The sequence below is a fragment of the bacterium genome (assembly GCA_013360215.1).
Taxonomy (GTDB): domain Bacteria; phylum CLD3; class CLD3; order SB21; family SB21; genus JABWCP01.
This window is the reverse complement of sequence record JABWCP010000027.1, coordinates 1-43,137: the sequence shown is the minus strand read 5'-3', so window position 1 is coordinate 43,137 and position 43,137 is coordinate 1. Positions and strand designations below refer to the sequence as shown.

General features: G+C 47.6%; 21 protein-coding genes. 20 read left to right on the top strand and 1 reads right to left on the bottom strand.

All coding sequences use genetic code 11. From position 1 onward, the window contains the following. Positions 1-302: 302 nt before the first annotated feature. From HUU58_13500 to aspS, 12 genes are all read left to right on the top strand, one after another. Complete coding sequence (locus HUU58_13500; GenBank protein ID NUN46686.1) at positions 303-977, top strand: tetratricopeptide repeat protein; 675 nt, start codon at positions 303-305, stop codon at positions 975-977. A gap of 37 nt (positions 978-1,014) precedes the next feature. Then, the gene (locus HUU58_13495) at positions 1,015-3,192 is read left to right on the top strand and encodes a glycoside hydrolase (protein NUN46685.1); all 2,178 of its coding nucleotides are present in this window, start codon (positions 1,015-1,017) and stop codon (positions 3,190-3,192) included. A 68-nt stretch (positions 3,193-3,260) separates the two neighbouring features. Then, a complete protein-coding gene (gene speB, locus HUU58_13490; protein NUN46684.1) occupies positions 3,261-4,142 on the top strand; it encodes an agmatinase in 882 nt (293 codons plus the stop codon). A 9-nt stretch (positions 4,143-4,151) separates the two neighbouring features. Next, positions 4,152-4,736: a TIGR00730 family Rossman fold protein gene (locus tag HUU58_13485; GenBank protein NUN46683.1), complete on the top strand. Its 585-nt coding sequence runs from the start codon at positions 4,152-4,154 to the stop codon at positions 4,734-4,736. Between the two features lie 154 nt (positions 4,737-4,890). After that, the gene (locus HUU58_13480) at positions 4,891-7,767 is read left to right on the top strand and encodes a tetratricopeptide repeat protein (protein ID NUN46682.1); all 2,877 of its coding nucleotides are present in this window, start codon (positions 4,891-4,893) and stop codon (positions 7,765-7,767) included. Between the two features lie 11 nt (positions 7,768-7,778). Further along, a complete protein-coding gene (locus HUU58_13475) occupies positions 7,779-13,025 on the top strand; it encodes a tetratricopeptide repeat protein (protein NUN46681.1) in 5,247 nt (1,748 codons plus the stop codon). Positions 13,026-13,034: 9 nt separating this feature from the next. Then, entirely contained in the window at positions 13,035-13,517 is a 483-nt protein-coding gene (locus HUU58_13470; protein NUN46680.1) for a hypothetical protein, read from the top strand. Positions 13,518-13,646: 129 nt separating this feature from the next. After that, positions 13,647-14,432, top strand: coding sequence for a MotA/TolQ/ExbB proton channel family protein (locus HUU58_13465; protein ID NUN46679.1), 786 nt, complete (start codon positions 13,647-13,649; stop codon positions 14,430-14,432). A gap of 84 nt (positions 14,433-14,516) precedes the next feature. Next, positions 14,517-15,092 (top strand): biopolymer transporter ExbD, encoded by a 576-nt coding sequence (locus HUU58_13460; protein ID NUN46678.1) that lies wholly within the window; start codon positions 14,517-14,519, stop codon positions 15,090-15,092. Between the two features lie 41 nt (positions 15,093-15,133). Continuing rightward, a complete protein-coding gene (locus HUU58_13455; GenBank protein ID NUN46677.1) occupies positions 15,134-15,640 on the top strand; it encodes a biopolymer transporter ExbD in 507 nt (168 codons plus the stop codon). Between the two features lie 43 nt (positions 15,641-15,683). Next, a complete protein-coding gene (locus HUU58_13450) occupies positions 15,684-16,751 on the top strand; it encodes an AgmX/PglI C-terminal domain-containing protein (GenBank protein NUN46676.1) in 1,068 nt (355 codons plus the stop codon). Positions 16,752-16,845: 94 nt separating this feature from the next. Next, on the top strand, positions 16,846-18,627 hold the full coding sequence (gene aspS, locus HUU58_13445) for an aspartate--tRNA ligase (GenBank protein NUN46675.1): 1,782 nt from the start codon (positions 16,846-16,848) through the stop codon (positions 18,625-18,627). 50 nt (positions 18,628-18,677) lie between these two features. Here aspS and HUU58_13440 read toward each other — a convergent pair whose 3' ends face one another. Beyond that, positions 18,678-19,163, bottom strand: coding sequence for a hypothetical protein (locus HUU58_13440; GenBank protein NUN46674.1), 486 nt, complete (start codon positions 19,161-19,163; stop codon positions 18,678-18,680). An 85-nt stretch (positions 19,164-19,248) separates the two neighbouring features. Between HUU58_13440 and HUU58_13435 the strand changes: the two genes are divergently transcribed. From HUU58_13435 to HUU58_13400, 8 genes are all read left to right on the top strand, one after another. Further along, a complete protein-coding gene (locus tag HUU58_13435; protein NUN46673.1) occupies positions 19,249-19,527 on the top strand; it encodes a SemiSWEET transporter in 279 nt (92 codons plus the stop codon). 10 nt (positions 19,528-19,537) lie between these two features. Then, positions 19,538-25,177, top strand: a complete 5,640-nt coding sequence (locus tag HUU58_13430) for a hypothetical protein (GenBank protein NUN46672.1) — start codon at positions 19,538-19,540, stop codon at positions 25,175-25,177. Between the two features lie 5 nt (positions 25,178-25,182). Continuing rightward, on the top strand, positions 25,183-25,431 hold the full coding sequence (moaD, locus tag HUU58_13425; protein ID NUN46671.1) for a molybdopterin converting factor subunit 1: 249 nt from the start codon (positions 25,183-25,185) through the stop codon (positions 25,429-25,431). Positions 25,432-25,435: 4 nt separating this feature from the next. Next, entirely contained in the window at positions 25,436-25,891 is a 456-nt protein-coding gene (locus HUU58_13420) for a molybdenum cofactor biosynthesis protein MoaE (protein NUN46670.1), read from the top strand. A 109-nt stretch (positions 25,892-26,000) separates the two neighbouring features. Continuing rightward, a complete protein-coding gene (locus HUU58_13415) occupies positions 26,001-29,036 on the top strand; it encodes a T9SS type A sorting domain-containing protein (protein ID NUN46669.1) in 3,036 nt (1,011 codons plus the stop codon). A 15-nt stretch (positions 29,037-29,051) separates the two neighbouring features. Continuing rightward, positions 29,052-30,287 carry a tetratricopeptide repeat protein gene (locus tag HUU58_13410; protein ID NUN46668.1) on the top strand — a complete coding sequence of 412 codons (1,236 nt, stop codon included), beginning with the start codon at positions 29,052-29,054 and terminating at the stop codon, positions 30,285-30,287. Between the two features lie 323 nt (positions 30,288-30,610). Beyond that, the gene (locus HUU58_13405) at positions 30,611-31,363 is read left to right on the top strand and encodes a hypothetical protein (GenBank protein ID NUN46667.1); all 753 of its coding nucleotides are present in this window, start codon (positions 30,611-30,613) and stop codon (positions 31,361-31,363) included. A 176-nt stretch (positions 31,364-31,539) separates the two neighbouring features. Then, positions 31,540-43,137 (top strand): VCBS repeat-containing protein (locus HUU58_13400; protein NUN46666.1); only part of this gene is annotated, 11,598 nt, incomplete at its 3' end.

The window sequence follows — 43,137 nt, the reverse complement described above, 5'->3', positions numbered from 1 at the left end:
CAATGGTCGTCACGCCAACGGCGTGATCGAGGGTACAATCAGCAGAAGGCCAATGGTCGTCACGCCAACGGCGTGATCGAGGGTACAATCAGCAGAAGACCAATGGTCGTCGTTTCCGCAGGCTTGATGTTATAATTGTAACAATATAATATTGAATCGAGGACTTATTGAGCCGTAGAATCATTTTTAACCGACTAGAATAAAAATTAGTTTCTGTTAATTTTACTTGCGTGCAAGAAGCCCGTTTTGTATTATGGGGCGCTTTAAAAATCAATTAGACCACAGAATGAAGTGAATTACGCATGTTAACGCCAAGAAAACATCTTACTAAAAAAGAACTGCATAAAGATCCGGTGATGAATAAAATTTCACAGTTCACCGATTACGTGCAGACCAATCAACAGGTTATCCTGTACGGTATTGTCGGTTTACTGGTCATCATAGCCACGTCTTGGGGCTATATGAATTACAGTAAAGAACGTGATGCAGAGTCCGTCAATAAATTAGCCGCACCGGAGCGTGTTTATTTCAGCGGTGATTACCGTGAAGCGATTCGTCGTCTCGAAAAGTATTGTGCTGAATACGAAGGTACCGTCGGCGGAGGCATGGGAACTTTTTATATGGCCAATGCTTATTTTAATACCGATCAATACGATTTTGCGTTGCAGTATTTCAACCAGTATCTCGACGATTATGCGGATAATGAACTTTTTGTGATGTCGTCGCTTATGGGTATTGCGGCTTGTTATGAAGGGCAGAATAAGTACGAAGAAGCGGCCAAACAATACGAAAAAGCAGCAGGTAAATTTCCCAGTTCTCATTTGGCACCCGAAAGCATGATCGGAGCAGCGCGTTGCTACCGCATGGTCAATCAAGCGTCAAATGCTAAAGCGTTGTATGAAAAAGTAACGAAAGAGTATCCTGAAACCAGCGCGGCGCGTGATGCTAAGAATGCATTGGATGAAATCGGGGCCTAAGCGTAAATTTTAAAAGTTATATTAATGGGTTGCTTTTGTGGCAACCCATTTTTTTTATTCGTATATTGTTTTACGGTTTTTCATTATTTATAAAACTTCACAAGCGATGGCATCGGAACAAACTCTTAACGTCGCTTTCTTGTGGCACCAGCACCAGCCGTATTACAAAGTGGCCGCGCCGGATGGCAAACCATTTTTTGCAATGCCTTGGGTGCGCCTGCATGGTGTAAAAGATTATTTCGATATTCCTAATTATCTCACCGACTTCCCTACGCTCAAACAAAACTTTAATTTGGTGCCTTCACTGCTGATGCAGATCGAAGATTATACCGAACACGGTGTGGAAGATCATATTATGCGATTGACGCGGTTGCCGGCCGGTCAATTAAACGAACATGATCGCGAGCAAATCATAGACGACTTTTTTCTGGCCCACGAAGAGCGAATGATCGCACCCAATCCGCGGTATAAAGAATTATTAGACCGCCGCTCCGAGTGGCGACAGTTTTCCGTCGAAGACTGGTGCGATCTTCAGATGTGGTACAATCTGTGCTGGATCGGCGAATCGTGGAAAACGAAAGAACCGTTTCGTTCGTGGATCCAAAAGGGTCGTGGTTTTAGCGAATCCGACAAAGCCGGCGTTTTAGCGGCGCATTTGGATATTTTAAGAAAAATCATTCCTCTCTACCGGCGGTTGGCGCGCGAACAACAAATCGAAATTTCCGTCACACCGCTGTACCATCCGATTTTACCGTTATTGAATGATACGGCCATCGCGCAAAAATCCAACCCGCATACGACGCTTTCGGAAAAAGCATTTGTTTATCCGGATGACGCGCATTGGCATATCCGTGCCGCACGCGAATTTTTCCAGTCGCGTATGGGCTTTGCACCGCGCGGGATGTGGCCGTCCGAAGGCAGCGTCAGCCAAGCCGTGATCGGACAAATCGCCGAAGAAGGGTTCCGATGGGTTGCGACGGATGAAGAGATATTGATGCGCTCCGAGTCGCGAACTCCGGGCGATCCGTATCAACCGTATCGCATCCGTACTTCCAAGTCCGAAGTGGTCGTGTTATTCCGCGATCACGGTCTCTCCGATGCGATCGGATTTCGTTATGCCGCCATGCCGCCGGAAAAAGCCGCCGCCGAGTTTGTGTCGCATTTGGAAGCCATTCGTGAAGATCTGATACGTCGCGGGCTGGATCCGTCGCAAAGATTGGTGAGCATTATTCTGGACGGCGAAAATTGCTGGGAATATTATCCCAACAACGGTCGCGAATTCCTACGTGCTTTGTATCTTCGCCTATCCACGTCGCAAACCATAGAGACCGTTCGCATCAATGATTATTTGATGAAAATACAAACGCCGCAATTGCCGGAAATACATCACATTCATCCGGGTTCATGGATTGCTCATAATTTCGACGTCTGGATCGGTTCGCATCCGGAAAAAAATACGGCGTGGGAATATCTCACGGAAACGCGTTTATTCCTCGAAACGGCGCGCAAGAGCGGAAAATATACGTTTGAAAAATTGGATCATGCATGGGAAATGATGGCTATCGCGGAGGGCAGCGATTGGTTTTGGTGGATGGGCGACGATCATCAGGCGCGCCACAAAACGCGATTTGATGTGCTGTTTCGTTATTTTTTACGTCGCGTATACGACGCATTGGGCGAACCCGCGCATGAAAAATTATTTGTTCCGATCATGGCCGACCGTAAAAAAGAGCCTGTGCTGCATCGCCCCAAAGCACTCCTCCGACCGCGTATTGACGGCAAAGAATCTTCGTTTTACGAATGGCGCGATGCCGGTTTTTATGCCGCATCAAAAGATGCCGATACCATGAGCGGCGGCCAAGTTTGGTTCGATAGCATTCAATTCGGATTTGATGAACATTATCTCTACATCCGGTTGAATTTTTCACCCGATCAAATTACTTTGTTGCGCGAAAAAAAATTTACTGTACAGGCTTTTTTTGATTATGAAGGCCAGCGCGTAGTGCATGCACAGGAGTTGAATGTACATACTCAGGATTGGGTCTTCGGTGAAATTGCAGAGTGGCGCATAATACGTTCGCGCATTCCTTTACCGTGTCGTTTTTCCGTGGGTCTGTTTGATGGGCGTAATAATCTGGAAACCAAGCCCTTGCGCGGCGGTATTCCACTCGATCCGGATCATGACGCGATGGATCGTGACGTATGGTCTGCATGATATATTTTGATGTATGGTAACCGGCATAGATTTATAAAAATCACCTAGTTTAATTTCGGAGAAATATCATGAGTAAAACACCCGATAACTTTTTGGGCATAGAAAAAAAATTATCGGATTACAAAACGGCCAAATTTGCCGTTTTGCCGATTCCTTACGAAGCAACAACCAGTTATGGTCAGGGAACGCGTAAGGGCCCCAAAGCGATCATTAAAGCTTCGCAGATGGTTGAGTTTTATGATGAAGAGCTGGATCGCGATAGCGTATATGACTTTGGCATTGCCACGCTTAAACCGGTAACCTTTGGAAAGAACAAAGGTGAAAAAGCGATGAAACAAATCCAGCAGGCCGTTGGAAAAATTTTAGATGACCAAAAAATGCCCGTATGCCTCGGGGGCGAACATACGGTAACCTCGCCGATCGTACGCGCATTCCACGATCGCTTAGGCGATGATTTCTCCGTACTACAGATTGACGCGCATTCGGATTTGCGCGAAACGTACCATGATACGCCGTGGAGTCACGCATGTGTTATGAAGCGTATTTGGGATTTTAATAAAAACATTGTTCAAATCGGTATTCGCGCGCAATGTATCGAGGAACGGAAACTGATTCAGCAGAACAACATTCAAACCTTTTACGCGAAGGATATTGTCGGCAGCGGGGACGAATGGATGCTCGAGGCGATTCACGCATTGAAAGAAAAAGTGTATATCACCATAGATTGCGATGGACTGGATCCCAGTATTATACCGGCGACCGGGACGCCCGAGCCGGGTGGTTTGGAATGGTATCCCACCATGGCGTTTCTTCGCAAAGTATGCGAACGCCGCACGGTGATCGGTTTTGATATCGTGGAACTGGCGCCCCACAAACAGTTCCCGTTTTCCGATTATGCACTAGCTAAAATGGCTTATAAATTAATGGGCTATGTGTCTGCTAAAAAATGAGGTTTACGCGTGATGCGTTCATTATGTGTGTTTTGTTCGTCCAGTGATGCCGTTAGCGATGTACATAAACGATCCGCGGAAGAATTAGGAGCGGCGATCGTCCATAACGGATGGTCACTGATCTATGGCGGAACGACCGTCGGCTTAATGGGCCTTGTAGCGACCAGTGTCAAAAGCCATGGAGGACATGTAGTCGGTGTTATTCCCGAAGTGATAGCCAAGCATGGTATCAGTAATGCACAAGCGGATGAGATGATCGTGACGCGCGATTTGCGTGAACGTAAAGCCGTGATGGAATCGCGTGCCGATGCGTTTGTGGCTTTGCCCGGCGGGTACGGTACGTTGGAGGAGATATTCGAAATTGTTACATTACGCCAACTCAATGCCATACAAAAGCCTGCGGCGCTGCTCAATATCAATGGGTTCTATGACGCGATCGGTGAATTTATTCGTTCGGCCAGTGCCGGTCAGTTTATCAAGCCCGAAGCGGTAGGTTTGTGCCCATTAATCCCGGATGTGCCTTCACTTTTTGATTATCTGCAACATTACAAACCGATCATTATTTCACACAAATGGTTCCGCGACGTGAACTGAAATACGGCAGCCGTCCGTTTAACGTAACTTAATAAAATAACTTGACTTCACTTTTTAAAACGCCTAAATTCGCTGAAATTAGATAAAACAAATCCTTAGGTTAAATTCCAAAGGCCGACGACGGTCTTTTGCTAATCTTCACAGGAAGGTCGGAATGAATTTGAGTATTCGCACCCGCGTATCGTGTGGCCGTTTATTGAAGACCGCGCTCTGCGGACTGAGTTTGACAGTGGTGACCGGTACTGGCACGGCGCAAGAAAAAGAAGCCCGCGCTGAATACCGTGCGAGCGTTAAAAGCTACATAAACAGCCTCGACGAAAGTTTTGCGTATCGTTACCTTGATAACGAGGTGATGATTCTTGACCTGATGTCTACGACGCGTGAAGAGTTTTGGTACCGTCGTGATAAAAAAATTGCAATTCCGCCCGGTACGGAAGGGTTGCCTTTTGCGCGCAAAGAAATGCGTGACTCGATTCGTTTGCGCATGAATACCATCAAAGAGAATCTTGAGGGTATGAAAAAGAGTAATCGCGTTCTTCCCGGATATACCGATCAGAAAGCATTGAATGAGCTCCACATGGAGTATCAGCGTTTGTATGCGATGGATCTTGGTATGACCAAAATAGATGCGATGGCTATTCGCTCCCGATTGGTCAAGAGCGGAACACCCGATGATATACGTCGCATGGTCCAACACCACCTCAAAATTGCACTGCGTCGTTACAAGGAAGAAAGTTACTCGGCCGCAGCTGCGGAGTTGCAGGATATTTATGAGACGTACAATACTGTTCTCAACGAATGGGATGATGTACTTTATTATATCGGTGACAGTTATTACCGGATGAAAGATTTTGATAACGCGAAAACCTGGTTCGATAAATTGGTTTCCGAGATGACCACCTCGCCATACGTAGAACGGGCATTGTACACACAGATTACGATGGCGTACATCAAAGAAGATCGTTCCGCGATGCAAAAGTACTACGGCGAATACCTCGCTAAAGCTCCGGAACGTCCTAAAGATGATAACCGTTACAACCGAGCTTTTTATTTGGCCGGTTTGACATTTTTTTCCACTTCAGATTATACAACCGGGATAGCCGCACTGCGCAAAGTATCCAAAGAATCGCGTTACTATTGGCCGGCGCGTTATTTGGTAGCGCATTGTTACGTCGGATTGGAACAATACAACGAAGCGCTGGAAGAATTTGTTCATGTTACGAAAATCGAACCGAACAATCCGCGCTTTACCGTAGAAGATCAAAAACGCCTGAAAGATCTCTCGTTGCTCAAAGCATCTTTCATCAAGTTCGAGCAAACGATCAACGGACAAAAATTCAACGCCGTATTTCCATACATGAAAAAAATACAGCGCAGTTCAGAATATCATGATGCCGCGCTGTTGATCGCATCTTGGGCTTCATTCAAAGACAACGATATCGATACGGCGCGCATATTCGCGGATTCGTTGGTTAACTTATATCCTGCCAGCGATTATTTATTTGAAACCAAAACACTGTTGGGCAATATCAAAGTGTTGGATCCAACATTGACGGATCGCGATCGCGAGTTATATGCGGTCGAATCATATAATTTTGTCGCGGAGGCTACGGAAGCCAAATATCTCGCGGATCAATTTATTGCCGAACGCGATTCGACACGCAAAACATTGATGATGCTCGAAGACGCAAAACGTGTCGCACGCATCAAAAACGATAGCGCGAGTTTTATGCGCTATGACGAATTGCACCGCCAACTCAGTGATGCCTTGGAAAACAACGGTTATAACCGTATCCGTGAAGGTAAGTCGGCCGGTTTTTATCAGACCATGTCGGTCATGGCCAGTAAGATCCGCGTAACGGAAGCCAAGTTGCGCGAAGCGCGCGAAAGCGGCAATAAAGAAGACGAAGAAAAATTTGGCAAACAGCTTTCGAATCAGATTTCGGATTTTCAACAAATTGGTGCTGAAAACTATTTAGAGAAAAACCGCATAGATGCTTCGGAAGGCTCGACGGATCAGTTAGCCGCGCTTGAAATTGAAACGTATTTTCAGAAACATAAAATTTCGCGAACGATAAGCGAAATGGAAGCACGTAACCGCCAACAGAGTGTTCTGCGTGAAAAAATCGGTCGTGAAAAACAGTTGGTGCAAAATCAACTTTTCCAGATTGATGATCTGATGAAAACAGCGCGTGAGCGGAATAACCAAAGCGCGATGCTTAAACTGGATTTTGAACGTAATAAACTGGCCGGATTATATTACCGATTAAGTGATTACGAAGTTCTGCTTTTAGCCGATGCACCGGCCGAAAGCTACGTTGACTTGGATACCTGGGGTGATTTTGCAAGCTACGGCCGAAATAATATCAACTTCGTACTCAATTCGACGAAATCGGAACAGATCGGCGATATCGGAAAAGCGGTTGCTCAGATTGATAAAATCTTAGAAACACGAAAAAGAAACTATGAGCTCCGTATTGCTGAGGTGGAGCGCGAGATCGAATTGAAGGAACGCGAAATTCGCGATAAAGAACTTCAAGAGGTGCGCCGCGAACAGCAGACATTTTTTCAAAAAGAATACTTCCTCGATAAGTCCAGTGAAAAACCTGAAAACGATCCGTTTGATTATAATGATGTGGTGCCGGAAGTTATCGTAATTGATACCAAACCGATTGAGGCGCCGCAGGAACAGCAACAGGAAGAAGGAGCGGTCGATGAAGAATTGCCTCCTTCGGAAACGGTACAAGGTGACTCGACGGTGAAGTCGGCCCCGGCCGATTCGGCCTCGAGCACATCGGCGCCGGACACTCAAACCAAAGAAGAAAATGCGACGGCCGATTCGACATCCGGCGGCGGTTCTAATGGTGAGTCTGCGCTGTTGATGGATGGCGAAACTACGCAGAGCTTACGGTATATGATCATATCCCGCACCCAAGCTGTGAATGATGTTGCGGAAAAGTCGCACCGCGTGTCGGTTTTTATCCGACGCGATGAGGAATCAACCCATACGAAAAAAATATTTAAATCATAGTGGATACGCGTATGACATTGGTTTTACGATCAGGAAAATGGATTGCACTGGTGCTTTTAGCCGGATTGGTCTCCCAAACGGCGCTTTACGCACAACGCGGCACCGGGAACAAGTCAAACAAAGACACGGTAACCCTCGAAAGCGTTTCCAGTGAAGATCTGTTGAAACTCAAAGAAGAACTTGAGTTACAACGCAATAAGTTGGAAACCGAACGGGTTCAACTGCTCGATAAAGGCATCAAACAGAGCAAAGAGTTTCTTGATAAATCGGGTTCCGGCACGGCCACGACGGCGCTTGTACTTTTGCAGCGCGCGGAGTACCTCTATCAGATTATGAATGATAACTTCTCTGTTGTTTCTGATTCGATAGCGACGGAAAATCAAAAAATTCTCAATGAATACGAACGTCGTAAAGAGGATTTCCGCACCAATCTTGTCGCGCAGAAAAAAACGGATAAAGAAATAGAACAAGAGATGAATCAATATCCGGGGCCGCAACTTTTGCCGGATCCGGAGATGGATTATACGGAAGTCATCAAAACATACCAGCAGTTAATGGATAATTTCCCGGAAAGCCCGTATGTCGTTGATGCGATGTATAATATCGCTTTTTTCCGTGAGGCGGAAGGCCGTCAACTCAAGTCTCGCGGCGATGAACGCTTTATCAATGATGGCGACCGTAGACAACGCGAAGCATTGAAAATTTATCAGGATTTGGCTGTTCGTTTTCCCGACAGTAAATACGCGGGTGAATGCTATAACCGCATCGGTGAATATTATTTTCAACGCGGCGGCGATGCCGATTTGCAGAAGGCTATCAAAAATTATAGCAAAGTTTTAGATTACCCCCAAGCCGAACGCTTTCAGGAGGCTGTTTATAAGTTAGCTTGGACGCATTATCGTCTCGGTGATTATCCTAAAGCGATAAGTTATTTCACATACCTCGTAGATGATGTGGATTCGGCGCGTTATTACAATAATTTCAGCCAAGAACTTGATGTCGAGGCGCTCGTTTATATCGGTATCAGTTTTAACCGCTGGGGTGAACAAATAGATCTCGCGCAAGGTACGGCGGATGGCGGATACAAATTGATTAAGTCGTACATCGATGAAGCTAAACTCAGTGAAAAACGCTACGCTCCGGAAATTATTTGGCAATTGGGCGAATCTTATAATCTTGAGCAAAAAGATACCTTAGCGTTGTATGCGTATAACACGTTGATTAATACCTATCCTCTATTTTGGCGTACAGCGGACGCGCAGTTCAAAGTGATCAATACCTTCGAACGTATGCAGCGCGGTACACAAAATAAAGCGGTTGCCAAGTCGCTTTTGGACAGCGTGATTTTCCATCGTTATAAGCTGTATAATTCATACCGCCCCGGCAGCGACTGGTCTGTAGCCATGACGGATAAAGACTTAGTCATTCGGGCCAATCGTATGGCGCGCGACGTGTTAGTAGATAACATTTTGTATTATTACGGCGAAGCCTCGTTGAGTAATGATCTCAAAGACTGGCGTGTAGCGATGGACTTTAGCCGTCAGTTTATCACATTTTTTCCTGTGGATACATTTGCGTATAAATTCCATTACAATATGGCGTTTATCGAATTTGCATTTTTTAAAATGCTGGATACGGCGTATGAAGACTTTATCAAAGTCGCGACATTGTACCCATACGATCAATATCGTTTCAAATCGGCTATGAATGCGTACGTGATTGCCGACTCGTTATATCGTGCTCGTCCTTTCACACGTCCCAAAGACGTGCCGATGGACAGTATATTGCCAATTACACCAAGTGAATCCAAACTGCTTGATGCGATCAACAATTACGCACGCCTTTTCCCGGATACATCCGCATTGTATCCGACCGATTCATTGGAAAATCCGAAACCGGTAATGACGAAACCGGGTTATAAAACACCCGACTTCTTAGCCTACGCCGGCGGCATTTACTTCTCGCATAATGACTTTGCGCGGGCATCGCAGTATTTTAATACGATTGTAACACGGTATCCAAAGAGCGATAAAGCGCGTTTGGCGCAACGTTACCTGATGCAAACCTATCGCGATAAAAAAGATTTCCGCAGTTCGGAAATTGTTGCACGCAAGTTGTTGGAAAATTCTGAAGTAAGCGCTGAGCAAAAGACGGAAGCGGTTCAAGTTATATTTTTCTCCATTTTCAAGCACGCCGAATACTTCCAGGGTAAAAAAGAAAATTATAAAGCAGCACGCGAGTTTCAGCGAGCTTATGAAGAAGGTAAAAAGCTTGGTTACGGTAAGCGTAATGAACTGGCTATAGCGATGTTCAACTCCGGCGTGGAGTACTATAATTCGAAAGAATTAAAACGTTCGATAGCCGTATTTGAAGCCTATGCCGACACGTTTAAAGATACTAAAGAAGCACCGGCGGCTTTATGGAACGTGCAGAACATGTATTCGGATATGAAGGAAATGAAAACGGCGGCACAAGTCGGTGAGCGGCTCGTTGACCGCTATCCTAATTATGCGGATGGCTCACGCTCATCCGAAGTAGCGCTGTATAATTCCGAATATTTCTTCGAGCAATCCTCTAAGCAGGCTGCGGCTAAAGGCGACAGTAACGAAGCTAAAGATCTGAATCGGCAGGCGATCCGAGTGAGTGAAAAATTTGTGAAGCTTTTCCCCAAATCACAATACACGCCGGAACTGGATTTTAATATCGCGAAATTATACTTCGCCATTAATGATGAAGAAAAAGCGTACCAAAAATACACACAGTATGCGCGCGCGTATCCCAACGATAAACGCAATGTGCAGGCGTTGTACGACGTAGGCGTCAACCATCTCAAGAAAAATCGCCGTGCGGATGCGATCGTATCTTTTCAGGAAGCCAAAAAGAAAAGCGATAACTTGAAAGCGCAGCGATTAGATTACAATAAATTCTTCTCGTCCGAATCGGTGTATGAATTGGCTAAACTGCGTTACGAAGATTTCACAAAAGTAACGATCAAAGAACCAAATATCACACTCAAAGAAGATCAGAAACTGGCCATCGTTCAAGATCTTATGACATATTATGACGCGATCACAAGTTATGCGCAGTATCGCACCTACGAGGCGGCATACTATCGCGGTCTTGTACGCGAAGAGTTCGGTGACGCGTTGGCCAATCGTGAGTTTAAAAAAGAAAAAGACATTGCCAAGCTTGTCAAAGCACAGACGGAAAGTTTTTACGGTGCTTCGCTTGTGTACAAAGCCGCTGTGCAAGAGTACATCAACGCCGGTTCGTTCTTAGATAAAGTGTATAAAAAACTGACGGATGATGAAAAAGAACTGACGGATTCGATCACTAAGAAATATGCGTCGAAGCCGGACAGCGCGCAGATTATTATCAAGATTTTGACAGAAGGCAAAACAGCTAAAGATCGTGATTATTCCTTGCTCCGTCAGAAAGAAATGGCGCTGCAATACCGCGACCTCAGCCGTTCTAAAATATCACACATTCTTTATCAGGTAGCCGACGCCAAACGTTTGATTTTTGAAACGATTCAATCGGCGCCGGTACCTCCGGAATTCAAACCCGGATCATTGGAGCTAGCGGCTTTCCAGCAATTGACATTGGATAAAGCGATCACACCGGCTGCCCAGGAAGCGATCAAAGCGTATGAAGAGGCGGTAAAACAGATGGATTCGCTCGGAATCAATGATAAATACATGGCCGAATGCCGCCGAAATATGATTCGCTTCTCTGCGATAGTACCCGGTGAGTACGCTAAACTGTCATTCCAAATGATGGAACAGTATAAAAAGTTTTCCGATCAGTATCGCGAAATTGTAAGCAAAGGCGATACGTATGTGGATAAGAAAACCGGGAAAGACTTCTATACGATTTTCTATGAAATTCCGACGGAAATGCAAACCTATATCACGCAATTTGCCAAACCTTTCGGTGAAAAAGCCGTGAAGGGTTATTCCGCAGCTGTGACCCAAGCCAAAGAAAAAGGTTTGTACGGCGAAGAGGATGCACGCCAAATTCAACGTGAAATGTTTGCGTTTGCATACGATTATGCTAAGCTGAACTATACCGAATCGGATACATCGGATAAATACTACAAGACATACGAAGCGACGTATTTCCAAAACCAAGCTGACGAAACGATGGCTTATTATACCGATGCCAGCCAGACGTACAGCCAGAACTTGACGTTTACGCGTGAAATCGCGAAGTCGGTGCTTGAAGAAGCATTCAGTGCGGCACAAGAATTGGAAATGGCGAAGATTGTTGCCGATCCCAACGGCACCGGCCCGGATGATAAGATCATTCAAACCGATAACGTTGAATTGCGTAAAATTCTCGCCTTGCTTGGTAAATACGATCAGTATTATGCGAAGCTTCTGAAACTAAAGACGTATACCAATTTTTACGCGTCCAATTATGAAACGTGGTTGTCTTCGCCCAAAGCGGATGATTCCTGGCAGACGACAGGATTTAATGACGGCAAATGGTATGCGGCCGCCGCGCCTCCGTCAACAATGAAGCTTGGACACAAAATTTTAGAAGAACATAAAGCGTATCCGATTTGGATTGGATTAGGTCAGCGGTTCTCAGTGCCGGAATTACCTAAAGAGTTAGTTCCTGAAAAAGCACCCGAAGTACCTCCGACGATTGACACTGCTACAGTAAAAACGGGCGGTCAAGATTCATCAGCGACAGAAAATGCTAATGGTGAAGCGGCAGCTCCGTCGGAAGAATCCGAAACGACTGATACTACGACCACCCAATCGTATATAACGCGCCGCTATGTATTGGCTGATTTTACAATGCAGGATACAAATGCAAAGCCGATCTATTCGCAAGACCAGATCAATAAGATCATGGATACGGCTAAAGTGGCATACTTCCGCACGTACTTCAACGTTAAAGGCAGCCCTTTGTCGGGCAAACTCTATGTCGCTGTGGACGGATATTACGAGTTTTATCTGAACGGCGCCTTTGTCGGCACGGCGTTACAAGAATCGGGCGAAGCGGACAGTATCGGTAATGTACTCGAAACAACGGAACTTTTCATCGAAAACTTTGCACAAGGTCGCAACGTATTAGGAATCATGATGCACGATCGCGAATCGCCTAAAGAACATCATGGTATCCGTATCGTTCTCGAAGTAACCGAAATCGAAGATCCGACGGCGGCGATTCGGGATGCCGCGCCTCCGGAAGGACAGGAACTTAAAAACACGCTCTTCCGTCGCGGACGTGTCGCAAAAGGAAAGTAAGGAGCAGGTATGAATAAATTAATGTGTTGGTTGTGCATCCTCGGAGCGATGTTGGTGTTTAGCGCAGCCACATCGCGTATCAATGCACAGGATGTCAAACACCCGGATATGGAAGTAATCGAAAACGATGCCGGTGAACAAATCGTAGTCGTGCTTGGCACGAATAATCCTCCGGATGCCAAACTCTATACGATCAAAGAAGAGGAAGGCGCCAAGGGTCCGATTCTTGTAGTGTATTATAAGCCAACGGGAGACATGGTGCAGTTTTTCAGCAAGACGACCATTCGCGGAAAATCCGAAGGTCCCGGTGTTTCGCTTTTTGCTAATCGTGTTTCACCGCAAATCGAAAAAGTGATCGGACAAAAATCGTACGAACGTGAACTTAAAAAACGATATTTGGATTTGACTGCGATTGATAAAAGTACGATCGTCGGTTCCGAACGTGTCAATCTGGAAGAAATAGATAAAATAATCAAAAAGCGGCGTAATTGATTTTTAATTTTCTTGCATTTCAATCAAAAGCATTTAAATTGTATGCCGTTCGTATCTAAGTCTGAATCACGAAATTTTTTATACATTCCTCATTAAAGTACCCTGAAACATAACCGGAGGTTAGTATTCATGAAAAAGAACATCTTGGCTAAGGCAGCAGGCTTGACAGTGACAGCCCAAATGATGGCTTCTTCGCTTTTCGCCCAAGACGGCGGCGCTGCGGCTCCTCAAGAATCGCAATCACAGGTAGCCATTTTCTTTGATGCATTTTTCCAGTCATTCAAATGGGAAGAAGCAGGTTCTACTTACATGTGGATCATTGCGTTTTGCGGTGTTTTTTCCGTGGCCATCATGGCGGAACGTCTTTATTTTATTTTTGTGCGTTCCAATGTAGATGCCAACAAATTCATGGCTGAAGTTCGTAAGCTGGTTGCCGGTGGAAACCTCAAAAAAGCGATTGCGCTTTGCGAAACAGCAAAAGATAAAGCTCTTCCGTCGGTTGTGCTCGCCGGTCTGAAACGCGCAGCTGAAAAAGAAGGCGGTCCTTTAGATTTTCGTGCCATCCAAAATGCCGTTGACGAAGGAACACTCGAAATTATTCCGAAACTCTCGGAACGCTCCGGTTACCTCGCTATGTTATCCAACGTTTCGACACTTTTCGGTCTGATGGGTACGGTGTACGGTCTGATTCTCGCTTTCGCCGCCGTAGGTAACCCGGCCATGCCTGAAGATCAAAAAGCGTTGTTCCTCGCGAAAGGTATCTCTGCCGCTATGCAAACGACGATCTGGGGTCTTTCTGTTGCTATTCCCTGTATCATCGTTTACACATTGATCAATACCAAAACCGGTAAAATCATTGATGAAATGGATGAACACATGGTCAAACTCATCAATTTGATGACGGGTAACAAATAATTACAGTATCTTAGCGAGTGATTATCGTTTTGATTTCAACACTTAAGATTTATTAGAACTTTTATAATTTAAAAGGGTTTTACAATGGCATTTAAACCCTCTCAAAGACGGAGTGTTAAGGCCGAGAACACAGAGCTTGATCTGCGGCCCATCATGAACATGATGTGTATCTTGATTCCGTTGCTTCTCAAATGTTCCGAATTCGTTAAAATGACTTATTTGGAGCTAAACCTTCCCCCGCTGAGCGGTGGTGGAGGTGGTGGCGGCGCGGATGATAAGCCTGAAAAAGAAAAACCGAAAATCGGGCTTAAGCTAGTTGTTACCGAAAAAGGTATGACGATTGCCGGAAATTCGATCGTTTTGGCTGGTGAAGGCGGTACTACGGGTCCGACGCTTCCTAAGTTGGCGGACGGTAAATACGACTTCAGAGGTCTTGAACAGAAAATGAAGGATATCGTCAAACAAATTAATGGTAAGGGTTTTGAAGATGAGCGAACCATTATCATTACGGCAGAGGATGTAATTCCGTATCAGGCCATCGTCACCGCGATGGATATCATCACCAACTCCGAATTCAAAGAGTTTTCGGATCCGAGCAGTAATCAAAAAGTAAAACAACCGTGGTTTGCCAATATCGGTGTCGGTAAGATAATTATCTAAACCATAGGCGCCGAAATTAGTTTCCTAAAGGAATATTTTACATGGCATTTAAACCATCTGCAGCAAAAAAGAATAAGCGTAGCGAAGAAGGTACGCTGAATATGAACTCCATGATGGACATTCTGACTATCATGTTGCTCTTCCTTCTTATGAACTTTTCCACTTCCGGTGCTTTGGCTACGAAATCGGATGGTATGCAACCACCGAAAATTGTTACCAAAAACAAACCTAAGAAGATGTTGCTCATTAACGTTTCTCAGGCACACATTTATTACAACAAAGATGTGATTGCTGACACGGAAACGGTACTGGCGCAAAAGAATTCATTTCTGATTCCACAGCTTGCTGAAAAGCTTGAAGAAGATGCCAATAAAGCGTTGGATTTGGAAGCGCGATTTGGTATTGAGTTTAAGCGTGAGGTGATTGTGGTTTGCGATGATCGTACACCTTTCAACGTACTTATGAAAGTCGTTGTAACCTGCGGTCGTAACCAATTTTCTAATCTTCGTTTGTTAGGCGCATTAGCCAACAAAAATGATGTGATCTAATAAAAAATTTAATTTTGTGAATTGACTCGAGAAGGAGTCCGGAATGAATTCAGTAAAACGAAATACTAAAGCTGCGGCAGCCCCTCCGGGCGGCGCGCGCGCGGCCGGTGCGGCGCGCGATATTCGTATCGTTGCATTTCCAAAAGAGTTTCAGAAAAGCTATTGGTCTGCGTTTGATAAGCGCATGCTGGGCATTTTCTTTATCTCTTTGGTGGTCGTCTATACGCCGTTGATCTATATGGCGATGCAACCGCCGCGCCCGAAACCGACTGTCCTTGACAACAAGCTTTTGAAAGCAATTGCGAAAATCAACAAAGTGGACGCCGCGCTTCTGGAAGAGTTGGATAAACCCAAAGAAGAAGAAAAAACTGAAGAAACAGCTACTTCCGCGGTTCCCAGTGCGCAAATCAATCGTCAGCAAGCGCCCACGAATGCTCAAGGCCGTGCTACACGCGCAGCCGCAGCCAAAGCTGCAGCGGCAGCCCGTGCCGGTGCGGCGGCCAAAGCGGCTGCAGGTCGTGGTGTTTTGGCGGTAGCCGGTGCTGTAGGCTCCGGCGGGGGCGGTCGTTATGCGGCCGTTGATTTCTCCGGCGGTAGCGGCAATCTTGATGAGGTGTTAGGTCAGGTCGGCGGTATCGGTGAAGCGACCGGTGGCGGCGGTGATCGTACCGTGCTCGGTGCGGGCGGTGTAGCCGGCGGAACCGGAAGCATTTCCGACCTCACGGCTGAGCTTGGCGGTGCCGGTGCATTGTCTGTAGCGGCCGGTAGTGCCGGTAGCGGTCTTATCGGTGTCGGTAAAGCATCGATCTCAGGAACCGGTGGCGGCCAAGGTGCGTCAGCGGCTGAAATCCAAGGTGTCATTGACCAAAACGCAACCTCCGTCAATGCGTGCTATCAGAAAGAACTAAAAAAATCACCGGATCTTAAAGGTAAGTTATCCGTTTCGATCAAGATCAATCAAGCGGGTCGCGTTTCCGGTGTGAGCGTTACGCAAAATACTGTCGGCGATGCCGTCGCTAATTGCGTGACCAATAAAATCCGCGGATGGACTTTCCCGCGCGGTAAAAAAGGCGTCGTAACGGTTAACCAGACGTTCGTCTTCACGAAGTAAGCATTATCGTACATTGTGATAAAACCGTCACGCCCCAAGCGTGGCGGTTTTTTTTATATTTAATTATCAAGATAGATCGGAAATCAAAGAAAGTATGAGCGCTATTATGAATACGGCTCACCGCAGTACGACATGCGGTGAACTGCGTGCCGCAAATGCCGGGCAAAAAGTAACGTTGATCGGATGGATTCACCGCCGTCGCGATTTGGGACAGGTCATTTTTATAGACCTGCGTGATCGTTATGGCTTAACCCAGATCGTTTTTAATCCGGATAAATTTTCCGAAACCCACGAAAAAGCAAAAGAGCTTCGCAGTGAGTTTGTTATCAAAGTTTTGGGTGTCGTCACACCCCGGGAATCGGTGAATAAGAATATTCCTACCGGTGAAATCGAAGTGATCGCGGAATCGCTGACTATCATGAGCCGTGCCAAAACACCGCCGTTTGAAATCAATGATGAAAACCTCAAAGTAGATGAAGATCTGCGATTGGAGTACCGTTACCTTGATTTGCGGCGTTCGTATATGCAGGAAACGCTTGTACTGAGGCATCGTCTCGCGCAAATCGTACGCAATTATTTTACCGAAAATCAATTCGTCGAAGTCGAGACACCCGTACTGATGAAAAGCACACCGGAAGGCGCGCGGGATTATCTGGTGCCCAGCCGCGTCCACGCCGGAAAATTTTATGCCTTACCCCAGTCACCGCAGATTTACAAACAGCTTCTGATGGTGTCGGGTATGGATCGCTATTTTCAAATCGTCAAGTGTTTCCGTGATGAAGACTTACGCGCCGACCGTCAGCCGGAATTTACGCAGGTGGACGTGGAAATGTCGTTCGTCGAACGCGAAGACGTACTGGGCATGATTGAACGCCTGATGTTTAAAATTTTTAAGGAACTCAAAGGCATAGACCTTACGATGCCGCTGCGTCGTATGCCGTATTCTGAAGCGATGCGCGTGTACGGCAGTGATAAGCCGGATCTGCGTTTTGGTATGCCCATCACGTATATCGAAGATTGTGTGCGCGGTTCGGAGTTCAAGGTTTTCAACGATGTACTTGATCAAAAAGACGGCGCGATCGCTCTACTTTGCGTGGAATCGCAAGCGTCCTCTTTTTCGCGCAAAAAAATAGATGAGTTGACTGAATTTGTAAAAAACCACGGCCTGCTAGGTTTAGCGACGGTCAAAGTGGAAGCGACGGGCATAACCTCATCTATCGGTAAATTTTTCACCGAAGATAAGTTGCGCCGTATGGTCGAAGTGGCCGGCGCTAAAGAGGGCGATTTGCTTTTGATCGCTGCAGGCAAAGAAAAAATCGTACAGTCTGCATTAGGTGCACTGCGTTTAAAACTCGCCGAGGATTTGAAGCTCATTCGTGACGATGCGTATGCGATGTTTTGGGTTGTAGATTTTCCGCTTTTCGAGTACGATGAAGAAGAAAAACGCTGGAATGCGATGCACCACCCGTTTACGTCACCGTTTGATGAGGATCTTTCGAAGATGGATTCGGAACCCGGCGCCGTGCGCGCAAAAGCGTATGATCTGGTACTCAACGGTTCGGAAGTCGGCGGCGGGAGTATCCGTATTCACAGCCGCGATGTACAAAATAAAATGTTTGACGCGTTGGGGCTTACACAGGAAGATCGCGATACCAAATTTGGATTTTTACTGCGTGCCTTTGAATATGGTGTGCCCCCGCATGGTGGTATCGCATTGGGATTCGATCGTTTGACGGCGATTCTGGCCGGACGGAAATCCATCCGCGATGTGATCGCATTTCCTAAAACCAATAGCGCCGTTTCACTGATGGATCAATCGCCTTCGCCCGTAGATGCACGACAACTGAAAGAACTGCACATACGAACAACGGAATAATCGGATACGTTAAAGCGCATGGGTATAGAGCCATGCGCTTTAAAAATAAGTTATATTGGTTCAGCGTGTTTTTTTTCGTCGTCGCTGATAATGTGAGAGAATTGATATACTTTAACGCCGGATTGGCTTACATAAAGCTCCGCATGTCCTGATTCCACGCATTGATCGAGACGTACCTCCGCCGTCTGCAGATCCACATTAAAATAAATCGAAACATCGGCCGCGGTCAGACGGCCGCCTTTGGATTGAGCGCACGATAGTATTGCATCCCAACGCGAAATGTCGCGAGTCGTTTCTTGGCTCTCATCGAATTCAGGAGGAAGCTTGACGCCAAATTGAGCATCCATGCTGCGCATCATGGGTTGTACGAAGCTTTTGAATATGTAGAAAAATAATCCGAAGAATAGAGGGAATATCAAAATGAACAGGAATTGGGGGGCCGTAAAAGCGATCGTTATGACTACAACACCGCCAAGCAGTACCCAAATTTTGAATTTGTTCAGCAGGTTATTAATCGCCTCTGAAATGTCTTTCATAAATGATTTATCCTTATTCAGATGAGTTATTGAAATGTAATGTAAATAAAAAAAACTCAACTCAAAACATGATTGAATGGTCTTCATGGATACAATGATCGTAGGTTTGGTTTCTGGAATTCTAACTACGTTTGGTTTTCTACCGCAAGTGATAAAAAGCCTTCGTACCAAAAAAGTTGAGGATGTGGCTATTGCTCAGCCGGTCGTTTTATTGATCGGGATGAGCGGATGGTTGCTCTATGGGGTAATGCGTGATGACTTAGTTATCATTATGGCTAATATCGTTTCCATCGCATTGAATCTTTGGTTGATTGTGCTTAAAATAAAATATCGTTCCAATGTAAAAGCAAATAATGGGAAATAGGGAGATGGTCATGGGATCTAAAGTGAAAAAAATGATACGTCTGTTGTTATCGATATCGGTGGTTTTGTTATCTTCGATGCACCTCAATGGTTGTATTGCACCGGACACTATGCAAGCCACACCTATGCCCGAAACGGTTTTCGGTTCAGGGGACTTTGTATTGTCGGCAACACCGCAAGGAACGGTCGCCGATATTCAGCAGCTTTATGCCGTTGTAGTGATTTTTGCAAAACCGATGGTGGCGTTGAGCGCTTTGCCGGAAGGCGACGGTGACGGGCCGCTGGAAATAAGTCCCTCAGTAAACGGCAAATTCCGCTGGATGGGAACGAATACATTATCTTTTATCCCGTCCGAAAAACTCCCACTGAATACACGATTTACCGTAACCATACCGGCAGGCACGCGTGCTCTCGACGGTAGCGCGATGACTTCGCCGTATGTTTTTTCGTTTGAAACCATGCGACCGAAATTGATCAGTCATAATATTTCGGAGATGAATGGCACTACGCTCAATCCGAAAATCATGCTGACATTTAATCAACCGATAGATATTCATTCCGCCAAGGAAAAGATACGCCTCATTCGTATTCAGGACGGCGCCAATATACCGGTTAGCATCGAACCGGCCGATAGCGCGGACTTACTGACGTATTACAACTATGGTTATGACCAGGTTGCCGGATCACCCGTTGAGCGCATTGTGCGCGTAAAACCGATCACATCTTTGCGCATGCAGACGAGTTATCAATTGCAGATCGCATCCGGCCTCAAAGGACGCGAAGGCGTGCTAGGGTCATCCGAGCGCGTGACGCATGACATTTCGACCTACGGGCCTTTGGAGTTTTTGGAATTGATTCCGCCGGAATATCCCAATAGTCCTTTTCAACTAAAGTTCACCAATCGCATAGATGCCGATGAACTCAAATCGCATCTTACGATCACGCCGCATACCGAGATCAATGAAATATATCCATCGTGGTCGTCGGAGTATCCTGCGAGTATCTATGCGCAACTTCAGCCGCAAACGGATTATACGATTACCATTGATCCCGAGATAAAAGATGCTTTTGATAACGCTTTGGGAGTTACGGTTCGGCAGAATTTCAGAACGGGCGATTACGCGTCGTCGGTTTATTTTGAAACCGGAGAACATGTTTTAGAATCGTATCTGCGCCACGATCTGAATGTGGCGATGATCAATCCCGGCAATATTGATATTCAAATGGCGGTTATCACCCAAGAGGAAGTCATTGGTTTAGCCAAAGAGGGTTTATATCGCGATAATGGTTTTAATCGTTGGGCACATACGATATCTGAACGTCCCGATCTGCCGCGTAATGCGACACAATATTATCCGCTCGCATTGGATCCGGCGTTGGCCTCCCAACCGTCGGGTTTCGTCTTCGTACAGATGAAGCATGATACATGGAATGACTATCAACGCGCACTGATACAAGTCACGGATATCGGCATTACGGCAAAATTTGCCCGCGATAAAAGCGTTATTGCCGTCAGCCAGCTCAAAGACGGCCGTGCTGCACGCGCCTTTGTGCAGATACGCGACGATATGGGTAATCTGTTGTGGAGCGGTTATACCAATTCGGATGGCGTAGCGGAAACACAGGGCTGGAGCGGTTTTGGTCTCCAACCGATAGATACATACAACGAACCGAGGCTGTGGGTATTTGCAACGCGTGGTGATCAAACAGCCTACGCGCGCTCGGATAATAAAATTGATTTATGGCGCTTTAATATTCCATATGCGTGGTATGTTCAGTCGGCCGAAGACGAAATTTCGTCTAAGTTATTTACCAATCAAGGCATCTACAGGCCGGGCGATAAAGTGCAATTTAAAGCAATGCTGCGTCGCTTACAAAAAGGCGCGTGGTCCGTACCGACGGGACTAAATCTGAAAGCTCGTATTTTTAATCCGTCCAACGATGAAGTGTATGCCCAAGACATCGTAGTCAATCCGTTTGGAGGAACGGATTTCGAATTTACCGTTCCTGAAAATGCGCCGCTCGGTTATTATTCTGCGCGTTTGTATACGTCGGATAAAAATAAAGAACTCACCGGTGAATCGTTCCAGGTGCAGGAGTTTCGTCCTGTCGAAAGTGCGGTGACCATCAATTCGGTTAAATCCGAGTACGTATGGAGTGAGACGCTCAAACTTAATTTTGATGCGCACTATCTTTTTGGTGCGCCGATGGCCGATGCATCTATGAACTGGAGTATTACGCGTAATGCCAGCTCATTCCAACCGGAGGGGTATGACGGGTATTTCTTTGGTAAAATGTACGATTACGACGGGTATTACGGGCGTGGTGCGTATCAAACGGTGCTTGCGAGCTCCTCCGGGACATTGGATCAACACGGTCTTATGGATGCCGAAGTCGTGCTCAATGCCGGCGGTGTTTCCGAAACTTCGGAACTGGTCATCGAAGGTACGGTAGAAGATAAAAACAGGCAGTATGTCAGCGGCCGGACAACGGTGCGCGTACATCAAGGCGCATTTTATATAGGCCTCAAACCATCAACGACTTTTATGACATGGGGTGAACCCTTGTCGGTGGATGTCGTAGCCGTAACGTCTGATGGAAAAAAAACGGCCGATAAAAAAATTGAATTGGAATTGATTCGCCGTGAATGGCATTCCGTTCGGGAAAAATCGTATGATGGTTCGTACCGATGGACATCTTCTCAGCGCGATACAACGGAAGGGGTTTTTACGGTACGCTCGCGCGGGGGGGAGATCGTCACGCAAAAATTGAACCCAGCCTCGACGGGTTATTATATTTTGAGAGCGACTTCGAGCGATCCATACGACAATACGATTATTTCAGAATCCTACGTTTATGTGACCGGCGAATCCTATGCTGGATGGAAACTCAATGATGGCGACCGGATTGATTTGGTTGCGAATAAAAGCCAATATAAAGTCGGTGAAAAAGCCAAAATACTCGTCAAGTCGCCTTATGAGCGCGCGCGTGCTCTGGTGAGTGTAGAACGCGAAGGTATTATTCGTCATTTCATGACGGAACTCAAAGGTAATGCCGCTTCGGTCGAAATTCCGATTACGGCCGAGATGGCGCCCAATGCGTTTGTGTCGGTGATGCTTTTACAAGGGCGAACCGCTGAACCTGTGCCCGATCAAAATGAAGACATAGGAAAGCCGTCTTTTAAAATCGGCTATATCAACCTTTCTGTGGATCCGTCGGCTAACAAACTGGCCGTGAAAATTCAAACACCGAAAAATAAATTTCAACCCGGTGAATGGATGGATGTGGACGTCGAAGTGGCGGACAAGTCAGGGTATGGTCAAATTGCGGAAGTGACGCTTTATGTCGAAGATGTCGGCGTACTCAATCTGGTGGGATATCAAACGCCGGATGTGTTTTCACATTTTTACAAACAACGTGAGTTGCAGGTTGCTACGACCGAATCGCGGCGATTTATTTTGGATCAACTGGTAAAGCGCGATCTTAAAGAAAAGGGTGGTGTCGGCGGTGGCGGTGGTGACGAGCGAAGTATGCCGGGCATTGCCATGCGCAAAGATTTCAAATCCTGTGTGTACTGGAATCCTTCCGTGATCACCGATGCGCGCGGTAAGGCGCGTGTCCGTGTACAACTGCCGGACAACCTCACTATGTTTCGCATATTTGCGGTGGCCCATACCCGCGATTCTCGTTTTGGCAGTGACGATCATTCCATTACGGTCAGCAAAGATCTCATGCTTCGGCCTGCACTACCGCGTTTTGCCCGCATAGACGACGCCATGGAAGCCGGCGCAGTGCTACACAATAACACCACGCAAGCGGGGACAGCGACGATACGCGCACAGGTGGAAGGTGTCGAAATTATCGGACCAAACGAAAAATCGGTGGAGTTGCAACCCGGTGCATCCCAAGAAGTGCGTTTTACATATCGTGCGCTTAAGACCGGGCCGGCGAAGTTTAGTTTTACCGCACAGATGCAGTCGTTTAGCGATGGCGTAGAAATAACAATACCGGTGCGTATGCCCGTACCAACGGAAACCGTGGCGCTTGCCGGCAGTACGACGGATAAAACGCAGGAACAAGTGATCATTCCCGGTTCGATTTTTGAAAACACGGGAAGTTTTGAAATCAAAACATCGTCTACGGCATTGGTTGACCTTGACGGTAGTGTAAAATATCTTTTCGAATATCCGTACGGTTGTCTCGAACAGCGCACCTCCCGTGTTTTACCGGTCATTCTTTTTGGTGACGTAGTGACAGCATTTGGTCTCACTCCGTTTGAAGACAAAACAAAATCGGTCGATGCGGCGGTTAAAGAATACCTGAATGAGATTCCCAAATTTCAAAAGTACAGCGGTGGTTTTTCGTATTGGACCGGCGATAATACGGTATCACCCTACGTCAGTGTGTATGCGATGTTTGCTTTGACCAAGGCGAAAGCTATCGGTTATGATGTACCCAAAGAAATCATGGACAACGGCGTAGAATATTTGAAAAAGCTTGTTCGTAATAATCCGGTAGACCGCTATGGTGTTTTTTATTGGCACAATACCAATGCGTTTGCATTGGCTATATTGGCCGATCACGATGTGTATGATGCGGCCAGCGCCGAACTGTTATTCCAGCGCCGTTCCGAATTACCTTTGTTTGCACGCGCAATGCTTTTGCAAGCGATTGTCAAAGGCGGCGGTCATAAAGCCATGACCGAAACATTACGTCGTGATCTGATGAATGCGATTAAAATGAATCCCACGACGGCGCATTTTGAAGAGCCGAATTTGCCCGGTTCGGAATGGTCATTCCATTCGCCGATGCGCACCACCGCGGCGATATTGCAAACGTTTATCGAACTAGACGGCACCAACGTACCTTGGGCTGAAAAAGTAGTGAAATATATGCTTGAAGAACGTAAACAAGGACGCTGGCGTACGACGCAGGAAAACTTGTATGTGTTTTACGCGCTGGGCACGTATTTCAGAAATTTTGAAGACGTGGATCCGGATTTCAAAGCAACGGTGCGTTTGGCAGGGCGTCAATTGCTCTCCCAAATGTATCAGGGCCGGACGACACAGAGTCACACATCCCTTACGGCTTTAGCCGAATTTCCGAGCGGTAAAGCATTGCCGCTTGATATATCCAAAACAGGCGCGGGGCGTTTATATTACAATGCGCGTATGACCTATGCGCCGCGTTCAGGCGGTAATGCTCCGGCACGCGATGAGGGATTGCGGGTGAGCAAAGAGATACAAGACGCTTCGGGTCACGTCGTCACGGACGGACGTTATAAAGCCGGTAAAATTTATAAAATCACATTGACGGTCAGTACGGCGCAAGCACGCCAATATGTGGTGTTGGATGATCCGTTGCCGGCGGGATTTGAAGCGATCAACACGGATTTGGCAACTTCGGCATCTTCGTACGGCGGTGGGACCGAAAATCGTTGGTGGGAGTACGGTGGATTTACACGTTCGGAAATGCGCGATGATCGCGTCGTGGCTTTTGCTGACTATTTTGAAAACGGGACACAGAAGTTTATCTATTACGTGCGTGCGACGACCTACGGTACGTTTGCGCTGCCGGCTACCAAAGCCGAAGCGATGTATCATCCGGAGATTTTCGGAACGACGACGGCAACTCAGATTTCAGTGGAATGATGAACATGATCAATGTACGCGTTAAATTTTTTGCGATGTGCCGTGAAGCGGCCGGATGCGAGGAGGCGGTAATTGTATTGCCGGCTTCAGCGGATGCAGAAACTTTTTGGCAAGTTATCGCCGAAAAATTTCCGCGCTTGAAGGCATATCAAAACCAAAGCCGCCTGGCTGTAAATATGGAATACGTCGCCGGCGCTGTCCAATTTCAAAACGGTGATGAAGTGTGTATTATACCGCCGGTCAGCGGAGGATAAAGTTATGCCTGAAGATAACGAAAAAATTTTTGCCCGGATCACGACATCGCCCCTTTCGGCGGATTCGGCTTATCAATTTTGCCTCAGCCCGGAAAACGGTGCTGTGAATATTTTTATCGGTACGGTGCGCAACGAATTCGGCGGCAGACCGGTAGAGCAAATAGATTATCAGGCCTATCCTGATATGGCGGAAAAAATACTGCGCACGATTCTTCAGTCGGCGTGCGGGCAATGGCCGCTTAATAAGGTTTATGCGGTACACCGGATCGGTTTGCTGAAAGTTACTGAAGCCAGTATTGTGGTCGCCGTCGGTGCGGGGCATCGGGGCGAAGCATTTGAAGCATGCCGCTGGATTATGGAAGCAATAAAACGAGATTTGCCGGTCTGGAAGAAAGAATTTTTTGCCGACGGCAGCGTGGAGTGGCAGCATGCCGGAGCCACCGCGATTTCTAAAAAATAGACTTGCTAGGCTATTGTTTTTTAACTAATTTTTAATGATCTTGCCGTCAATCAAATCTGATAATTTACATCGAATTAATATTTGTTTGCGAACATGCACTGAGGCTTTTATGAAATCATGTTTCGTCGTTGTTTTTACATTTATCTTCGGGTGGGGTTTGCGACCGCTATCGGCGCAGGTGCTCACAGCCGACTCCGTGGCGCTGGTCAATCTCTATGACAGTACCGGCGGCACTAACTGGACGACCAAAACCAATTGGAAAACCGGACCGGTGAGCTCTTGGTTTGGCGTAACCGTCGGTGGCAATCGTGTAACGGCGATTGATCTGAATAACAATAATCTGACCGGACGTATTCCGGTTACACTCGGTACTTTGGGAAGCCTCATTTCACTTCAGTTGTATGGCAATGCCATTACGAATACTATTCCTTCCAGTTTGGGGAATCTGACCAATTTGGCCAATCTTGGTCTTGAGAATAATCAGCTTTCGGGCCAAATCCCGCCTTCACTGGGCAATCTTAACGCCATGACGGATCTGACACTGAATAACAATGCGTTTACGGATTCTATACCCGTAACCTTTAGAAATCTTGCCGCCCTGCAAAATCTGGAAGTACAGAACAATCGTCTGAGCGTATTTCCTGATCTTTCAAATATCGGCACATTGACTTCGCTCAATCTTTCGGGTAATAAATTTACTTTTGAAGACATTCAACCCAATGTCGGTATCGCCACATTTACATACTCCGGCCAGGACAGTTTGGATAGTTATGCATCGGTCAGCTCAGCGGAGGCGTCTTCGCGTATTTTAGTAGTCACTGCAGGTGGCGCCAATAATCAATATTCATGGAAGAAAAACAATGTCGCTATACCTTCAACCAATAATGACACGTTGTACATTGATTCCGTGAAAACCAGTGACGCGGGAAACTATACGTGCGATGTGACCAATACGGTTGCGATAGGGACTACACTGCGCCGAAAAGTAATAACACTAACCGTGACCGGTACTGCGCCATCCACACCGACAGGGGTTACGGCCTCCGGTGTGACGACCAACCGCATTGATGTAGCTTGGAATAAACCTTCGGGTGTCATCACACGTTACCGCGTGTATCGTTCGACGACAGCGGCTTCCGGTTATGTGCAGGTAGATTCCGTTGCGGCGCCCACACTGACTTACAGTAATACCAGTCTTTCGTCCAATACCGTTTATTTTTATAAAATCTCGTCTGTAGGTAATTTTGGTTTTAGCGCGCAATCGTCGACTGCAAGTGATACAACGCATAGCGTAGCGCCGATCGTGGCGAATGCCATTCCCGATACCTCGCTTTTTGAAGGGTTCGGAAAGACGTTTCGCCGGAAATTGACGCATGTTTTTTCCGACGCGGATAATACGACGTTGACGTATTCGGTCTCCACGACGCCTGCGGAGCTTACCGCAACGATTTCTCACGATACACTTTACATTGCCAGTGTGGCCGGGTTCAGCGGTACAGCGGCCGTCGTTGCAAGCGCATTTGACGGGTATTCGACGGTAACGGATACATTCAACGTGACTTATATTTTGGATGTGACCGCACCGACGATTAGCAATGTTACCCTTCCGGCATCCGTTGCATCGGGTGCATCGCTAACGGTGACAGCGACGGTTACGGATAATGGCAGTCTATCGGGGGTAAAACTATTTTTCCAAAAAGGCACATCGGCTTATGATTCACTGACCATGACAGCCGGTACGAATAATACATTTACCGCTACCGTGCATGATTCGAATATCACGACGGAAGGTATTGCTTTGTATATTCGTGCGCGGGATAGCAGAGTTAATACAGCCATCAGTGATACAAGTAGCGTACCGGTAACATTTACGACTGTGGCCTCATCCCTCGCAGGATCTAAATATCCTACGGGCATTCCATCTAATCGTTGGCGTTTGGTGTCTGTACCGGCAGATCTGGATAGCAAAAATTTGAGTTCGATTTTAAGCGGTGTGTATTCGGGTGACTATATCGCGTACAACGCGCAACCTGCAGAAATCACAGCCCTGGCCAATGGTGCAGGGATGTGGTTTTATCACAAGTCGCCGGTAGATATGCCGATTAATACGGCAGCGGGTAAAACCAATCTGACGACGGGATTTGATATGTCACTGGCCCCGGGATGGAATCTGATAGGAAACCCATACCCGTTCACGATTAATTTTGCCGCACTTGAAGATACGGCGTTTTACGGGCCGATCGAATATGGCGTCGGCGCGACCGAAGCATGGAGCACTGAAGTCACCACGCTGCAGCCTTTTGGCGGGTATGCGATTTATGTAAAAGGTAATGCGGCGCGTACGATTCGCGTAACACCGGATAATTTTGTTTGGATGCCTAAATCATCGAACCAATTAGAAGGTGAAAAATTTCGTATCATGCTCAGCGCCGAAGGTTTGAAAAAACAAATTCGCTACGGTGATCTTTATACTACGCTGGCTGTATTAGATCGCGATGATGCGGAAGCGTTTGCACAACCGGAGCCTAAGAACCCAGGGCAAACCATCGGCGTGTATTTCCCGTCGGGCGATCATGGTCTCAATCGCAAAACGATACGTTTTGATAAGCAGGGTATTACCTCGGACTTTGTATTGGAGTCCGGTTTGGAGTCGGGTGAACTAACGATGCAGATTGTCAATAATGAACCGGGTTGGTCCGTGCGTTTATTCAATGTCAGTACGAATTCATTTATTGATCATGAAACGGCAATGTCCTTACCGCCGTCGGGCACAAAATGGCTGATGCGTATTTTGGCGGGAACTCCGGAGTATCTTGCAGGTAAACAAACGGAATTGGAACAACTTCCTAAAGCGTTTGAATTGCAGCAAAACTACCCCAACCCTTTCAATCCGGGGACGACGATACGTTATGCACTGGCTTCGCAGGCCAAAGTAACACTGACGGTTTATAATATGCTTGGGCAAAAAGTGCGGACATTGGTAAACGGTGACCGCCAAGAGACCGGTTTGCGTACGGCGGCATGGGACGGGCGTGACGAACGTGGCGCTTTGGTTTCATCCGGTGTTTATCTTTATCGCGTGGAACTGGAAACAACAACCGGTTTGCGTAAATCATTCACCCGAAAAATGCTTTTGGTTAAATAAGGATATAGCAATCGTATGATGCGTAAAAATTTTTACACGATGTTGATGGCGGCTCTGACGACGATGTCAGGGCTGATTTCCTGCGGTACGACGCGCACTTCCATGCTTCAGGATAATCCGGAACTGATCATTGCGCTCGGAGGATCCAGCTACACGCAGCTTTCCGATGCCGATAAATATGATGCCGCGGAGTACCTGGTGCGCAAAGGGCAATACGAAAACGCACGGGTTATTTTTGAAGATATCATTACGCATAATCCCGGTGTCGTGGCGGTAAAATACAAATTGGCACAGTTGTATCTCAAATTGGACAGCGTGACGTTTGCGGAAAAAACGCCCAAGGGGGATACGTATTATTTTACAAAAAGTGGTCCGGAACTCGGTGAAGCCGTGCTCCGTGAAATCTATGAAAAAGATCCGTGGTTCTTACCGGCGTATTCCGAACTGATGATGCTTGAAGCCAAGCGTCAAAACTACGATGGCGTGAAAGCGATTTATGAAAAAGCCATAACGAAACATAAAGATTTTTCTACGTCCGATTATCGCGTCGGATTTCTGACGATGGGGAATCCGGATTTGGCTGATCGTTTCAGCGAAGGCATGCGTATGATGGAAAAAGGAAAAAAGACGTACACCGATTTGTATGAATCCTACAAAAGCCTTGGGAATATCTTTAATGTGCAGCACAAAGATACCGTAGCTTATAATCAACTGATACGCGCGATCAGCTACCGTACGGAAGCGATAGACATTTTCAGCCCGTATTACCATTTGGCCGATGTGTGCGAAACGCTGTATCAAATAAAAAAAGAAGAGCATTATAAAACGATGGCACTTCAATACGCTTGTGCCAGTCTTCACTATTTCCCCGGATATGAACCGTCGGTCAACGTAATTCGACGCTTGACAGGCGTGGCTAAAGATACTTCCGCCGATTTCAGTAAAACATACCGCGCCGCTGCGGAGGCATTCTGTGCCGGCAGTACATTGCCTGCGGATGACAGTGTGACTATCGCGTCGGGATACACGACGGTGATCCCGCACAGTTATCTGACGGAAGAAATGGAAGCCAAACAAGCTGATATCAAAGCCCGCGAAATCAAGCGTTCCCGTCGTCCGCTATTAATAGCCGGCGGAATCGCAGGCGGTGCATTGGCCGTGTTACTGCTGCTGAGTTTGGTTGGCGGCGGCGGAGGCAGTTCGTCCGGTCCGCTCGGAGGTGGTCCCCCGGACTTCCCAACGCCGCAGTAAAAAAGAAGTTTTGCGATCCCATATTCATGGATCGGCAAAGGGCTTGACACTGCGCGCCCTTTGCGGTAATTTAGTCCTACAGTTTTTTGATGTTGTGATAATGAGTCACAGCATATCAAATAGAGTTTTGTATTCTCACGCGGACGTGTTTTGAGGAAAATACGTCCTTTACAATCCCATGAGCGGGCGCTGTTCTCAGCCTGCAAAAACGAAATTTGACGTTTCTTTCGATATACACGCTTCGTGCGTTTTGTATATTGCGTTTTTATAGTCTGCGCGATTAGAGAAACGGTTATATAATATCCACATCTATGGAGATATCCGTGATCTCGTATTTACGCTCGATCGGTCTTTCCAACCCATCGCAAAACGCATTTCTTTTTGACAACCAATTACCTTATCGGCAATCACCCGCAAAGGTCTTTTGTAAGATAGGCCGTGTTGTAGTTGCGATGCTCATGATCGGAAGCAATACGATTTTTGCACAACTGATAAACATGTCAGGTGTTGTATCAAGTGCGACCGATGACGCGGCTATCTATACGGTATCGAAAGGCCGATTTACCAATAGAATTAGCATCGGCGAAAATTGCAACGCTAATATTGTCTGCAATGACGAGAGATCATTGCCGGAGCACATATGTGCCCGACGGAGTGACGGCTCGGGATCAGTTCTGGTGATGAGCAATCGTGATGCAATCACTTCGGTTGCGGGCCAGCAAACCTTCCCGGCCATGGGCGAGGAAATTTTTGGCGGTGTGATTATCGCATGGACGGATGAATGGCACGATACATTTGATCAGGTTATTTATACGCAGTGTATCGAAGCATCATGTCGTTTTGGCATATCCACGGTTCCAGCTTCGTCCGCTTCATTCGAGGTGATTACGAAAATTCAAGAGCCATTGCACTGGAATGAAGTTTCCATGGCCTGCCAATATCCCGTCCCTGATGATATGTGTTGTTCCCAAGCTTTTACATTTCATTCTTCTCATTTTTTGGAGCCTCTGTTTTACCATGCGACCGGAACTGGGATTGCCGCAGTGCGCCGCATCAAAGGAGTACATATTTTTTAGCGTTTTTTCACGGTAGAAATGTTGACATTGATTTTGACATAATTAAGTATTAGCTCGCATATTCCATTCTTTCATTATATCGGAGTTCATCCATGAACGGATTGCCACGACTTTATGAATTGGTTTTATCAATTCGCCATGATATTCCAAATCTATTCCGTTTCCACGTTTCGAGGATGAAACTTGCACGCGTGTTAGTCAAAATAACCATGGCCGCAGCGGTCATGGGTCTTACCGGCATCGGAAGTGTGTCGGCCCAATGGTCAACGAATCCAACAGTTAGTAATCCCGTATCTACGACATTTGGGGATCAAAGATACCCTCAGGCTATTCCAGACGGCAGCGGCGGGGTTTTCATTGTATGGGAAGATTACCGCGGCGGCGCCAATCCCGATATCTACGCCCAACGATTGAACGCAACCGGCGCGCCTCTCTGGACAGTTGACGGCGTGGTCATCAGTAATGCGACCAGCGGGCAGTCAAGTCCGAAGATCGTAACCGATAACAACGGCGGTGCCATTATAACGTGGACGGATAACCGGAACGGCGGTGCTAATTACGACATATATGCGCAACGGATCGATGCAAGCGGAACTGTACTTTGGACGGCGAACGGAGTGCAGATAACCGGCGCGAGCGGCAATCAAACGGATGCACGAATTGCCGCCGACGGCTCGGGCGGAGCCGTAATTGCATGGAACGACAATAGGGGCGGTGCAACAGATATATATGTACAAAAGGTCAACGCGACTGGGGTTCCTCAATGGACGGTCGATGGCGTTTCCATTTGCGTCGCAACTGACAACCAAACCATTGGCGGGATAACCGACGACGGCTCGGGCGGCGCGATCATCACATGGCATGATTTTCGAAACGGCACGGATAATCGGATCTATGCACAAAGGATCAACAATGTCGGTGTCACGCAATGGACGGTTGACGGTGAAGCTATCAGTACCTTTGCAAGTTATCAAGACTACCCTTCAATTGTCGCCGACGGATCAGGTGGAGCCTTTATCGCATGGCGGGATACGCGTAATGGAGATTTCGATCTCTTTGCCCAGCGTGTAAGCAGCGCAGGCGCTCTGCAGTGGGGCGTAAACGGCGTTGCCGTTGCTGTTGCGGACGGATTTCAACAGATCCCAAGTCTTGTAGCGGACGGATCAGGCGGAGTATTTATAGGATGGTATGACACCCGAAGCGCCGGCGCGGGGATCTATGCGCAAAGACTTAACTCTTCCGGCGTCGCTCTGTGGCCGGCCAATGGTGTGGCCGCCAGCACGAACGGTTCTCCCGATGAAGCCGTTATCACATCCGACGGCGCAGGCGGGATATTTGTTTCATGGTATGCGACCCCCGCCATCGACGCAGACATTTTTGCCCAGCGTATAGACGGATCCGGAAATATTCTTTGGTCGCCAAACGGCAATGTTGTTTGTTCTGCAAACGGTTATCAATTCTGGCATACGATGGTACACGACGGCTCCGGGAATGCGATCGTTATTTGGTCGGATCAGAGGAGCGGAAATTATGACGTTTATGCCCAATTGATGACTTCGCAGGGCGATCTTGGCGTCAACAATCCGTATTTCACGGTGGCCTCCACGGTGCCGGGACAGAACGCACGAAACATCAGTTCAAACAGCGGCATCACAGTGACTTTCTCACAAGTCGTCAATGTTGGTACATTGACAGCTTCGAATATGAAAGTATACGGTTCACAGAGCGGACTTCATTCTGCTTCATACACACCCAGCGGCTTAACGGTGACGATCAATCCGGATGTTGATTTCAAACCCGGTGAAGCCGTTTCGGTTATTCTGACAAGCGGTATCAGGGCCACGGATACGGATACTCTGAAAACGTACGTCACGCAATTCACAGTTGCATCTGATATTGCGCCGGCAACATTCCCGCAGGTAGCTAGCAACTTCGGGGTAGGGACCAATCCACGATCCGTCTATGCGGCGGACTTTGACGGGGATGGGGATATGGATATCGCGACGGCAAACGGGGGTTCAAGTAATGTTTCGATACGCCTGAATGACGGAGCAGGTAATTTTTCGGGAAGCACCGATGTCGCGGTTGCGTCAGGCGCATTTTCAGTGTATGCCGCAGATTTTGACGGCGATGGGGACGTGGACGTCGCGACAGCAAATCCAAGTTCAAATAGTGTTTCGATACGCCTGAATGACGGCGCTGGAAATTTTTCCGGAAGCACGAATGTCGGGGTTGGCACAGGACCACAATCCGTCTATGTGGCGGATTTTGATGGCGACGGCGACATGGACATAGCGGTGGCAAACACAGGTTCGAGTACGGTATCCATTCGAATGAATGATGGTGCGGGTAATTTTTCGGGGACCACTGATGTTCCGTCTGGGTCGGTACCGTATTCAGTTTATGCGGCAGATCTTGACGGCGACGGAGACATAGATATCGCGACGGCTAACTTCAGCTCAAATGATGTTTCGATACGCCTAAATGACGGGTCAGGGAACTTTTCAGGGACGACCGATATCGTGGTGGAAACAAATCCACAATCAGTGTATGCCGCAGATTTTGACGGCGACGGGGACATGGACATCGCTGCGGCCAATAGTGGTTCAAATAGTGTTTCGATACGCCTGAATGACGGCGCCGGTAATTTTTCCGGAAGTACCACTGTATATGTTGGGAGTGGTCCATCTTCAGTCTATGCGGCGGATTTTGACGGGGATGGGGATATGGACATCGCGACGGCAGATTTGAGTGATTATGTTTCGATACGCCTCAATGACGGCGCAGGCAATTTCTCAGGAACTACCGATGTCGCGGTGGGGTGGAGTCCCCTTTCCGTCTATGCGGCGGACTTTGACGGGGATGGGGATATGGATCTTGCAACCGCGAACAGCGTTTCAAATGATGTTTCGATCCTAATAAATGCTCCCGGTTATTTCAATGTTACATCCGTAACTCCGCTGCAAAATCAGGGTAATGTAGGCATTTCATCGAATATCTTCGTCAATTTTCCTCAAGATATCAATGTGGCCACTTTAAATAATGCCACGATCAAGATCCGCGGTTCCCACAGCGGGTTACATACGGCTAATTACTTTTACGAAGCCAGCTTATCCATCGATCCCGATACCGATTTCAAATTTGGTGAAGTAGTAACGGTCACACTCACCGACGGTATCATCGCTACCAACACGGATACGCTCAACCCCTATTCCTGGCAATTTACCGTTGGTGCTTTCCCTGCGACGGGAACTTTCACCACGCTGCCCGGAGCAACGGTCGGCTCCACTCCGTTCGGAGTCAGTCTGGCCGATCTGGACGGGGACGGTGATCTTGATATGGCTGCGGCCAATGATGTCGATGGAACTGTCTCGATTCGGTTCAATGATGGAACAGGCAATTTTTCCGGCAGTACTGATCTTTCATCCGGAACAAATTCAAGAGCCGTGACAGCCGCCGATATTGACAATGACGGTGATTTGGACCTATTAATAGCTTCCTCCGGTTTTGTAGCGTCCTATATCAATAATGGTTTAGGTAGTTTTTCAGGCCCAAATAATTTTGCGATCGGAGGAAACGGCCAATCTGTTTTTGCAGCGGACTTTGACGGCGACGGCGATGTTGATTTTGTCACGGCCAACAGCGGATCGAATAACGTGTCGATCCGTCTCAACGACGGCGCAGGTAATTTTTCCGGAACTACCGATGTGGCGGTGGGAAATCTTGCGGTCGGCGTAACGGGAGGAGATGTTGACAGCGATGGGGACATTGACCTGCTTGCGTCGAATTATAACGACAACACAGTATCCATTTTGCTCAACGACGGCGCGGCGGGTTTTTCTTCCGGAGGGACTTCTTCTGTAAGTTTTGGTCCGGTCATGGTCAGACTGGCTGATCTGGACGCCGATACCGATCTAGATCTGGTCACGGCCAACGAGGGCGGAAGCGATATATCCGTCCGCCTCAACGACGGCACAGGTGTTTTTTCCGGTGGTTCCGACATTAGCGGTCTGGTTTCTCCACGCTCAGTATTTCTCGGTGATCTTGACGGCGACGGCGATGTGGACATCGCGGCCGGAAATACAGGCGGGGCAACTACAGTTTCGATTCGCATTAATGACGGGTCCGCCAACTTTTCGGGTTCTTATAACGCGTTCGTCGGGCCAGGGCCTGCATGGTCAATCGATGGAGGAGACGTAGACAATGACGGCGACATCGATATAATCCGCGTCGACGGTTCGGTCAGCGGAAATACGACAGTCTTAAAAAATAACAATTATATCGTTCCTACTTCTGTCATTCCGATCCCAAACACCGTTGGAATCAATCCTACGGCCAACATTGTGGTGGAATATCCTGAAGATATGAGTTCATTCGACGCCAAAGTTTTTGGTTCGCTGAGCGGCTATATGAATACATCGCTGTTTTATGATAATGTCTTGTATACTTTGACGATTGATCCGACGGCCAATTTTAAACCGGGTGAAGTGGTTACTGTGATCATGTCTGGCGCTTCAAATGTCGCCGTCAGCGGAAATATTTTGAGGAATATTCAATTTCAATTTACGGCCGCGCCGTCCTTTGCCGCGGCGTCCTATTCTTTACCGGCATCAAATCTTGCCGCCGGGACAAACCCTGGCGGCGTTGCGACGGCAGATTTTAACCTGGATGGTACGATCGATATCGTGGCCACTAATGTTTCACCGAGTGAAGTCACGATCATTCTTAACGACGGCATCGGCGGAATTTTATCAAGTTATACGGTTCCGGTTGGAACCAATCCGTACGGTCCTCATGTGGCCGATCTCGACAATGACGGCGATATGGATATTGTTACCGCCGACGCCGGCGGTAATACTGTTACGACACTGCTTAACGACGGAGCCGGTAATTTTTCAGGACCAAGTGTTGCAGTAGGCTCCGGTCCGTATGCTGTTCAATCCGCTGATATTGACGGCGACGGGGACCTTGATCTGGTTGTGGCGAACGCGAATTCAAATAATGTGAGCGTTTTGATCAACGACGGCGCGGCAAATTTTACCGGCGGCGCTACGGTTTCTGTCCAAACAACGCCGTATGATATTACGACGGGCGATTTTGACAGCGACGGCGATATGGATTTTGCGACGGCCAATGTGGGGGCAAACAGCATATCGGTTCGTCTGAATGACGGCGCGGGTAATTTCCCGATTGCATCCGATCCGGCTGTTGGAACCAATCCGCAGGGCATTCAGGCGGCAGATTTGGATGGCGATGGAGATATCGATATTCTGACGGCAAACGTCGGGTCCAATGACGCATCGGTAGTGTTGAATGACGGGTCAGGAAACTTTTTCGGCGGTCAAACACCGACGGTCGGCCTGTTTCCTTACTCACTGGTTGCCAGTGATCTTGACGGCGATGGCGATGTGGATTTTGCGACGGCAGATTGGAATGCCAATACGGTTTCTGTACGTTATAACGACGGCGCGGCCAATTTTTCAGGAAGCACAGCGATCTCTGTCGGATCACAGCCTTATGATATTGCCGCAGCGGATCTTGACGGCGACGGTTCTATCGATCTGATTACGCCAAATGCGGGTTCCAATGATGTCTCGATTGCATTCAATGATGCGATTCTACCGTCACCAAGCGGTTTATATGCGGTAGCTCAAAATGGGCAGGTCGAATTGAACTGGAGCGCTGCACCTGGCGCAACATTATACCGCATTTATCATGACGTCAATCCCAATCCTATGGTACAGACGGATTCTTCAGTTGGAACAAACAAGACGATTACGGGACTTGTTAACGGAACGTTATATTATTTCCGTATCAAAGCAATCAATGCTACCGATGAAAGCGGCTACTCCAATGAAGACGCGGCGGTTCCGGTAGCGGGTGCCGGTCAGGCGCTGAGTCTTGAGGGCATTGATGATGAGGCGGCGATCTTTACGTCATACCAGAACTTGGGCGTTGACCCGTCATCGGTCACGATCAGCGGCTGGGTTAAGCCAAACGGTACGTCTCCGTCGATTTCCACGATCTATGAAGGCCAAGGGATTATCCTTGATGCCGGAGGTTATCTCGGATTAACGCGCGGTGATTATACCGGCCAGGACCGTATTTGGGCCTATCTATGGGACGGGAGCCAAATATTTGTAGGAATTCCATATACGAATGACGTCTGGACGCATGTGGCGGTCGTTCTTCGCAATGGTCAGCTTTACGCCTATAAGAATGGTGTTGTTGTAGATTCTGTAGTCAGTGGAAATGTCCAGAATATTACATCCGGCTCCATCGGTGTCGGTGTGAATCCATACAATAGCCTGCATTTTGAAGGTCAGATCGATGAAATGCGGATCTGGAACCGCGGGTTGACGGATGCGGAAATGGCATCGGTTCAGGCTAGCCCATCACGCGGGGACGAAGCTGGTCTTTTGGCGAACTGGCATTTTGATGAAGGAGCCGGTTCAACAACATTCGACGCAACACCAAATAGTCGAAATCTCACGCTGTTCAATGGCCCGACATATGTCTTATCCGGCGCGATGGCGCCTCCGCTGTCAATCGTCTCGACCACACCATCGGCCAATGGGCTTTCTATTCCAGCAAACAGCAATATTATTGTAAATTTCACATCGGATATTCTAACGGATAGTCTGAATTCGAGAAATATTCTCATTCGTGGTGCGCAAAGCGGTGATCATACTTTTACATACGGATACGGTGCGCAAACGGCAAATATTGACCCCAATACGGATTTTATTCCCGGTGAACTTGTTACCGTCACTTTGACCCGGGGTATATTAGCCATAAGCAGCGATACGCTTAAACCATATTCATGGCAGTTCTATGTTCAGACGAATCTTGCGACGGGTTTCTTTTCCGCGGGCGATACCGTTGTCGTGGGAACTTTTCCAAAAGCCATTGCGGCTGCCGACTTCAATAACGACGGAAGTCTGGATATGGCGGTTGTCAATCAATCGACGAACGATGTTTCCATTGCCATTAATGACGGCTCCGGCGGCTTCACCGTTTTGTCAAACGTAGCGGTGGGCAGTCTACCTTATGAGATCGCGTCTGCTGATTTTGACGGCGATGGCGACGTTGACATTGCGGTTGCCAATAATTCCAGTTCGGACATATCCCTTCGCTCCAACGACGGAAGCGGCAATTTTGGTGTGCTTGCCAATATCAGCACGGGTGTAGCTCAGTTGACCGTTGCGGCCGGCGATTTTGACGGTGACGGTGACGTTGACATCATATCCACGGAAAGCGGAACTGAATTGAGAGTTCGGTTTAACGATGGAACGGGAACGGTTTTCAGCCTTGGCGGTGTGATCAATCTTCAGAATAATCCGTACTTCATCACAGTTGCCGATTTTGACAATGACGGTGATCTTGATCTCGCCGCTTCGAACTACAGCAGTGGAACATTTTCGATACGTTACAATGACGGGACAGGCATCTTCAGCGGCGGCGGAGATTTTACGACCAACGGGATCCAGCCGAGAGCCATCCGTGCGGCCGATTTCAACGGCGACGGGCTTATGGATATTGCTTTTTGTAATGAGAACAGCGGTAACGTAGGGATCAGATTGAATGACGGCGTCGGTGGATTCTCCGGCAACGAAATTGGCGTCGGTTCATTACCGCAATCCATAACTTTGGGTGATTTTGAAGGAGATGGCGACATGGACGTGGCTGCCGTGAACTACGGATCCACGAATGTCCAGACGATCGTCAATGATGGCGCCGGTAACTTCGTAGCAGGTTCTTCCTACGGCACGGGCAACGGCGGTGTTATCCTTTCATCAGGAAATTTTTCAGGCACAGCGACCATGGAAATTGCCGCCGCCGACAATACTGCGAATGTAATCTATGTTCTCAAAAACGCGGTCATTTTGCCGACAACAACTTTGGTTACATCAAAAGGGGATGGCGGTAGCGGATCACTGCGCGACGCAATCGACTATGCCAACTCTCACGCCGGTCCTGATACGATCATTTTCAATGTATCAGTCGATTCCGTCTTACTCGCCTCTCAGTTACCCGACATTACCGATGATTCTCTATTTATCAATGGAGACTATAATACCGACAACATTCCCGACGTTGTAATCGACGGGATCAACAACGGTATCAACGAAGCATTCGTGCGCGTTGCCGCAAACGATATTACCATCAAGGGTTTGACGATCATTCGGTTTGTGCAGGGTTCCGAAGCGGCACTGACGATTTCGAATGCGGCACGCCGGGCGAAAATACTCTATAATTATATCGGTACCGACGGAACGGCACTCTACAGCAACGTGAACAACATCGACATCCTGGCGCCAGCTGGCGGCGGGCAACACGAAATACGAGGCAACGTCATTTCAGCGCGGGGTTATGGAATATTTTTTTACGGCAGTTCCAATGATCTTGATTCGACCAAGATTGTCGACAACAAGATCGGAACGAATGCGGCTGGATCGGCGCCCCTAACCTATGCCCCAAGTCATCTTTCGGGTATCTACATTCAAAACGGACGTGGTCTGAAGATTCATAGTAATATTATTTCCGGATGGAGCGGCGCGGGCGCCCTGGCCATCAATTTTGGCTACACCGGTTTTTCCTATTATGCAAAAGAAGTAGAAATTTTCGATAATAAGATCGGTACCGATTTCAGCGGCACAGCGGCGATTCCCAACGAACGCGGAATTTACTTTGATGCGGGTTCTAACGCGAATTTTATCGGCAAGCCCGGTCTCGGAAACATTATCTCCGGCAATACAGGCAACGGCATCGAAATATGGTCAGATTCCAACGTGATTGAAGACAACTTCATTGGCGTGGACATCTCAGGTAACGCGCCTCTCGCAAACGTTGGGATGGGTATCCAATTGCAGAATGCAAGCGTTAATACGATCGGTAACGGCAACACGATTTCCGGGAACGCAAATCATGGAATCTTCATATTCTCGAATGGCGGCCTTGCGGACGAAAACACGATCATTAATAATAATATCGGCGTGGGTGCTGATGGCGTTACCCCCGTTGGCAATAACCAGATGGGCGTTCGGATCTATTCGCTGCTCGGCGCCAGGCGGAATCTGTTGTTGGACAATGCCATTGCCTTCAATAATTTCCACGGAATCGAAATGGACGGCAGTGCGAGCGCGGACAGTATGATTGCCCACGGAAACCGTATCTACAGCAACAACCTCGGCGGCATGAATTACGTTGCCGGCTCCAATGGCAGTATAACCCCTCCGATGATTTCTTTCATGAGTATGGATTCCGTGGTTCACGGAACGTCGGACCCCAACGCGTTCGTTCAAATCTACGTGGATTCCACGAATCAAGGGCGGCTTCGCATCGGAACCGGCGTTGCTGATGGCGCGGGCAATTTTGCCGTACCTGTGACCCTGCTTGGCGGTGAGGCGCCATTCCTGACGGCATTGCAGAGCAGCGTCGGGCGGACGTCTGGTTTCAGCATACCGGATAGTTTGACATTCAGCGATCCTTTGCTGATTACTTCCGTGTTGGATGACGGCTCGTTTGGCACACTGCGAAATGCTATTAATTTCGCGAATTCCAATGCAGGGCTGGATACGATACGGTTTGACGCTTCAGTTTCCGGGCAGACTATTTATGTGGCATCGGAACTTCCTCATTTGACGGATAACGGCACTGTGATCGATGGCGACATCAACGGAAATGGTATAGCCGATGATATTTTCATCAGCGGTGGGTCCACTCTTGACTTTGGTCTTTATATAGCTTCATCCTACAACACGATCAAACACCTTGGTATTCTTGAATTCTTGACCGGCGCAAGCGGTATCGATATTGATAGTGGCAGATATAATCTGATCATAGGCAATTACCTTTACGCTAATAATATTGGGGTGCACCTCATCAACGGTGCGAAGGGAAACAAAATTGGGGATGGTACGATAAGCGGGCGCAATATTATTATTGCAAGTAACAGTGGCAGTGGGCAGGCTCCGGGTATAGTCATTGAACATACGGGAACAGACTCAAATGTCGTTGCTGGCAATTGGATTGGTACGCTCGATGGAGTTACAACTAGTGCAAACAGTCACGGGGTTGTCATCAGTAGTGGCGCCAAATACAACCGAATCGGGGATCCGCTGTCTTCTGAATATAACGTCATTTCTGGCAATATGAACAGTGGGGTTCTGATACAATCTGATAGCAATATTGTGGCCAGAAATCTTATCGGCACTGACTCCAGTGGGACGCTTGCGATGGGCAATCAGGATTATGGAATTCATATTCTCAATGCCGTGGGCAATATGATCGGCGACGGAACTCCGGCCGGTAGAAATATTATTTCAAATAATTCTTCCAACGTACTTAACGGCGCTGGCATCATGGTTGAAAATTCTTCCGGTACCTCGATTTTGGGAAATTTTGTGGGAACAGATATTACCGGTTTAGCCGCCATGCCCAATTGGTCAGGAGGAGGAGCAGGTTCTGGTGTTACACTGGATAACAGCTCCTATAACGTCGTAGGAGACGGAACGGACGCGGGGCGTAATGTTTTTGGAAATAACGGTTCGGGTGCAGACTTCCCTGTGCAAATCTATATTCAGAATAATTCAAATTACAATCTTGTAGCGGGTAATTATGTAGGCACCGATTCGACCGGAACCATCAGCCTCGGAACCGGTAACGGTATCGGTGTATACGGCAGTGTGAACAATCAGATAGGACTCAATGCCGGGGCGGCCGCCAACGTGATTGCCGGTAATAGCGGCAATGGAATCATTCTAAACGATGCGGACTCAACGATGGTGTTTCAGAATTTTGTGGGTGTGGACCGCACCGGAGCTGTGGCCCTTCCCAATAATATCGGTATCGTTATTGAAAACGGGACTCAATACGCTCTTATTGGGAATAACACCGGTTCCGGCGGAAATATCGTGTCAGGAAATTTCAATCAGGGAATTCGTATTCAGGATGTTGGAACCGACAGCAATTTGATTATTGGAAATTTGATCGGCACGGATCTTTCCGGTAGCACGGCTATACCCAACGGCAACGACGGGATTCAAATTGACGGCGGTTCAGCGAATCAAGTTGGAGAAATTGGTTCCGGAAATGTAATTTCCGGAAATAGCGGTAACGGTATTGCGATTATTGGCAATACCGGCATATCTGCGTACAATGTCGTCTTGCATAACCTGATTGGCGTTGCCATTGACAGCGTCACTGCGCTGGGTAATGCGGGCAACGGAGTCTTTATTGCAGGTATTTCGACCTTTGCGCACAACAACGAAATAACCCGAAATCGGATAGCCTATAATACGAATTTTGGAATTACCGCCGATCAAACCGGATTTCAGGTGGATAGCGATCACTTCTTCGCCAACGAGATTTATTCCAATGGCGGCGGTGGTATTTCACTCGTTGCGGGTGCACATCAGAATGTATGGGCGCCTGTCATCACGTCCGTTGATTTTGATTCTACAGTCAGCGGTTATTCAGGTAAAAACGCTCTTATTCAAATTTATGCTGATTCGGCAGATCAAGGCCGTATTTATCTCGACTCAGTTTATGCCGATGCGTCGGGTAATTGGTCTATAAAAGTACCGCCCATACCGGGTATGTATTATACCGCCATACAGGACAGTTTCTTTCATTCATCGGCTTTTTCGGCGCCCGTGTTAGCCATTGCGGTTGATCCGCTATTAGTCATCAATACCAACGATGCCGGTGCCGGTTCACTGCGTGATGCGGTGACGTATGCGGAGTCCCATAGCGGAGCGGATACGATACGA

Coding starts and splice junctions, on each gene's coding strand:
- HUU58_13465 (NUN46679.1), top strand. CDS start 13,647: ATGAAAAAGAACATCTTGGCTAAGGCAGCAGGCTTGACAGTGACAGCC.
- HUU58_13475 (NUN46681.1), top strand. CDS start 7,779: ATGACATTGGTTTTACGATCAGGAAAATGGATTGCACTGGTGCTTTTA.
- HUU58_13440 (NUN46674.1), bottom strand. CDS start 19,163: ATGAAAGACATTTCAGAGGCGATTAATAACCTGCTGAACAAATTCAAA.
- HUU58_13455 (NUN46677.1), top strand. CDS start 15,134: ATGGCATTTAAACCATCTGCAGCAAAAAAGAATAAGCGTAGCGAAGAA.
- HUU58_13410 (NUN46668.1), top strand. CDS start 29,052: ATGATGCGTAAAAATTTTTACACGATGTTGATGGCGGCTCTGACGACG.
- aspS (NUN46675.1), top strand. CDS start 16,846: ATGAGCGCTATTATGAATACGGCTCACCGCAGTACGACATGCGGTGAA.
- HUU58_13470 (NUN46680.1), top strand. CDS start 13,035: ATGAATAAATTAATGTGTTGGTTGTGCATCCTCGGAGCGATGTTGGTG.
- moaD (NUN46671.1), top strand. CDS start 25,183: ATGATCAATGTACGCGTTAAATTTTTTGCGATGTGCCGTGAAGCGGCC.
- HUU58_13450 (NUN46676.1), top strand. CDS start 15,684: ATGAATTCAGTAAAACGAAATACTAAAGCTGCGGCAGCCCCTCCGGGC.
- HUU58_13480 (NUN46682.1), top strand. CDS start 4,891: ATGAATTTGAGTATTCGCACCCGCGTATCGTGTGGCCGTTTATTGAAG.
- HUU58_13435 (NUN46673.1), top strand. CDS start 19,249: ATGGATACAATGATCGTAGGTTTGGTTTCTGGAATTCTAACTACGTTT.
- HUU58_13420 (NUN46670.1), top strand. CDS start 25,436: ATGCCTGAAGATAACGAAAAAATTTTTGCCCGGATCACGACATCGCCC.
- HUU58_13415 (NUN46669.1), top strand. CDS start 26,001: ATGAAATCATGTTTCGTCGTTGTTTTTACATTTATCTTCGGGTGGGGT.
- HUU58_13430 (NUN46672.1), top strand. CDS start 19,538: ATGGGATCTAAAGTGAAAAAAATGATACGTCTGTTGTTATCGATATCG.
- HUU58_13460 (NUN46678.1), top strand. CDS start 14,517: ATGGCATTTAAACCCTCTCAAAGACGGAGTGTTAAGGCCGAGAACACA.
- speB (NUN46684.1), top strand. CDS start 3,261: ATGAGTAAAACACCCGATAACTTTTTGGGCATAGAAAAAAAATTATCG.
- HUU58_13500 (NUN46686.1), top strand. CDS start 303: ATGTTAACGCCAAGAAAACATCTTACTAAAAAAGAACTGCATAAAGAT.